At 61.9% G+C, this 57,671-nt stretch carries 27 protein-coding genes and 1 other RNA gene (1 of these 28 running past the window's edge); 11 read left to right on the top strand and 17 right to left on the bottom strand.

The features are described from left to right. Window positions 1-82, top strand: the final stretch of a protein-coding gene (locus FPL22_RS10615) for a 1-acyl-sn-glycerol-3-phosphate acyltransferase (protein WP_162525271.1). The gene continues 2,825 nt to the left of window position 1, outside the view; the window shows 82 of its 2,907 coding nt (coding positions 2,826-2,907); the start codon falls outside the window, past its left edge; the stop codon is at window positions 80-82. Between the two features lie 49 nt (window positions 83-131). On the opposite strand, the gene FPL22_RS10610 is transcribed toward FPL22_RS10615, so the two are convergent. The 3 genes from FPL22_RS10610 to FPL22_RS10600 form a co-directional block, all read right to left on the bottom strand. Further along, window positions 132-560 carry a VOC family protein gene (locus tag FPL22_RS10610; protein WP_144230331.1) on the bottom strand — a complete coding sequence of 143 codons (429 nt, stop codon included), beginning with the start codon at window positions 558-560 and terminating at the stop codon, window positions 132-134. Window positions 561-566: 6 nt separating this feature from the next. Next, window positions 567-1,250, bottom strand: coding sequence for a lipid-binding SYLF domain-containing protein (locus tag FPL22_RS10605; RefSeq protein ID WP_144230330.1), 684 nt, complete (start codon window positions 1,248-1,250; stop codon window positions 567-569). A gap of 84 nt (window positions 1,251-1,334) precedes the next feature. After that, the gene (locus FPL22_RS10600) at window positions 1,335-1,706 is read right to left on the bottom strand and encodes a metallopeptidase family protein (protein WP_144230329.1); all 372 of its coding nucleotides are present in this window, start codon (window positions 1,704-1,706) and stop codon (window positions 1,335-1,337) included. An 84-nt stretch (window positions 1,707-1,790) separates the two neighbouring features. Between FPL22_RS10600 and FPL22_RS10595 the strand changes: the two genes are divergently transcribed. The 4 genes from FPL22_RS10595 (at window position 1,791) to FPL22_RS10580 (ending at window position 5,346) form a co-directional block, all read left to right on the top strand. Beyond that, window positions 1,791-2,192, top strand: a complete 402-nt coding sequence (locus FPL22_RS10595) for a Spy/CpxP family protein refolding chaperone (RefSeq protein WP_144230328.1) — start codon at window positions 1,791-1,793, stop codon at window positions 2,190-2,192. A 118-nt stretch (window positions 2,193-2,310) separates the two neighbouring features. Next, window positions 2,311-3,552, top strand: coding sequence for a BaiN/RdsA family NAD(P)/FAD-dependent oxidoreductase (locus tag FPL22_RS10590; RefSeq protein ID WP_144230327.1), 1,242 nt, complete (start codon window positions 2,311-2,313; stop codon window positions 3,550-3,552). 12 nt (window positions 3,553-3,564) lie between these two features. Beyond that, window positions 3,565-4,509 carry an AEC family transporter gene (locus FPL22_RS10585; RefSeq protein WP_144230326.1) on the top strand — a complete coding sequence of 315 codons (945 nt, stop codon included), beginning with the start codon at window positions 3,565-3,567 and terminating at the stop codon, window positions 4,507-4,509. Window positions 4,510-4,593: 84 nt separating this feature from the next. Continuing rightward, window positions 4,594-5,346 (top strand): TerC family protein, encoded by a 753-nt coding sequence (locus FPL22_RS10580; RefSeq protein ID WP_144230325.1) that lies wholly within the window; start codon window positions 4,594-4,596, stop codon window positions 5,344-5,346. A gap of 57 nt (window positions 5,347-5,403) precedes the next feature. Here FPL22_RS10580 and glgA read toward each other — a convergent pair whose 3' ends face one another. The 4 genes from glgA to FPL22_RS10560 form a co-directional block, all read right to left on the bottom strand. Continuing rightward, entirely contained in the window at window positions 5,404-6,885 is a 1,482-nt protein-coding gene (gene glgA, locus FPL22_RS10575) for a glycogen synthase GlgA (RefSeq protein WP_238991389.1), read from the bottom strand. Between the two features lie 125 nt (window positions 6,886-7,010). Continuing rightward, window positions 7,011-7,394 (bottom strand): ribosome hibernation-promoting factor, HPF/YfiA family, encoded by a 384-nt coding sequence (gene hpf, locus FPL22_RS10570; protein WP_144230323.1) that lies wholly within the window; start codon window positions 7,392-7,394, stop codon window positions 7,011-7,013. A gap of 87 nt (window positions 7,395-7,481) precedes the next feature. After that, window positions 7,482-8,837, bottom strand: coding sequence for a hypothetical protein (locus FPL22_RS10565; RefSeq protein WP_144230322.1), 1,356 nt, complete (start codon window positions 8,835-8,837; stop codon window positions 7,482-7,484). A 108-nt stretch (window positions 8,838-8,945) separates the two neighbouring features. Beyond that, window positions 8,946-9,764 carry a helix-turn-helix domain-containing protein gene (locus FPL22_RS10560; protein WP_144230321.1) on the bottom strand — a complete coding sequence of 273 codons (819 nt, stop codon included), beginning with the start codon at window positions 9,762-9,764 and terminating at the stop codon, window positions 8,946-8,948. 71 nt (window positions 9,765-9,835) lie between these two features. Between FPL22_RS10560 and FPL22_RS10555 the strand changes: the two genes are divergently transcribed. Next, window positions 9,836-11,512 carry an acyltransferase gene (locus FPL22_RS10555; protein ID WP_144230320.1) on the top strand — a complete coding sequence of 559 codons (1,677 nt, stop codon included), beginning with the start codon at window positions 9,836-9,838 and terminating at the stop codon, window positions 11,510-11,512. A gap of 72 nt (window positions 11,513-11,584) precedes the next feature. Here the strand turns inward: FPL22_RS10555 and FPL22_RS10550 are convergent, their stop codons facing one another. Beyond that, complete coding sequence (locus FPL22_RS10550; protein WP_144230319.1) at window positions 11,585-13,915, bottom strand: Tex family protein; 2,331 nt, start codon at window positions 13,913-13,915, stop codon at window positions 11,585-11,587. Between the two features lie 163 nt (window positions 13,916-14,078). On the opposite strand from FPL22_RS10550, the gene ssrA reads away from it, so the two are divergent. Next, window positions 14,079-14,430: a transfer-messenger RNA gene (ssrA, locus tag FPL22_RS10545) on the top strand. 107 nt (window positions 14,431-14,537) lie between these two features. Here the strand turns inward: ssrA and FPL22_RS10540 are convergent. From FPL22_RS10540 to FPL22_RS10500, 9 genes are read right to left on the bottom strand one after another with little or no spacing between them, the layout of a single operon-like run. Next, a complete protein-coding gene (locus FPL22_RS10540) occupies window positions 14,538-15,563 on the bottom strand; it encodes a formylglycine-generating enzyme family protein (protein ID WP_162525270.1) in 1,026 nt (341 codons plus the stop codon). Window positions 15,564-15,567: 4 nt separating this feature from the next. Further along, on the bottom strand, window positions 15,568-16,635 hold the full coding sequence (locus FPL22_RS10535; protein WP_144230317.1) for a formylglycine-generating enzyme family protein: 1,068 nt from the start codon (window positions 16,633-16,635) through the stop codon (window positions 15,568-15,570). 28 nt (window positions 16,636-16,663) lie between these two features. Then, on the bottom strand, window positions 16,664-17,398 hold the full coding sequence (locus FPL22_RS10530; RefSeq protein WP_144230316.1) for an efflux RND transporter periplasmic adaptor subunit: 735 nt from the start codon (window positions 17,396-17,398) through the stop codon (window positions 16,664-16,666). Between the two features lie 33 nt (window positions 17,399-17,431). Next, window positions 17,432-19,000 carry a TolC family protein gene (locus FPL22_RS10525; RefSeq protein ID WP_144230315.1) on the bottom strand — a complete coding sequence of 523 codons (1,569 nt, stop codon included), beginning with the start codon at window positions 18,998-19,000 and terminating at the stop codon, window positions 17,432-17,434. A gap of 18 nt (window positions 19,001-19,018) precedes the next feature. Next, the gene (locus tag FPL22_RS10520) at window positions 19,019-20,134 is read right to left on the bottom strand and encodes a hypothetical protein (RefSeq protein WP_144230314.1); all 1,116 of its coding nucleotides are present in this window, start codon (window positions 20,132-20,134) and stop codon (window positions 19,019-19,021) included. Next, a complete protein-coding gene (locus FPL22_RS10515; protein WP_144230313.1) occupies window positions 20,131-20,760 on the bottom strand; it encodes an ABC transporter ATP-binding protein in 630 nt (209 codons plus the stop codon). Before FPL22_RS10515 ends, FPL22_RS10520 begins: the two co-directional genes overlap by 4 nt. Then, on the bottom strand, window positions 20,760-21,938 hold the full coding sequence (locus FPL22_RS10510; protein WP_144230312.1) for a hypothetical protein: 1,179 nt from the start codon (window positions 21,936-21,938) through the stop codon (window positions 20,760-20,762). The genes FPL22_RS10515 and FPL22_RS10510 overlap by 1 nt, the downstream gene beginning before the upstream one ends. Next, window positions 21,935-23,272 (bottom strand): hypothetical protein, encoded by a 1,338-nt coding sequence (locus FPL22_RS10505; RefSeq protein WP_144230311.1) that lies wholly within the window; start codon window positions 23,270-23,272, stop codon window positions 21,935-21,937. Before FPL22_RS10505 ends, FPL22_RS10510 begins: the two co-directional genes overlap by 4 nt. Window positions 23,273-23,274: 2 nt before the next feature. Further along, window positions 23,275-23,676 carry a hypothetical protein gene (locus FPL22_RS10500; protein ID WP_144230310.1) on the bottom strand — a complete coding sequence of 134 codons (402 nt, stop codon included), beginning with the start codon at window positions 23,674-23,676 and terminating at the stop codon, window positions 23,275-23,277. 230 nt (window positions 23,677-23,906) lie between these two features. Between FPL22_RS10500 and FPL22_RS10495 the strand changes: the two genes are divergently transcribed. The 4 genes from FPL22_RS10495 to FPL22_RS10475 all read left to right on the top strand — a co-directional run. Then, window positions 23,907-25,733, top strand: a complete 1,827-nt coding sequence (locus tag FPL22_RS10495) for a GAF domain-containing protein (RefSeq protein WP_144230309.1) — start codon at window positions 23,907-23,909, stop codon at window positions 25,731-25,733. Window positions 25,734-25,791: 58 nt separating this feature from the next. Next, window positions 25,792-27,981: a hypothetical protein gene (locus FPL22_RS10490; protein ID WP_144230308.1), complete on the top strand. Its 2,190-nt coding sequence runs from the start codon at window positions 25,792-25,794 to the stop codon at window positions 27,979-27,981. A 2-nt stretch (window positions 27,982-27,983) separates the two neighbouring features. After that, a complete protein-coding gene (locus FPL22_RS10485) occupies window positions 27,984-29,984 on the top strand; it encodes a preprotein translocase subunit SecA (RefSeq protein WP_144230307.1) in 2,001 nt (666 codons plus the stop codon). Window positions 29,985-30,293: 309 nt separating this feature from the next. Beyond that, on the top strand, window positions 30,294-57,671 hold a 27,378-nt coding region (locus FPL22_RS10475), incomplete at its 3' end, for a beta strand repeat-containing protein (RefSeq protein WP_203235146.1).

Below are 57,671 nucleotides of genomic sequence, written 5' to 3'. Positions count from 1 at the left end.
ACGCACGGGCAAGTGCGAGTGGGCGGGACCGGCGGAACTCGCGTGGTCGGCCGGACGCCCTGCGCTGACCTGGCTGCAATAAAAAAGCCGGCGATCCTTTGACGGATTCGCCGGCGTGAGGCCTGACGGATTCAGGTGAGCTCGTTTTGAAACAGCTCCCATATCTCGCCGTTGGGGCCTTCGAAGAACGACAGGCGCACCGGCACGGGGCCGGTGCCGTTGGTCGTCTGGATGGTGACGTCCTTCGGCTCGACGGTGATCTTGCAGCCTGCGGCGCGCACGCGTTCGGTGACGGCGTTCACATCGGTGGCGCGGATCGCGAGGTGGAACAGAATGCCGCCCGGAGCGGGTGTTTCCACGTGGTTCTCGAAGATTTCCAGATACGCGCCGCCACCCGTGTCGAACATGCCGGCGCGGTTACCGTCGGGATAGGCCCAGGTGATCTTTTCGGCGAAGCCGAGGACGCCTTTGTAGAAGGCGAGCGAGGCGTCCCAGTTTTTCGTTTTCAGCGCGACGTGGTGGATGCCACCACCGCCGAGCACGGGATTATGATACGCCATGACGGATTACGGCGAAAGCTGCGTGACGTAGTCGATCAACGGATGCACCTCGGTGGGAACCGGCGTGACGAAGTTGCCGTAAAGAAGTTCTGGCAGGTCGTAATCAACGCCATAGTAGGCGCGGTTTACCGAATCGCTGCGGGTGATGTAGCCGGTCTTCACGGTGGCGCCGGCGAAAAGGCCTTTCTGGTTGCTGTAAACGAGAACGGGAACGCTGAGCAACTGGCGGTTGGTTTTTTCCGAGTCGGCGACGCGGGGGCCGGCGACGGCGGCGGCATCCACACCGATGTTGAAACGACCTTCGAACAACTGGCGCGGCGTTTCCGCGTTCATGATGACGTAGACGTTTTCTATACGCGAACCGCCGAGCTGCAGGCCGAGGCTGGCTTCACCGGCGCGAATCACCACGGGGATGCTCCAGCTGCCATTGGATTTTTTGACGAGGATGGTGCCGTAGCCTTCCTGCATGCCGAGGATGAGGCCGCCGCGAATCTGGGTCGTGATAACGATGGCCTTGGCGCTTTGCAGCACATCGGCGGGAATGGCGAGGGCGGGATCCGCCTGAAATTCGCGAAGGATCGCCTCGCAGGTTTCGAGGCGGGTGATGAAGCGCTCACGGTCCCTTTTGGAATCCGCATGGAGCGACACGACGGTCGCGAGCACGATGAACAGGGAAAGGATTTTTTTCATGAAACAGGAATGAGGCGAAAGATATGCGACAGATGTCACTTCAAGGAAAGCGCGGAGTGAAGGCGGTTCCCGTGAACAGGCCGATCAGTCCAATTCGCGGGCGGCCAGCTCATCCTCGTCCCAGCCAAAATAGTGTCCGAGCTCGTGCAGATAGGTGATGCGCACCTCGTCGCGGAAGATCGTTTCGTCGCCCTCGGCAAAGTCCCAGAGGTTTTCGAGGAAGAGAATGATTTGCGCGGGCATGGGCTGGTCTTCGCGCAATTCGTCTCCGTAGGCGGAGCCGGTGAAAAGCCCGAGAATATCGTCCTCAAATCCCTCCGCGATCAGCTCGGCATCGGGCAGCGCTTCGTAGTGGACAGGCACCGCTCCGGCGAGGTCGCGCAGTTCGGCGGGGAGCTTTTTTTGCGTGGCCTCGATCACGGCTGAAGCGAGGGCGGTGAGCCGGTCAAGTGTCATGGAAAATGAAATCAGTGTAACTGCCGCGAGAGGGAGACGTCTTGGTGAGTGTTACCTTTGGTAACTCAAAAAATCCAAACTGTCATGAAAAGCACCCGCAAATATATCCTCGCCGTCTGCGCCCTCGCAATCGGCTTCGCCGCTCCCACCATTCGCGCTGAAGACGGTCCTCCTCCGAAGAAGGAACACGGCGAGCGTGGCGACAAGATGAAGGAAGCCCTCGGCCTCACTGACGCCCAGGACGAGCAGATCAAAAAGATCCACGCCGAAGAGCGCGAGCAGCTGAAGGCGCTCAAGGATAAGGAAGGCGACCAGAAGGAAAAGCGCGCCGAGATGCGCAAAATCCGCGAGGCCACCAAGACCAAGGTCGATGCCGTCCTCACCCCCGCCCAGCGCGAGAAGGCCGAGAAAATGCGCAAGGAAATGAAAGAGCGCATGGACGAGAAGAAGGGCGAAAAAGGCCCCAAGGGTGCGCCGGACGCCTGATAGGCAAAAGCGTGCCGGTTAATCCACCGGCCTATTTTTACCCGACCGCCGCCACCTTCACGGGTGCGGCGGTTTTTTCGTTTTCGACAACCGGCGCCGTGCGCGCACGCTGCGCGGCATGTCAACGACAGCACCTCGCGTGATTGTGATCGGCGGCGGCGCCGCGGGATTTTTTGCGGCCATCGCCTGCGCCGAAGCGAATCCGTCTGCCCGCGTGGTGCTCTACGAGGCCACGGCGCATCCGCTCGCGAAGGTGCGGATCTCCGGCGGCGGACGCTGCAACGTCACGCATGCCTGTCCCGAGCCTCGTGAGCTGGTGAAACGTTATCCGCGCGGCAGTCGCGAGCTGCAGGGACCGTTCACCCGGTTTGGTCCGCGCGACACGATCGCGTGGTTTGCCGCGCGGGGTGTGGAACTGAAAACCGAAAGCGACGGCCGCATGTTTCCCATCACGGATGATTCGGGGACGATCGTGGATTGCCTGCGCCGCACGGCGGATCAGGCGGGGGTGAAAGTTTACATGCCGATCGGCGTGCGACGCATCGAGCGGGTGAATCCTGTGTTTACGGTCGAGTTCACGGATAACTCGGTGGGGGAATTTGACCGCGTGCTCATCGCCACGGGCGGCACCAAGGGATCGGCGGGGCAGACGATTGCCGCGCAACTCGGGCACACCATCGAGCCGCCCGTGCCGTCGCTGTTCACGTTTCACATCGACGACGCGCGCATCCGCGGGCTCGAAGGACTTTCCGTGCCGCTCGCCGGCACGTCGGTGCCCGGCACGAAGCTCAAGGATTCCGGCGGGTTGCTCATCACGCACTGGGGCATGAGCGGGCCGGCCATTTTGAAACTGTCGGCTTGGGGCGCGCGCGAACTCGCGGAACGCGGTTACAAGTTCACGGTCGTCGTTTCGTGGGCCGAAGGTCGCGCGGTCCCGCAGGCATTGGAGACGCTCACGGCGGCGCGACTCGTTAATCTCAAAAAGCAGATCGCCACCTGGAATCCCTTCGCGATCCCGGCGCGCTTGTGGGAAAGGTTGATCGTCGCCGCCGGCATCACGCCCGAGACCGTGTGGACATCGGTATCGAATACTTTGTTACAAGCGCTGGCGCGCCAGGTCGCGGCGGCGGAGTTCATCGTCGAAGGCAAGAGCCTCAACAAGGACGAGTTTGTGACGTGTGGCGGCGTGCGGTTGAGGGAGATCGATTTCAAGACGATGGAAAGCCGCGAGTGTCCGGGGCTGCATTTCGCCGGCGAGGTGCTGGATATCGATGGCATCACGGGCGGCTTTAACTTTCAGGCTGCGTGGACGACGGGCTGGATTGCGGGTCGTGCGATGGCCGAAATCGAAGAAAGCTGATTCGTTTCCGCCATGCCTTCCTACTGGCAGCTTCTGCTGTTGATCCTTCCGGTGTTCGCTCTGATCGGGGTGGGGGCGATCATGCGTCGCGTGCGGTGGCTCACCTCCGAGGCTGACGCGAGCCTGCTCAAGCTGGTCGTCAATTTTCTCTACCCGTGCCTGATTTTTGAGAATGTGCTAGGCAACGCCGCGCTTCGCCAACCGGGCAATCTGTTGCTCGCGCCGCTCATTGGTTTCGCGACCATCGCGATGGGAATTTATCTTTCCTACTACGCGGCTCGGGCGATCGGACTAAAGCAGGGCGAGGGGTTGCGGACTTTCGCGTTTTCGACGGGCATCTATAATTACGGCTACATCGCATTGCCGCTGATGGTGGCGTTGTTCGGCCCTGAAAGCGTGGGCGTGTTGCTCGTGCACAATGTCGGTTGTGAAGCGGCTATCTGGACGGTGGGCATTCTGATGCTGGCCGGACTTTCGCTGCGGGAAGGCTGGCGCAAGCTCGTCAACGCACCGGTCTTCGCGCTGTTCGCGGCGGTGCTGGGCAATACGATGGACCTAGGCCGGTTCATCCCCGATGTGGCGTTTAACGTGATTCACATGAGTGCGGCTTGCGCGATTCCGCTGGGGTTGATGCTGATCGGGGCGACGCTGATGGAATATTTCCAACGTCCGCGCGAAATGTTCGATGCGAGGGTGACGCTGGCTTCCAGTGTGTTGCGCCTCGGAGTGCTGCCGGTGCTGTTCCTGATGCTGGCGAAATGGTTGCCGGTTTCCGATGACCTGAAGCGGGTGATCATCGTGCAGGCGGCGATGCCGGCGGGGATTTTGCCGCTGGTAATCGCGAAGCATTATGGCGGACATTCGCTGACGGCGGTGCGGGTCGTGATCGGCACGACGGTGCTGGGGGTTTTCCTGATTCCGCTTTGGCTGCGACTGGGCCTGGCGTGGGTGATGTGAGCAGCGGGAGGGAAACGCCCGGAGCTTTTGTAAACGGGAGCGAGTTGACGACATGGCGCGGGACCGGCTTGCTCTGCCGCCAATATGGAATGGCTACTTGACCCGCAGATCTGGATTTCCCTCCTCACGCTTACGGCGCTGGAGATCGTGCTCGGCATCGACAATGTGATCTTCATTTCGATCCTGGCCGGCAAACTGCCGAAGGATCAGCAGCCCAAGGCCCGCAAGCTCGGCCTGTCGCTCGCGCTGATCACGCGCGTGATGCTCCTCTTCAGCATCACGTGGCTGATGAAGCTCACCACCGATTTGTTCACGCTCCCGGTTTTGAACGAAGGCATTTCCGGCAAAGATCTCATCCTGCTCGTGGGCGGCTTGTTCCTGATCGGCAAGAGCGTCGTTGAAATCCACGAGAAACTCGAAGGCGAGGAAGGCCATGCGAATCCCACCAAGGGCAAGACGAAGTTCGCCAGCGTGATCGTGCAGATCCTGATCCTTGATATCGTGTTCTCCCTCGACTCGGTCATCACGGCGGTCGGCATGGCCAACAACATCTGGGTCATGGTGACGGCGGTGGTCATCGCCCTCGGCGTGATGCTGGCGTTTGCCGGAGCGATCAGCGACTTCGTCAACCGTCACCCGACGCTCAAGATGCTGGCGCTGTCCTTCCTGATCCTGATCGGCGTGACGCTCGTCGGCGAATCGCTCGGCCAGCACATCCCGAAGGGTTACATCTACTTCTCCATGGCCTTCGCCTTCGGCGTGGAAATGTTGAACTTGAAGCTTCGCACGAAGAGCACGGCCGACAAACCGGTCGAGCTGCGTTCGTCGATCAAGTAAGCGAAGGATTGAACGGACCGGTAAGAAAGGACGGCCCTCGCGGTCCGTCCTTTTTGTTTAAACCAGCTTCTCGCCCGTGCGCTGCTCGGCGGCCCAGCGGTAAACCTCGACATAGTGCGCGGCGCTGGTCTTCCAGCTGAAGTCCTTCGCCATGCCGTTGAGGCGAAGACGCGTGAACTCTGCGGGGCGGTCGTAGTAGGTCGCGCAAGCCCAGCCCACAGTGTTGTAGAGCGCGGGGGCGGTCGCGTCGGTGAAGAGGAATCCGGTGCCTTTGCCGCTGCCTTCGGTGTATTGTTCGATGGTGTCGATGAGACCGCCGGTGGCGCGGGCGAGGGGCACGGTGCCGTAGCGCATCGCATACATCTGGGTGAGTCCGCACGGCTCGCTGCGACTGGGCATCACAAAACAATCGGAACCGCCTTGGATGAGGTGGGAGAGTTCGTTGTCGTAGCCGATGTTGACACCGACACGGCCGGGGAACTGGCCGGCCGCCCAGCGGAAGGTGTGTTCAAGGCCGGGATCGCCCGAGCCGAGGATGGCGAACTGCACGTGCATGCGGCCCATGATGTGGGGCAGGGCTTCGGCGAGAAGATCGAGGCCCTTTTGCTGGACGAAGCGTGCGACGACGCCGAAGACCGCGACGTGCGGATCTTGGGCGAGGCCGAGGCGGGCTTGCAGAGCGCGTTTGTCGGCGGCTTTGCCGGCAAGGGTGGTGGCGCTGTAGTGGGTGGGCAGATACTTGTCGGTCGCGGGATTCCAGGCGGCGGTATCGATGCCGTTGAGGATGCCGACGAGATCGCCGGCGCGGAAGCGAAGCACGTCGTCCAAGCCCCAGCCGCCGGCGGGCGTTTTGATTTCCTCGGCGTAGGTGGGGCTCACGGTGGTGAGCTTGGTCGAGTGGTAGAGACCGGCCTTGAGCATGTTGACTGCACCGGTCGATTCGACGCTGTCGGCGCGGAACTCGGAGGCGGGCAGGCGGGCAAAGTCCAGCACGCGACGGTCGGCGTAGCCCTGATGCTCGAGGTTATGGATCGTGAACACCGAGGCGATGCGGCCGAGCGGCGTGTTCTTGAGCGTGGTGTTGAGGTAGACGGGGAGGAGGCCGGTCGTCCAATCGTGGCCATGGACGACGTCGGGAATCCAGTCGAGCTGCTGGCAGAGGGAGAGCGCTCCGCGGCAAAGAAAGGCGAAGCGCAGGTCGTTGTCCGTGTGCGAGCCTCCCGGGCCGGCGTAAACTTCGGGGCGCGCAAAGTAGCCGTCGTGTTCCAGTAAATACACGGGGACCGCGGTGCCCGGCAGCGTGGCTTCCCACGTGCGTGCCCATTGGGCCTCGGAGCCGACGTCGACGCCGAGCGGTTCGGCGCGGGCGGTGCGCGGGCCGTGGGACTTCACGGAGCCGTAGGCGGGACACACGATGCGCACATCATGGCCGAGGGCGGCGAGTTCCTTGGGAAGCGCGCCGGTCATATCGGCGAGACCTCCAACTTTTACAAACGGCTCAACTTCGGGGGTGACGAACAGAATTCGTAAGGGTCGCACACGAAGCAGGAAACCAATCGGCGTAGCGTTGCCGAGTGAATTGTTGGCGTGGATTTAAATGTGCGCAAAAAAACCCGGTTCGCAGGGCGAGCCGGGTTTTTAAAACGAAAATCGTCTGCGCTTGCTTAGACTGTTTTCGGAAGCGGTGCGCCGATGTCCACGCCGTGCGGGTGGTGGCGCTTTTCCTTGAGCTCGCTGTGACGCTTGCGGAGGAGGCCGTCGAGTTTGTCGGTCAGCAGATCGACGGACTTGTAGGCGTCTTCGCTGTCGGCGGAGGCGACGATATCTGGACCGCTGATTTCGATGCGTCCGTGGGCGATGAAATGGTCTTTGGACGTCTTGGTTTTATCGAGTTCGACGTCGAAGCGAATGCGGTCGATACGCGGTTCGTGGCGCAGGAGCTTGGCCGCCTTCTCGTTGTAATTCGCCTTCATGGCGTCGCTCAGTTCGAGGTGAATACCGCGAAGGATGACCTTCGCGCCGATAACTTCAGGAGTGATATGGGGCATACGTTAGTAATAGAGCACAACGGCACGGATTTGTTGCCTCTTAAATGACGATGACAAATCCGTGCGCGGGTTGGATTAGGAGCGCTGTTAACGCATTTCCTTCGCCGATTCGGGCGATTCGACGGCAAGGGCGCGCAGGCGCTCGATAATCTGTGCCTCGAGCTTGGGGGGGGCGCCTGCTTTGAGGGCTTCGCGATAGAGTGCGGCGGCGGCAACGGGTTGAGCGGCCTTTTCCATGCGCTGGGCATTGGTCCAGGCTTTGATGGCGACGGCGGGGTTGGCGCCGACGAGCGGTTCACGGGCGGAGCAGGAGCCGCCATTCGGGACGAGATCGTTGGTTACGGTGGCCAGTCGCTGGGCGCGCGGCCAGTCCTCGGCTTTGACGGCTTCTTCCACGAGGCGGTTCAAATAAGAAATGGCCGTTTCGTTGGCCGCGGGCGGGGTGGATAACTTCACGCCGGTGAGGGCAGGCAGCGCACGAATGATAAAATCATTCTTCAATTTTGCGATGGCATCGAGGTAGGCGTGGGCCGTGGAATTCGAATTGCGCAGGAGATCGCGGGCACTGGCGAGGCGGTCGGCCTTAAGTTCGCTGACGGCGCGATTGAGGGCGTCGAGATCGCCAAGCAACGCGTAGAATTCGTTGGAGCGACGGCCGGAGGAGGTTTCCTGCAAGGCGGCGATGCGGTCGCGGATGACGGTGAGGTTATCGAGCGTGGCGTCGGCGAGAAGGTTGGTCGACGGACTCACCGGCGACTCGATCGACGACATGAGCTTGAGGATGTCGGAGCGGCTGACGGGGCGGTAGCGAAAGCTGTTGGAGTTCAGGTTGCGCAGGCTGTTGCGGGCGCCATCAACGTCGCCGCTTTCGCGCTGGGCGAGATAGTCCTGCCAGCCGTTGACGAAGCTGAGGGTGTTATCGATGCGAGTGTAGGTGCGTTGAAGGCGGTTGTTGTAGCCGCCGTTGTTACGGGCTTCCTGGAGCGCGTAGAGTTCGTCGAGGATACCGTCGAGTTCGGAGGGCTTGGTCGCGGCAAGGGCGATCTTGCCAACGCGGGTGGAGAGCGCTTCGACCTTTTCGGTGAAGGCGGCTTCGCGTGCCTTGGCCTCCGTCTGAAGCGCAGTGACGAGATCATCCCAAAGCTTGCGGATCTCGGGAGTGCGGGCTGAGCGCGCATACTGGCGGGCCTGGCTGAGGGCATTGTTGAAATCGTTATTATCGATGTAGCCGTCGAGACTGCTGAGCTGGTTCTGGGCGCTGTCCCACTCACGCAGGACATTGCCGGAATAACTCGCATCCGCCAGGCCTGAAGAGCTGAGAGTGGGGGCGGCCTTGAAGCTTTTGATCGCTTCGTCCAAGGCTTGGGCGGGCAAACGAGCGGGCGAGGCAAGGGCAAGCGCGGCCAGCAGCCACGCGCAATGGGGAAGGAGGCGGGTATTCATGGTGTCGGGGTGACCACGATCATCACGCAGATTTCTTAGGAAGAAACGACCTCCGAGTTGTCAGAAAAAAGTCAGATAATCAGGGGCTTAAAACCGATGTTGCAGGCATCAAACCGTTGGCACGCGTGGCCCGTGTCGCTGCCGGTAAACGCGCGGGCTGAACCCCGTGTGGCGCGACACGAGTTTGGAAAAATGCGCCACGTCGGGCAGTCCGCACCGCACCGCGACATCCGCCACCGGAAGGGTTGTCGTGGTCAGCAACTCCAACGCGAGACGAAGCCTCAGGCGTCCCAAGTATTGCACCGGCGGCACCCCGTGGCGTCTCGTGAACATCCGGTGCAGTGACGCGCGGTGCAGGCCCAGTTTTTCCGCGAGCCCGGCGACGTTGAGCCGTGCATCGGTGAAATGTGCGTCGATCCACGCGCGCGAAACTTCCGCAATATCACGCCCGCCGGATGCACTCGTGCCCCGGGGTGGATCACCCGCGCGAAGCAGGATCTCGTAACCCAAGGCCGAGGCCCGCAGCTCTCCCTCGGGCGTCGGATCGCGTAGCGTTTCGTAGAGCCGCTCGAACAATCCGGATGGGCATGGTCCCGCGGCCTGCGCACGCACCAACCCGTAATCGCGCGTGATGCGTGGGTATCGGATTCCGTCAAAGGTGAGCCAGCGATAATCCCAACCTTCCGGGCCGGCCACCAAGTCGTGTGGTTCGCCCGCCACGTAGTAAAAAATCATATCGCCCTGCACCGGCACAAACGATCGGCCGACCTTGAAACTACCAGAGCCCGAGACCGACCAGAATACTTGCAGGAACTCACCCGGCTCGCGGGGGTTCCGCTCATTTGGCGCCAGTTGATAATGTCCGGCGGAGCGCACATTCAGCGGCAGCGCACGACCGGGGCGCAGGTTGAGGCGATAGCACAGCATGCGACAAAACTACAAATTGAGCGTCATTTATCCATCTTGGAGTGATTCCTGGAGTGGCAAATATACAAGTCATGGAAAACCCCGCTTGGAACAAAGCCTACAGCCAGCAACGTTTCGACCACGTGCCGTGGATGTTCGCGCATGAAGCGACCGCCCAGGAAAAGGCCGGACAGCTGCGGCATCAGCGAGAGCTTCGCAAGGCGGCGGCAGTGGAGGTTGGCGCGGATTGTTATCTCGCTCCATCCGCATCGATCAACGGGCACGCCGGGGCTTTTTTCAAAATGGGGACCAAGGGCTTTGTTGCGGCCCATGCCTACATCACCGACCACGTGCATCTCGGGGATAACTGCAGCATCAACCCGTTCGCCACGGTGCGCGGCAAGGTCACGGGAGGCGACGGCATCCGCATCGGCGCCTACGCGTGTCTCATGGGGTTCAATCACGGCTTCGCCGACACGACGCGACCGATCTACCAACAGCCGCATAACAGCAAAGGCATTGTGCTCGGTGACGACATCTGGATCGGCGCGCATGTCTCGGTTCTTGATGGCGTGAAAGTCGGCAACCACACGATCCTCGCGGCCGGCGCGGTCGTCACTAAGGACGTGCCCGACTACGCCATCGTGGGCGGAAATCCCGCGCGCGTCATTCGCATGCGTAAACGCGCCAACTCTCCCGGCTCGCTCGAAGAGAAACTGGAACGTTTCGGGCAAAAAGTCGGCGATGAGTTGGATGCCGTGCTCAAGGGATACCAACTCAAGTCCAAGTCCGGTGCCGGCGTGACCTATATCGACCAAGCGGGCGGAAAAAAACGCGTGCGACCCTGGTGTGACGCGACCGAAGTGGCGGCGATGTTTGGCCGGATTGCGCCCGGCTACACCAAGGCCGGGTGGATCACGCGCCTGCGTGAGTTTCAGGACCACGTGACGGGCGTCGTGCCCGAACACACCCCGGCAGATGCCGCGCTCAACGAAGCTCCGCCCGCCAATCCTGACGATACGCGTTTCTACAACACGATGGCGGTGAGTTATGCGTTGGAATCCCTCGGCTCCAACCTCGCGCATCCGGTGGCCTCCGCGGCCAACATCACCGCGCCGCGCTTGCGCAAAAAACTGGAGTCGTTGCCATGGAAAGACCGCGCCTGGCACGCGGGCGACTGGGTGGATTGTTATGCGTCGAGCGTGCTGTCCGACGCGCGCCATTTTGACGGACACCTGCCGTTGAAGGCGTTGTTTGCTTGGATCGATAAGAAGTGCGATCCGATGACGGGCATGTGGGGCCCGTGGTCGAAAGAATCGCGCTGGCAGCATCCCGTGAACGGTTTTTACCGACTCACCCGCGGCACCTACGCGCAGTATGGGCTACTGCTTCCGTATCCTGAGAAGGCGATCGATACGATTCTCCTCCACGTGAAGGACCACGCTTTTTTCAACGGCAAGACCGACGACGCCTGTCACGTGCTCGACGTGGTGCATCCGCTGTGGCTTTGCCGCAAACAGACCGCTCATCGACGCGACGAGATCGAAGCGTGGGTTTTGAAACGTCTTCCTCAAGTGATGGCGCACTGGCAGCATAATCGAGGTTTCGATTTCGTGGTCGCCCGTCACAAGACCTCACTGCAAGGCACGGAGATGTGGTTGAGCATCGTTTACCTGATGGCCGACCTGCTCGGCAAAGCCGACGCGCTTGGCTATCGCCCGCGCGGTGTGCATCGCACGGAAGTTCCCGGTCGTGGCTTGGTCATTTGACGCAAAAAAGCCCGCGCTTGATTTTGAAGCCCGGGCTTTTTGCGGATGAATCGACGCCGTCCGTTGGGGCGATCAGCGCTTTTTGTTAAGCGCGGCGGCGAACCAGTCGTTGCCGAGAGACTGCTGCGGGCGTGCGGCTGGCGCGGCGGCCGGGGCCGGACGGGCCTGGCCAGGACTCGTGCGGGGGGCGGTCTGACCGGACTTGGCGCCTAACTGCGGGGCGCTGCGCATCGAGAGCGCGATGCGGCCGCGGGTGAGATCGATCTCGGTCACGGTGACGCTGACTTTCTGGCCGGGCTTCACGACGGCGGAGGGATCTTTGACGAAGCTGTCGGCCAGTTGGGACACATGAACGAGGCCGTCCTGGTGGACGCCGATGTCAACGAAAGCACCGAAGGCGGTCACGTTGGTGACGATGCCCGGGAGTTTCATGCCGGGCTTCAAATCTTCGGGTTTGTTGACGCCTTCCTGGAAGCTGAAGGCTTCGAATTTTTCGCGGGGGTCGCGGCCGGGTTTGGCGAGCTCGGCCTGAATGTCGGTGAGCGTCGGGAGGCCGACGGTCTCGGTGACGTAGTTGGATAGGTTGATCTTCTTGCGGAGCTTTTCGTCGCGGAGGAGATCAGGGACGGTGCAGCCGAGATCGGCGGCCATCTTTTCGACGAGGGCGTAGCGCTCGGGATGAACCGCGGAGGCGTCGAGCGGATGGGCGGCATCGTGAATGCGAAGGAAGCCGGCGGCCTGTTCGTAGGCTTTGGGGCCGAGGCCGGAGACTTCGAGGAGATCGGCGCGGGTCTTGAAGGCGCCCTTGTCGTTGCGGCGAGCGACGATGGCGGCGGCACTACGACTGTTGAGGCCGGAGACCTGCGCGAGGAGTTGCTTCGAGGCGGTGTTGAGCTCGACGCCAACGCCGTTCACGCAGCTCACGACGGTGTCATCGAGGGAGCGCTTGAGGGCGTTTTGATCGACGTCGTGTTGGTATTGGCCGACGCCGATGGACTTCGGGTCGAGCTTCACGAGTTCGGCGAGCGGGTCCATCAGGCGGCGGCCGATGGAGACGGCACCGCGCACGGTGAGGTCGTGGTCGGGGAATTCTTCGCGGGCGACTTCGCTGGCGGAGTAGATCGACGCACCGGACTCGTTGACCATGACGACGGAAATCGCAGCGGGCAGTTTGAGTCCGCGGATGAAGGCCTCGGTCTCGCGGCCGGCAGTGCCGTTACCGATGGCGATGGCTTCGATTTTGAAGAAGTCGATGAAGCCTTTGATCTTCTCGGCGGCCTCGGTCTCGTGGCGGTCGGGATAGACGACGTCGTTGTGGAGGAGTTTGCCTTGGCGATCGAGGATGACGGTTTTGCAACCGGTGCGGAAGCCGGGGTCGAGGGCGAGGACGGCGCGTTGGCCGAGCGGGGCGGCGAGGAGGAGTTCGCGGACGTTGTCGGCGAAGACCTTGATGGCATCGGCGTCGGCCTTCTTTTTGGAATCGAGGCGGAACTCGGTTTCCATGGCGGGGGCAAGCAGGCGCTTGAGGGCGTCGGTCAGCATGAGGCGCAGCTGCGTGGTGGCGGCGGGCGACGTGTTCTTGATGACGAGGCGTTCGAGTTCGGCGAGGGAGAGCGTCTCGTCGACCGTGATGCGCATCATGAGGAACAACTCTTTTTCGCCGCGACGCATGGCGAGGAGGCGGTGTGACGGGCATTTGACGAGCGGCTCAGACCACTCGAAGTAGTCTTTGAATTTGGCGGCCTCGACCTCTTTGCCTGAGATGATCTTGGAGGAGACGACGGCGGAGTCGCGGTAGATGGTGCGGAGCTTTTCGCGGGCGGCGGCATCGTCTGAAACACGCTCGGCGAGAATGTCACGGGCGCCGGCAAAGGCTTCCTCGGCGGTGGCGATTTTGGAGACGACGTTTTTGCCGTCGTCGGCGGTGTATTCACGTCCCACATACGCGGCGGCTACGGCGGCGAGGTCGATGGCGGGGTCCTGGGCCCAGATTTGCTCGGAAAGGGGCTCGAGGCCCTTCTCTTTCGCGATGGTGGCGCGGGTGCGCTTCTTCGGGCGGAACGGGAGATAAATGTCCTCGAGGCGGACGAGGGTCTCGGCGAGGGCGATCTGGTTGTCGAGGGCGGGCGTGAGAAGGTTGCGCTCTTTTAGTGAGGCGAGGATGGAGGCGCGGCGTTCGTCGAGGGCCGCGAGTTGTTCAAGGCGGTCGCGGATTGTCATGATCTGCACCTCGTCGAGTTCGCCGGTCATCTCCTTGCGGTAGCGGGCGATGAAGGGGACGGTGGCGCCGTCCTTGAGGAGCTGGGCGGTCGTGGCGACCTGGTGGACTTTGACCGTGGAGCCGAGTTCCTGGGCGATGCGGAGGACGTGGTCGGCGTTGGGGAGAGCGGTGGGTTCAGCCATGAAAAGAAGGATGAGTGCAACGCGGTGGCGGCGACGGGCAAGGGCAAATCTCAGCGGAGGCGACGGGCAAAACGCACCCTTGCGCGACGGGGGAAGTGTGCTAAGTTGGCCGACCTGTTCTTTGACTGGCTGCACAAGCCGGTTGTATCGGAGTTCCCACTTTGGGGGTGTTCTGGATTCGACCTTTGGTTGGAGTGCGCCGCTGCCCTTTAAGAGTGAAAGCCTCTTGTTAATCCCCTTTCAAAAAAACAAACGGCAACAACGAAGAAATGCCCCTCGCTGCCTAAGTGCAGTGACGTCCGCCTAGTGATATCTGCTAGCTAACGTGGACGACGACAGCAGACATAACATCGGGAGCCATCCGCGGGCCTGGTGTCGTATCTTCACCCGGGGATTGGCTTGTGTTTAAGCGCGGTTGGTCGCGTAACACCGGCGAGATAAATACCAGCACATAAGGGTAGACGCGGTGTGCGAAGGCCGAAGGGACCCGGGTTCAAATCCCGGCACCTCCACCATTTTGAATCGTGCTATGCACAACGAAAAAGCCCGCGAATGTCGTGATGACGTTCGCGGGCTTTTTTGTGTGCGGAGCGGACGGGGCGCGTGCTCGTCAGTCGGGAACTCAGCGGCAAACGGTGCGGAAGCCGATGGTGTTGGCCGTGGTGGCGGGGGCGTTGCTGCGACGAAGATAGGTGGTGGCTTCCGAAGACGATCCATTCCAGCTTCCTCCGCGGCAAACGCGGTTAGTGCCTGTCGCGGGTCCTTTTGGATCAGGGCCGGCGGCGTCAGTCGTTCCGTAATAACCGGTCACAAACGGATCCCAGCACCATTCAGCGACGTTGCCTGACATGTCGTAAAGGCCGTAGGCGTTGGCTACGAAGACCCCTGTCGGACTGGTGTAGGGAAAGCCGCCGGTGGAATAAGAGGAGTGATAGGTGCTGCTGCCGATTTTGTAGTTGGCGAGCAACTGGGTGATGCTGTCCGTGCCCCACGGATAGGCTTTGTCCGCATAGCCGCCGCGTGCGGCGCGTTCCCATTCGGCTTCGGTCGGGAGGCGATAACCGTTGGCCGTCCAGTCACAGGTGACGCCGGCGTTGTCACTGGTGCGGTAAACGGCCCCGCTGACTTTGTAGGCGGGGTTGCGGCCTTCTTTTTCGCTGCGGGCGTTGCACCACTTCACGGCGGCATACCAGCTGATGGTTTGCACGGGATGGCCGGGCGCTTTGACGTCGCCGGCGGGCAGGTCGGTGTAGTTGTGGGTCAGACCCCAGGCAGCCACTTCGTCCCAAAGGGCTTTGCTGACCTCACGGGCGTCCATGTTAAAGGCGCTGAGGGTCACGGAGTGAAGAAAGTTGATCGACTCGGGATCTGTATTGCTGGCCTCACCCATGGAAAAGGTGCCGCCGGGGATCGCGACCATGCCGGCGGGCGGCAGCGTGGGCGGGGCGATGCTGAGGCGCACGGCGGCGTCGGGGATGATGATCGTGCCGTTGCCCGAAATCATGCCGGGGGTGATTTTGACGGGCACCCAGGTTTGTTCGTCGACGGAGCTTTCCACGGCGAGGGCGAGCGGGGCGGCTTGGACGTGTGCCGTCAGGCCTAGGGTGAGCAGCGCGGCGGAGAAGGTGAGAAGCGGTGAAGTGCGCATGGGATCAGGGGAGGACGCAGCGGAAACCGATTTCATCGGAGCCACCGTTGGCGGGATCAAAAATGCTGCGATTGGCAACGCGGGAGACATCGGCATATTTGAACCAGGAACCACCACGGACTACGCGCACCGCGCCGGTTTCGGGGCCGGTGGGGTTGTTGATGGGAGATGACGCGTAGTAGCCGCTGTCATACAAATCCCAGCACCACTCGGCGACGTTGCCGGCCATGTCGTAGAGACCGTAGCCGTTGGAGGCGAATGAGCCGACCGGGCTGGTGTAGGGCATTTCGCCGATGTTGAAGGCGGCGGGATAGCCGGAGGCGGTCTCGGTGTCGTAGGAGAAAAGGGTGTTCGCCGCGACGTAGTTGGCTTGGGCGTGGGTGAGTGTGTCTCCGCTTGGAAACCGCTTGCCAGCGAGGCCGCCACGCGCGGCTTTTTCCCATTCGGCTTCGGTCGGCAGGCGGTAACCGTTGGCGGTCCAGTCACAGGTGACGGCACCGGTGGCACCTGTTTTATAAGTCTCGCCGTTCACCTTGTAAGGCGGGGTCAGCCCGGCTTTTTCGCTGCGGGCATTGCACCAGCGAACGACGGCATACCAGCTGATGGTGTGGACGGGGTAGTTGTTGACCGGATCCGTCGTGGATTTGGCGACGCCCACGGGCAGGTCGTAGCCATGGGCAATGCCCCATGTGCGAACCTCGTCCCAAAGGGCCTTGGTGACCTCGTATTTTTCGAGGTAGCAGGCTTTGACGCTTACGGTGTGGACGGCGGTGTTCGCGGAGTTATCCAACGCATCGCCCATTTGGTAGCTGCCGGAAGGGATCAGACTGGTGCCTGCGGGAATGGGGAGCGGCGTAAGCTGGAGCCGGAAAAAGCCCTTCGTGCCCGGGTCTTGGATGAGTTGACCCTCACTATTGAGCTGGGCCGCGGAGATCGGCACGTCGGTCCAGGTTTGCAGGTCGGTGGAAGTCTGCAGTTTTCCTTCCAGCGAGACTCCGAATGCGGCGGGGGCGGCACCGAGGCCGGCCAGGAGTGCGGCCAACCAGAGGCGATTCGGAGATTTGAGGCTCATGGTGGGAAAGGCGCCCCGAGAGCGGGCTTTAGAGGGAGACTTCGGCGCGCAAGCCGGCTTTGAGGCGGGCCTCGGGGTTGGGGATGAGAACCTTCACGCGGAGCAGGCCGCTGGCGGCATCGACGCGGGGATCGATGAAATCGACGGTGCCTTTAAACGTGGCGTCGGGGCCGAGCACAGGGACGCGCACGGAGATGGCGTTGCCTTCTTTCACCAATGCGAGGTCCTCGGCGCGGATGAAAATCTGCGCATAAACCTGGGTGATATCGACGATGCGGAAGAGCGGCTGGGTGGCGGTCACGGTCTCGCCGATCTCGCGGTTTTTTTCGACAATCAAGCCGGCGGACGGAGCTTTGATGGTGCGCTGGGCGACGAGCTCGGCGGCCACGTCATACTGCAGCTTGGCGACCTCGGCCTCGCTGCGGCGGTTAAGGACTTCGTCCTCCGAGATGATCTTTTCGTCGAACAGGTTCTTCGAGCCTTTGAAGTCGAAGTTCTTTTTGGACATCACGATTTTCGCGCGGTCCATTTCGAGGCTCTCGAGGCGATTGTTAAGCTGGCCGAGGGTCTGGCCGGCGGTGACGGCATCGCCTTCTTTGACGGAGATCGATTCGATCTGGCCTTGGACGGGGGTGCTGACGACGACTTCGCGGTAGGGCAGGATCAAGCCGTCGAAGATGCGAGGGACGGCGGCCTCAACCGCGGGAAGAAGCCCGGCGAGCGAGACGGTGGCGGCGAGGAGCGGGCGAAACAGGGAGGACATGGCGGCGATTGAAAGGACGGGAGGGGCGACCGGTTAGGGAGCGACGGAAATGTCGATCTTGAGCTGGGAGGAGAGGACGCCCTGAACGAGGTAGAGCTGGGTGATGGCCTTCTGGAGATCGACGTCAGCGGCGAGGGCGCGGGTGCGCGTCTGGCTGAAGTCCCTCATCTGGGTGGCGACGTTGTAGCTGGTGGTCAGGCCGGAAACGAGGCGCTTTTCCTCGGCGTTGTAGGAGTCGGTGGCGAAGCGCACGGAGTCTTTGACGAGGGCGGCGCGCTCGCGGGCGGAGGAGATGTCACGCAAGGCGGTGTCGATCGCGCTGTAGAGCTCGACCTCGGTGCGCTTGATGTTGAGGACGGCCTGGCGCTTGCGGGCGATGGATTCGTTGACGCGGGCTTTGCCGACCTTGCCGGTGAGGGGCACGGAAATGATCACGCCGGCACTCCAGTCGGGCGTATCGCGGTTGCCGTAGTCGTAAAAGCTCTTGGTCCAGCCGTCCTCGATGCCGGTGTAGCCGAGGGTGCCGCGCAGATCGACGCGGGGCAGGCGCTGGTTTTTGGCGTAAACGATGCGGATGTCTTCGCCTTTCGCGGTCTCGATGGCGGCGAGGTAGGCGGGGTTGTTCTCAAGGGCGGTGTGGACCAGCGTCTCGCGGTTCAACGACGGCTCGGGCAGGGTCGCCTGGGTGGTGTCGATGATGTAGGCGGGTGCATCGAAGACGAATTCTTCGCGGGTCAGTTCGCTCAAGGTGTTCTGGCGCTGGGCGAGGAAGTTGCGGGCGAGGATCAGTTCCTCGCGGGCCTCGGCGAGGCGGGATTGGGACTGGCTGACCTCGATCGGGGACATGCGGCCTTCGTCAACGCGGCGCTGGTTCTCGCGCACCAAGTTGCCGGCGAGATCGATGGCCTGCTGTTTTACGAGGATGTTTTCCTGGGCGAAGTTGATTTCGAAGCAGGCGTTGACGACCTGGGCGATGACCTTCTCGACGGTGCCACGGAGTTCGTTTTCGGACACGAGGCGCGTGCTCTTGGCGAGGCGGACTTCCGCGAGATTGGCGCCGGGCCCGAAATCTTTGAGCAAGGGCTGGGTGATCGTGAGCGTGGTGCCGGCCTGATATTCAGGGCTGTAGAGCGGACCGCCGGCGAGCAAGCTGACCGGACGACGGTTGGAGGTGTTTTCGAGACGCGAAACCGTGTTGGCCAATTCGAGCTGCGTGCCCGTGGGCAGACGACCGGAAATGCCGCCCTGCAGGCGGATGTTTTCCTCCTCGAAGATACGCGCCTTGGGATCAACGATGATGCTGCCGTTGCTCAAGAAATCGCGGTAGTTCTGGGGCTTGGAGCTTTTCTCGTAAACGCCACCGAGCGAAAGCACCGGGTCAAACGCACCCCACGCACCGTCGACGCGGTAGCCTTGAATCTCGGGATCGATTCGTTTGGCGCGCAGCTCAAGATTCGTATTAAGCGCCTTAACAATAAGGGCATGAACGCTTACCGTCTCGGGCTTGGCGGCCTCGGTGGCGGTGGTTTCCTGCGCGAATACGGCAATAGGCAGGCTGAACAGACCGAGGGCGACGGGGAGGAAATGACGGGAGGATATCATGAAAAAACTGTTAAAAAATTAAGGTAAGACGAACCCTAGCGGCCTGCGCAAGGCGCAACCGAGCGGAATCAGGCTGAAAAACAGCCCCACGTTGACGATCGCCGTAATCGCCAGCCAAGCCTCGAATGGTAATGCAATTGTGGTGAGATCTCGAAGGCCGGCGACCGCGAGTGCCGAGGGTGCCGCGAACAAGGTGAGTCCGGCGGCGATCAGCGCGAGATTGGCCAATAGCAAGTTCTCGACCAAGCTGGCTCCCCAGATCGTCAGGCGGGAGCTGCCGAGGCTGCGGAGCAGGGCCTGGGTGTAGCGGGTTTGGCGTTCTTCGAGGACGCCGATGGCGGTGAATGTGAGCACCACGCAGGCGCCGAGCAGGGCGAGCACGGCGAGTCGCCAGACCTGACCGAGCGTTTGCAGTCGGGCAAAGGCAACCAGGCGCGGGCCGGGGTCCTGAATAAAGGGCGGCGGAAGCTGGTTGCCTGCGAAAATCATGCGCACGGTGGCGAGGGGTGCCTCGGTCGCGCCAAATTGTGTCGGTCGAAAGAGCACCACATCGACGCGCCCCGCGGCCGTCGTCGCCGGCGGAACCAGCGCTGGTGGAATGATCAACGTATCATCTTCGCCGAGGGCCGACCAGAGGGTTTCGGGACGGGCGGTCTGGGCGCGCACCGGTTGGCCGGAGATCCATACGACTTGGGACTGGCCGGGTGGCAGTCGCGTGGTGAGCCAAAGGGCTTCGTTGGGAGAACTCACGAATTTCGCCAGCAAGGTCCACGGCGCGAGGTAGGTGGGCATCGTCGCGCGATCGGCGCGCGCCGCGGAGAGCGGGAGTGCTTGCAACAGTCGCGTCTCGCCGAATTCCGACAAGCCGGCGGCCCAATGGTCGGCGGGCAGCGCGGCTGAGAGCTCGGGCAATGACGTCATGGCCGAAGCGCGGATCACGGCCGTGTCGAAACCCTGGCGTTCCAATTCGCGCGCGAGGGCGGTTTCCTGCGCGGTCGAGCCGAGCCAGAACCACGCGGCCGCGGCGGAAAGCGTGGTCGTTAAGGCGAGGCGCACCAGAGGGCTCGACGGTTGCTCACGCCAGCGGGCCAGCGTCTCGTGCCAGAGATAAAAGAGGGGCGACGGGCGGCTCATGATTCCAGGGGGAAACGCCATTCGGCCGACACGCGGGCGGGGCGCAGGCGGGGATCATGCGTGGAGACGACCGCGGAGCGGCCGGTGGCGAGCCAGTCCGCGAGCAGCGCGTCGATGCGGGCTACATGGGCGTCATCGAGGCCCGAGGTCGGTTCGTCGAGGAGCAGCACGTCGGGGTTTTTCAACAGAGCGCGGGCGAGGGCGGCGCGTTGCAATTGGCCGCCGGACAAAGTTTCGGCGCGCACATCGGCCAGCGCCATCAGGTCGAGGTGTGCGAGCCAGTGGTCGGCGGCGGTGGCGATGGCTTGCGAAGAGAGGCCGGCGAGATTGCCGGCGAGTTCGAGATTGCGGCGCACGGTGGCGAGCGGGAGCAGGTTGAACTGCTGAAAAACGAAGCCCACGCGCAGGCGTTGGAACTCCGCATCGGGCGGGGTGCCGGCAGCCGTGAGCACGCGTCCGGAGTCGGGCGGGAGGAAGCCGGCGAGGAGTTTTAGCAAGGTGCTTTTGCCGCAACCCGAAGGCCCGCGCAGCAAGGTGAGGCCGGCGGGCAACGTGCGCGTGAGGGCGTTGAAAACCGGCGGACGTCCGGGGTAGGCAAAGCTGACAGACTGGAGGTCGAACAGCATCAGCGCGCGGGACGCAGGGCGAGGCTGGCCCGGCCTTCGGCGACGAGCTCGGCGCCGGGGAGCAACGTGGGCAGGGCGGCGGCCCAGCCACCGAGCAAGGTGGCCTGGGTGTCACGGTTGGCGAGGTCGAGCTTCGGCACGATGCGGGCGGAGGCGGCTAGTTTAGTATGCACAGTGCAGGCGAGATCGATGCCGGCGGGAGGCAGCGGATTGGGCAGGGTAGTCGTCTCGAAATAAAATACGGGTTCCTCGATGTTGAGGCGGGGTTCGAGCTGCGTGGATACATACGTGAGCACGAGCGGCGAGCCGCCGGGCGGGGTGACGGTCGCGATCAGGCTCGCCGGAGCCACGCCGTGAAGTTCGGGCAGGGTGGCGCGCACGCGCAGTCGCAGGCCGGTCCAGTCGCGAGCGACGGCGAGGAGTTCGCCCGGGGCGACCGTGCGCTCGGCGGCCGTGGCGGAGGAGGCGAAGACGAGGCTCGCGGCAAACGGGAGTTTTAACTCCGAGCGGGTGCGGCGTTCATCGCGCAGGCGGGTGCGGCGGGTGACTTCGGCGCGGAGGGTCTGCAGCTCGGCGGTCTCGGGCGTGGCGGGATCATCGAGCGCGGCGCGGCGGGCTTGGACCAGCTTCAGGGTTTCGGTGGCGGCGGTGACCGAACTCGCGGGGAGCAGGCGCGGATCCAGCGGGGCGTTGGCGGCGCGAAACAGATCGGGGTCCTTTTCGGCGAGGCGGGCGAGAGCGAGGTTGTCGGCCGCGGCGGCGACTTCACGGTCGAGTTGCAGGCGGGCGGCGGGGCGATCGGCATTGTTAACCTGACGTTCGCGTTCGGCGAGGGCGGCGGTGGCGCGGTCCAATTCCGAGTCCTCCAGCGTGTCGGCGGGTGTGTGTAACCGACCCCAAACCGTGTCGGCGGGCCAGCGGGTGCCGGGGGCGGCGGCGAGGATTTCGGGGGTGATTTGCAGGCGGGCTTCGCCAGGTGCGCGGAACAGATGGCTGCGCGCCGGTTCAAGCGTGCCGGGTAATGTGGCGAGGAGCAGGCGGTCGGATTCGGGATAGATTTCCCAACGCCAAGGGGCCGGTGCGGCGGAGGCGGACGGAGCTTTGGGATCGGCCGAGGGCTTGCACGCGGTGAGCAAAAGACAACCGGAGAGGAGAAGGTAGGCGGGGCGGTTGATCATGGAGTGGACGCGGCGAAAACGAGAGGGCGGTCGGGATTGGGGACGGGCCAGCGGGCGTCGTCGAAGAACCAGAGAACCAGCGACCATTCGAGGCGGAGTTCGTCGAGCTGGGTGCGTTGGGATTGGAGGTTTGCCTGCAACGGACTGCGCGAGGTGTCGGAGAGAGGGGTCGCGGTGAGCTCACGGAGCGCGGCGTCGATGCGGGATGACTCTTGGTCGATGCGGGTAAGCTCCGCCAACGTAGTGCGCAGTTGGTCGGCATTGCGCTCTTCCTCGGCGGCGAGGGTGTTGCGACGCAGCGTGGTTTCCACGGCCAACATGCGGCGGTCGCTGGCGCGGCGGCCCTGCGTGTCGAGGGACCAATTCACATTGGCGCCGATCACGATCTGTTCGCTGGACCAGGTTGCCTGCTGGTTGTTGGCGTAGCGGTAAACGCCCGGGCTGGTGATATAGATGTTCAGATCGGGAAAGCTGCGCAGACGGGCACCGAGGGCGCGGGCGCGCAAGGCGACCAACTCCACGGCCGCCAGGCGGAGTTGCAGGCGAGCCATCGAGGCAGGATCGGGCCGGTGAGTGGAATCGAGATAACCGAGATCGGGCAGGGTGGACACGTCCGGCGAATACGCGGTGCCGGGCGTGCCCAAGACGTCGGACAAGTGCTCGATCGCGACGGCTTCCGAGCGGCCGGATTGTTTGGTTTGAGTCGCGGCGGAACGCGCGAGGTCGGCCGCGAGCGGCGAGGTCGGCGAATCAGTGGTCAACGCGGCCGCGATCTGGCGCAGAGCGGCGGAGCGGGCGGAGGCCTGACCGAGCGGGGTAAAGGCGTTGAAGGAGCGGTAAAGCTCGATGGTTTGTTCGCGAAGAAGGAGCTCGCGGGCGAGCAAGGCGCGGCGAAGCAGCAGTTCGCCGGCGAGAAGACGGGCGCGGTAGTTAAATACCCCCGGCACATCGATGAAAACGTTGGCCGCGAAAGTGAACGGATCGAAGCCGTTTTGGGCGTCTTTCAAGGCCCGGTTGTAACCGGCCTGGAAGTTGATCAGCGGGATCAGCGACCGGTGAATCTGGCGCAAACTCTCTTGGGCGCGGAGAATCTCGAAGTCGGCCGACTGTAGTTTTTCATTACGCGCTTTAAGGATTTCCAGCGCGCGATTCCAAGAAAGGGATTCGCCGGGCAGGGCGGCGGACGGTTGCGAACGGGAACGAAGCGATTCCTCCCAAGCCCGCTCACGGGCGGCCGAGGCTTCGTTGAGACGGGTGGCGGTGGAGGTGCAGCCGCTGCTCAGACAGACGGCCGCAATCAGGACGGCGATGTGAGCAGTGCCGCGCGAAGCCACACTTAGTTGATCGTAAAGGTGCCGTTACTTGGCAAATCGTCTGAATAGGAGCCGCCGCTTCCGCTCGCAAACGTGAGGTTGTAAGTGGTGGTGCTCAAAAACACGGTGCTCGTCATTTGGAGAACGGCCTTATCAGTCGTCCCCATGGTTTTTGTATAGGTGAACGTGCCGGTATCACCGATGTCCGTCGACGAATAGGTGCCGCTGACTGACCCCGTATATGTATATGCGGTGTTTGCTGCCACAATTGCATCCCGAAACGTGATCGTGCGCCCGTTCAACGAGCTCGGAGCGGGATCGGTTTTATTGCTGCCGCCACCGCAGCCGACCAAGAGGGCGGAGGCGATCAGGCACGTGAAAAACATGAAAAAGCGGACGGGCGAAGCGGCAGATTGCGTAGGCATGGCAAACACGGGTTGTGAGTGGGAAAGTGGGAAGAAAAGGCTGGATATTTAAAGATGACACAAGGTTAATGCCCGCTCGTTCCCGAACAATTTTTTTACAACCGCACCTTTCGCGAATCACTTGAAAATTATATGTCTCGATTGCCCTTGGGCTTATTACATCCGCGCAGAGGGAATTTCCCGCAAAGGAGTTCGGTCTTTGGTAACGTCTGCAGTCGTCTGATTTTGGTATGAGCAATCCCACGGTGGTGTCGTCGTCCGAGGCCGTTCGCAGTCTGGAAGCTTGCCGTATCTTCGCCGGTCCGGTGAAGGAATTCTGGCCCAAGTTTGCACAGACGTGTGCGAGTCTCGTCAATCCGAGCGTGACCGCGGTTCTGGTCAACGTGAATGGAGACTGGAAGCAGGCCGCGGCGTTTCCGCCCGGACGTGAGTTTCCAGTGGCCCTGCGCGGCGCGCAATTTGCGGAGCTGATGGTGCGGGTCATCGCCGAGGGCTCCATCCTGATCCCGGGCGGCGGACCGATGGTGCCGGCCTTGGTGTTAATTGCACTACAGACGGGTGATCCCAAGGAATCCGTGGTGCTCGTGCAGGCGTTGCCGGGCGTGGCGGCGGATCATGTGTCGGCTGCTCTGGCCGTGCTGAAACTGGCGGCGGATACCCCGCTTTTATATCAGCGCCAGCGTCAGCTCGAGCGTGCGCGCCGGGAGTTGATCAACTATTCGCAGGCGCTGGAAATCCTCGCCGCAACCAACGTCCCCACGCGTTTCCTCGCGGTGGCGATGACCTTGGTCAACGAACTCGCCTCGCGTTACCGCTGCGTGCGCGTGTCGCTCAGCTGGCGCGATGGTCCTTATCTGCGCGTGATCGCGATCAGCGGAACGGACAAGTTTGAGAAACGCATGCTCGCGGTGCAAAAACTCGAGGCTGCCATGGAGGAAGCCCGCGATCAGGACGAAGAGATCGCCTGGCCCGCGCTGCCGGATACCGACGTGATTTCGCGCGATCACCGCGCTTACTCGGAGCAGGAAAAAACCGGTTCGCTCCTGACGGTGCCGGTCCGCGTGACGGGTGAAGTTCGCGGCGTGCTCGCACTCGAGCGCGAAGAAATTTTCACCGAGCATGACGCCCTGTCGTTGCGCGTGGTGGCCGATCAAGTGGCGCGCCGTCTCGACGATTTGCACCGCCACGACCGCTGGTTTGGCGCGCGCTGGGCCGCCGCGGCCCGCGTGGAGCTGGCTGGTTTTCTCGGACCCAAGCGCACGTGGCTGAAGGCCGGCGTGATCCTGGGTGCGCTGTTGCTGGCGTTCTCGGTTTTTGTGCCGCTGCCGTATCGCGTGAATGCGAGTTTCATCGTGCGTGCGGATGCGTTGATGCACCTGCCGGCGGCGTTTGAAGGCTTCATCGGCGACGTGAATGTGCGCCCGGGTGATCTTGTTAAAAAAGGCGACTTGCTGGTGCAGCTCGACTCGAGCGACCTGCGGGTCGAACTCGCCGCGGCGATCGCCGAGCGTCAGCGCTACGCCAGCGAAAGCGAAAAAGCCGAGGCCGAGCGCAAGCTGTCCGACCTGCGTGCGGCCCGGGCGCTGCAGGCCCAGTCGCAAGCCCGCGTTGACCTGATTCTTTATCGCATGGATCGCGCGGGGTTGGTGGCGCCGTTTGATGGTGTCGTGGTCGAAGGTGATCTGCGTGAACGTATCGGTGCGCCGGTGCGTTCGGGTGATGTGCTCATCAAGATCTCCCAGCTCAAGGGCCTGTATGTGGAAATGAAAGTGCTGGAGCGTGACGTGGATTTGATCGCTGACAGCACGCGTGCCGAGGTGGCGTTCAACACCCGCCCCGAAGATACGTTTGGCGTGAAGATCAATCGCATCGAACCGTCGGCGGTGGTCGACACCGAGGGTAATATTTTCGTGGTGCGCGGCTCCCTCGAAAACGGGGCTGAGTGGCTGCGTCCCGGCATGAGCGGCGTGGCCAAGATCGAGACGCAAAAACGCACTCTGTTTTGGATCTGCACGCACCGCCTCGCGGATTTCCTGCGCTTGAAGCTGTGGTGGTAAACCTCCCGATGACATCCTTACGAATGACGTCCTTAGCCGGCGTGGAGGCAGCGTCCTTATGAGCGGCGAGCCGAGGCAGATCTTCAGCGAGTCGTGGCACCGCGTCGCGGGGCAGCGACTGCGCCTGCGTCCGTCGGTGCGCATGCGCCGCCAGAGTTATCGCGGCGAGCCGTGGTTCGTGGCGCAGGATTCCTTCACGGAGGCGTTCTACCGTTTCCGGCCCGAAGCGTATGATTTTATCGCGCGACTCGATGGCTCACAAACCGTCGAAGAGGTGTGGAAGGGTTGTTTGGACCGTTCCCCTGATACAGCTCCCGGGCAAAGCGAAGTGGTCTCGCTACTCGCGCAACTTTATCAGGCAAACTTGTTGGCCGGAGATACGCCCGGTGATGCGGCGCGCCTGTTTGCCCGTCATCAAAAGCGTGCTCAGCGCGAACTCGCGTCGCAGTTCTTCGGGATCTTTTTCCTGCGCGTTCGTTTGCTCGATCCGGATCGTTTCCTGAGCCGCGTGTGGCCGTCCTTGCGCTGGCTGGCCACGCGCTGGGGTGTGGCGGCCTGGAGCGCTCTGCTGGTGTTGGGCATCGGCATGGTCATCAGCAATTGGGACCGTGCGGTGGACCAATCCGCGGGCGTGCTGGCCCCGGGCAACCTGTTGTTGCTGTATGCGGCATTCACGGTGGCGAAGTTGATCCACGAGTTTGGCCACGGGTTTGCCGTGAAGGCCTTCGGCGGCGAGGTGCATGCGATGGGTGTGACCTTCCTCGTGTTCACGCCGATCCCGTATGTGGATGCGACGGCGGCCTGGGCGTTCCGCGAACGCTGGAAACGCGTGATGGTCGGATGTGCGGGTATGATTCCCGAAATGGCCTATGCGGCGATCGCCGCGGTGGTGTGGGCCGGCACGGGCACGGGCACGATCAATACGCTCGCTTACAACACGATGATCACCGCGTCGGTTTCGACGCTGTTGTTCAACTTAAATCCGTTGCTGCGCTTTGACGGCTATTACATTTTGTCCGACTTGCTCGACGTGCCCAATCTTCAGGGCCGTTCGTTCCGTCAGTGGCTCCATTTGGTGGAGACGAAAGTGTTTCATGCGCGCGGGCTGGAGAGCCCGGGCCGCACACCGGCGGGCGTGGCGGGGTTTCTTTCGTTCGGTGCGGCGAGCTGGGTTTACCGCATCATCATCACCGTCACGATCATCCTGTTGGTGGCTGACCGGTATTTCGGTCTCGGTTTGCTGGCGGGTGTCATCACGGGCATCGGTGCGTTCATCATCCCGGTCGTAAAAGCGGTTCAGTATCTCCTGCGTGAACCGCGTATCGAGCGGGTGCGCCGCCGGGCCTGGGCGTTTTCCGCAGGCGCGGTGGTTTTTGTGATCATTCTCCTGGGCGTGATTCCTTTCCCGCAGCATTTCCGCGCTCCGGGCGTGGTGCGCGCGGCGGGTTCACGCGATGTCTATACTTCGGTGGGTGGCTGGGCCGCCGAGGCCAAGGCCGTCAGTGGTTCTTCGGTGCAAACCGGCGAGACGTTGGTCCGGATGGAAAGCCCCGAACTGGTGCTGGAGTTGATGGCCGCCAAGGCGGATCTCCAGCAAGTCGAGGCGCGCGAACGCCAGATGTTGTCGGACTTGGCCGCCGGTATCGAACCGATGAAGCGCCGGCGTGAAGCGGTGCAGGCGCGTCTGGAACGTTTGGAAAAAGACCGCACGGCGCTGAACCTGATCTCGCCCTCCACGGGCCAATGGGTGTCGCCGCGCTCGGATGATTGGGCGGGGTTGTGGCTGCCTCGCGGTGCCCGTGTGGGCGAAGTCGTGGGGCCCGGGCGGGAGTGGGAGTTTTTTGCGGTGGTCGATCAAAACGATGCGCGGTCGCTCTTCGCGGCCAACGCCGCCAAGGAACGCGCCGAGGTGCGCTTTCATGGTTCGTCCGGGCGGGTGTTGACCGTCACGGGCTGGAGTGTGGTGCCCGGTCGCCAGGAGGTTTTGCCTTCGCCGGCCCTTGGCTGGAAAGCCCATGGACCGATCCGCGTGCGGGCGGATGATGAGCATGGTATGCGCGCGGATCAGCCGTTCTTCCTGGTCACCGGACGCATCCCTGTGGATAGCGTCAAAGACAGCGACGAGCCCGGCCCGGTGTTGTGGCAGGGACGCACGGGCGTGATGCGTTTCGACATGCCCTGGTCTCCGCTGCTGGTTCAGTGGGTGCGGTCCTTCCGCCAACTCTTGCAGGAGCGTTACCGGATCTAACGATGTCTGCGCCATTGACGGAAGTGCGGCGCACGGAAGTGCCGATTTTGGAGAATCTGCCCACCGGGCTTGATGCTTGGGTGCATCAAACGCACGGCCGTTGGCGGCGGCGGGCAAGCGTGGCCGCCGATCTCAAGGAGCAGGCTTTTCGCATCCATGTGGAAGCGGAAAAACTCCGCGGATTGTCCGAGTCCGAGCTGGCGACCCAACTCAACGGGCACCGTGAAAACGTGCGCCGGTATGGCTTGGGCGAACGGTGGGCGGACGTGTTTGCCGCCGCGCTGCCGTTTGTGGCGGAGTATGCTTATCGTTCACTTGGGCTGCGCCCGTATCCCGTCCAGTTGATGGGCGCGCTGGGCATCGCCCGCGGGCACTTGGTAGAAATGGCAACAGGTGAAGGCAAAACCCTGACCATCGCCTTAGCCGCCGCTGTCTGTGGCTGGCAGGGCCGGACCGTGCATGTGATCACGGCGAACGATTACCTCGCGGGCCGCGATGCGTCGGGCCTGCGTGGATTTTACGCCCATTGCGGGCTCGAAGTCGCCGCAGTTACCGCCGAACTCGATCCGGCCGCGCGACGTAGCGCGTATCAGGCGGAAATTGTTTATACGACGGGCAAGGAGTTGGTCGCGGATTTCCTGCGTGATCGACTGGTGTTGGGATCGCTCGCGGAACCGGAACGCCGCATGGTGGGACGTTTGGTTCACCAGCCGGGAGCCACCGAAAATCAGGTCGTGTTACGAGGATTGCACACGGCTATCGTGGATGAGGCGGATAATCAGCTGATCGATGAAGCGGTCACGCCATTGATCATCAGTCGTCCGCAGGCCAATGCCGAATTGATCGCCGTGATGACCTCGGCCGACCGGTTTGCGTCAGGATTGCTCGAAGGTGATCACTACGAAATTGATCAACGCTTTAAGGATGTGCGCATCAATGAAGAGGGGCGCGCGCTGGTTTCAGAATGGTGCGCCCAGCAGGCGAACGGGCCCTTTCAACGTGCCGTCTGGATGGAGGGACTGGTCAACCAAGCCCTGCAAGCGAGGCATTTCTTCCTGCGAGACCGCCAGTATGTGGTGGTTAAGGGGGAGATCGTGATCGTGGACGAATCCACCGGACGCATGATGCCCGGCCGCAGCTGGCGACTGGGCTTGCACCAAGCCGTGCAAGCGAAGGAAGGCGTGGAGATTACCCAACCCTCCGAAACGATGGCGCGGCTGAGCTTTCAGCGGTTCTACCGGTTGTTTAAGCGTTTAAGTGGCATCACGGGAACGGCTTTCGAGGGGGCAGGGGAGTTCTGGCGGGTTTATGGGCTGCCCATTCTCTCAGTTCCGCCCCATCGGCCCAACCGGCGCCATATGTGGGCTCCCCGTTATTTTAATACCGCGGCCGAAAAATGGGCGGCGATTGTCTCCGAAGTAGCCGACCTCCATGAGCAAGGGCGTCCGGTTTTGATCGGCACGCGGAGTGTGGCATCGAGCGAACACCTGGGAGCTTTATTATCTGCCCGCGGGCTGCACTTCAGCTTGCTCAACGCGAATCGCCACAGTGAGGAGGCGGCGATTATCAATCTGGCAGGCGATGCGGGAGTGATCACGGTGGCCACGAATATGGCGGGTCGCGGAACGGATATCCGGCTCGGTGGCGGGGTCGCCGCGGCGGGTGGACTCCATGTTATCCTGACCGAGGCACACGAATCGGGCCGAATTGACCGCCAGTTGTGCGGTCGTGCGGGACGCCAAGGCGATCCCGGGAGCACCCGTCTTTTTGCCAGCCTGGAGGATGATTTGGCCGAGCGCTTCCTGAGTTCGTGGGAACGGAAGATCTTGGATTTGGGTATTCGCAAAGCCGGAAACAGGCAGTCGTATTGGATCGGTTGGGCGATCCGCCGCGCACAAAAATCCGCTGAATCGCAGTCTTATCGTCAAAGGCGTTTGGTTATGGCCCAAGACCAGCAGTTGTCTGAAGCACTGATTCCGAGCCAGACCATCGACCAAATATGAGTCTTCAAAGGGATATTTCTGATGTTGCCATGGGGCCCCGCTCCGATGGCGCAGAATTAGTCTGCCTAATGCATGGGTATTCTGTAAAAAAGGTGTTTACCCCTTTTTCTCAAAAGGCAGTGTCATCCGAGTAACTTGTTAATTTGTGAATAACTGCACTGCGTGAGTAGCTTGCGATCAGACTCTCGTCTGAGTTCCGCCTCCTTTAGTTTGGAGGCTCTGGAGACGCGCATGCTCCTTTCGGCCACTCCGCTTCCGGCGTATACCGCCGATTCTGCGAGTCAGCTCACGAATACGACCGTAGAATATGTGTCTGCTGGACACGCTTCCGAGTCGGCTGTGTTGCCCAATCCTTCGGGTCAGGCTGAGAATATTTTTGAAGGTATCGACCTGACACCTCCTGTGTCGATCGGTTCCCCGGAGTCGGCACCTACGGTTGAAGAAGCCCCCGCTGCTGAGAATGCTGCGGTCGTTCCGGTTTCCTGCTTTAGCCAGGAAGTGGATGCATTGACCCCTTCCGATGAACCCACGCCGGCCAGCCCGGCCACGGATCCTCTCGTTACTCAACTGATAGTAACCCTTAATTCGGGCAACGGTCCGCCAGAATCCCAAACTGTTACTCTTCAGCAGGATCAGTCAGAACTTACAATCGCATCCGATGAGCGACTCAACGGTAAGGGCACCTACGCTCTTGCGTTGATAAACAACGGAACCTTCGCGCCGGGCAATTCCCCGGGCATCGATACCTTCGCCAGCTTCAGCCAGTCTTCGGATGGCGTGCTCGAAATCGAAATTGGTGGCCTCACCCCTGGAACTGGCCACGACCAAGTCAATGTTACCGGCGCCGCCAATTTTGGAGGCACGCTCGCGCTCTCTCTTTATGGCAGCGGCTACACGCCGACCATCGGTGACACTTTTGATATCATCACGTTTGGTTCCGCAACGGGTCGCTTCGACCACATCACCGGCCAGACCTTTGCCAACGGTTCGCTCTGTTTTGAGGTCGTTCAAAAAGCCGACCGCATCCAGTTGGTCGTCCGCGCAACCGCGCCGACCTCATTAGAAACCTTTATCGCCGACAAGTTCGCCGCGATCGCTGCCGGCCAATTTTCTGGTGATGTCTCTTTTGGTGGATTGAACCTCCAGTTGGGCGATGTCGCTAAGCTGTCCGATGTCTGGGTTTCGTTTGCCAATATCACCTACAACTCAGGTGCATTTGGCGGTAGCGTCCAGATCACTGCCGGTTCCGCCAGCCTTTTTGAAGGTCAGGCCTTCTCGGCATCGATCACCGACGGCTCCGATTCAGACCGGTTTGCCGTTAACGGTATATATAATACCGCAACGAGCACCTATTCTCTGACCTTGGATCAGACCACCCTGAACGTTGGTGATGCGCTCAAGGTCTCCGCATCCAACGTCGTTCTCAATTTTGATCCTTCCAGCTCCGCCGCCAACCAGACCCTGATCAGCACGGCGAGCGCCACGATTTCTTCCCCTCTCTTTAGTGAGGTCGGTCCGGTCACCTTGACGGACTTCACGGTTCGTCGTGACGGGTTCTCGGTTTCCGATGCCACCCTGAGTGTTTCTGGCGGTGGCGTCGCCACGATCGGTGATTTCCTGACGGTTTCTGGTTTGCAGATGGTTGTCGCTAACCTTGACGTCAATTTCGCTCCTGGCGGCGCCACGGTTTCCGGTTCGGTGACCGCCACCGCGTCCAGTCTTACGGTCTATCCTTCCAGCAGCCTCCTTCGCGCGACTGCGACCGGTCTTACTCTTGGCTTCGATCTCGGCGGTTCTTCGCCGACCGGTTCGCTCAGCATCGAAGCCGCTGCTGTTGAAATCATCGTTGCCAGCGCAATCAAGATCTCGGCTTCCACGATCACCTTCAATCCCCATGCCGGCCTGACCGATCCTCTCGCCACCTTGGCGACGGCTTCGATCGGTGCCGCCCAGTTCTCGGGAGTCACCCCGATTTCGGTTACCAACATCGTTCTTAAGCGCACCGGGTTTACCTTGGGCAGCGTCACGCTGACCACGCCGGTTGCGGCGCTCGTCGCCTTCAATGATACCTTTGGTTCCGTGCTCAAGGTCGACAGCCTCAGCCTCACCGTCACGGACGTCTCCTTTGTTTACGGTTCCGCGCCCGCGATCAATGGATCCATTGATCTCGCGGTTACCGGTGCCGTTCTCTTCCCGTCCATCGGTTTCCTTAAACTTAACCTCGGCACGCTTCTCGGCACCTACGACCTGAGTGTTCCCAATTCTCTGACCCTGAGCATTCCGGCGATCACGGTTCGCATCGGTGAATTCATCGAGGTCGATCTGCCCTCCTTCAATCTCAGTCCGTCGTTGGATGTGATGGCGGTTTTCTCCAACGTTGTTTTCCGCGTTCCAGGCATGCCCAGCCTGTCGGGCATTTTTACGAGCTTCGAACTCAGCAAGCTGGCTTTCTCCCTTCCTGACGTGACGATCCACGTGAATGGACCGGTTTCTCTCGGCGGTTTCGCCACGGTTGGAAACCTCGATTTCACTATCGCCGGTTTCTCGGTGAATCGTGAGCTCGGCACCGTCGCGGGAACGATCACGCTTTCCGTTGGCCAGTTCGCGCTCTTCCCGAACGGCAGCTTCTTCACCACTTCCTTTACCGGTTTGGTTGCCAGCTACGATCTCGGCTCGGGGCTCCTTTCCACCGGTTCTCTGAAGTTCCATTTCGCGACTTTGGACTTGGCATTCGGCGAGGCCTTCAAGATTTCCGCCACCAATTTTGATTTCACGCCGAACGCAACGACTCTCGCTACGCTGGCCACGGCGACCCTTTCCTTCCCGTCGATCGCCGCACTGCCTACGGCTTCTCTGACGAATCTCGTTATTTCTAGCACGGGCTTCACGCTGGCTGATCTCACGGTCACCATGCCGGGCAGCACGACCGGTGGGCTAGGGGACACGATTGGTGATTTCCTGACCTTTAGTGGCGCCACCTTCAACCTGGCCAACTTCTCTTATACCTACGGACCCACGCCGGTGGTTGCCGGCACGATCACGCTTTCCTTGTCCGGCTTGGCGCTCTTCCCCTCGTTTGGATTCCTTCACTCCACCTTCACGGGCGTGAGTGCTTACTACGATCTGTCTGATTCCGCAAAACTGAAGATCGTAGTTACGAGCCTGGATCTTCGGATCGGTGACGCCCTCAAACTCGCCTTCAGTAATATCACGCTGACTCCGGGTGCCGCCATTCTCGCCACGATTTCCAGCGTCGCGGTCAGCTCGCCGCTCTTCCCGCTTCTTTCGGGTTCCATTGACAGCTTCGTTCTGCGTCGCACCGGCTTCACCATCGGCACCTTGGAACTCGCTGTAACTGGCACGGTTGATTTCCAGAGCTTCGTCCGCTTGGGCAATCTCAAGCTCACGGTCGTCGACTTCGTGGTCGACCGCTCAAACGTCACCACGCCGGTTACGGGTTCGATCACCCTCTCAGTTGGCAGCCTTACGCTCTTCCCCGGCAACTCGATCATCACCACGAGTGCGCTGAATATCATCGCTTCGTTCTCGCTTGGCTCCTCGAGCGCCTTGGGCGGCTTGATCATTACCATCGGTGGTTTGGAGCTGACCCTTGCGAACTCGCTTCAGGTAAGTGCCACCAACGTCACCATCGATTTGGGTGCAGCCTCGGTTATCGCAACGGTCTCGACGGCTGCGGTCCGCCTGCTCGCGCTGGATAACCTCTCCGTTGCGATCACCAATCTGCAGATTCGCAAGGACGGCGTATCGTTCGCTGACGCCACGCTCAATCCCACCAGCGTGAATTTTGCCGGTGTGCTCACGGCCACGGGCGTGACGGTCAGTCTTCAAAACTTCAATTACAGCACCGCGACGCCTTCGGTTCTCGCGGGCACGCTGACCTTCAGTGCGACCGGCGGTTCGCTCGCGCTGGGTTCCGTGCTGACGGCGGTCCTCTCGGACGGTGCCGATCTCAATGACACGAATGCGGTTTCCGGAACCTTTGACCTGAACACCCGCATCTTCGCTCTGACGATTGACCAGGCGGCCTTGAGCATCCCCGGTTTCCTCAACGCGACCCTCAGCACCGCGACCTTCACCTATAATCCGTTTGGTGCCGCCACCCAGGAATTGCTGACCATTGCTTCGGTTGGCGTGACGCTGATCCCGCTCAACAATGCCACCGCCACGATCCAGAACCTGCGTATTCGCCAGAATGGTTTCTCGATTGATAGCGCCACCGGAACCATCGCCGCTGGATTCTCTCTGGGTTCCTTTGTGAGCATCGCTGCTCCGACCATCACCCTTACGGCTGTTAACTATACCACCGGTGGTGCGCTCACCGGCATGGTGAATATCAATTCCGGCACCGCGACGCTTTCCTTGGGCAGTGGCTTGACCTTGACGGTATCCGATGGCGGCGATGCCGACAGCTTCGCAGTCACCGGCGGTTATGATCTTGAGACGGGCTCGTTCCGTATCCGTCTCGATACTTCGCTTCTGACCATCGGCAGTTTCGCGACCTTTAACTCCCTGGGTCTGGCCATGGATTATAATCCTTCCGCTTCCGGTGGCACCTCGAGCATCGTGTTCGGTGGGACCGGTATCTCGGGCAACGTCACCGGCACCGGCACGATCTCCAACGCCGCCTTCATCCTCGCGGTCCTTAGTGATTCCCAAGGCACCAAAACTTACGCCTTCCAAGGCACCGGTGACGCCAGCGTGAGCGCGGGTGGAGCCGCCTCGGTTTCCGGTCACGTGGACATCACCGCCAACACCGCGGACAACACCGCTCAAGGCCTGAGCATCGAGATCAACGAAACGACCACGCTGACCATTTCGATCTCCGTCAACGGCACCAATGTTTCGGTGGCCGGCCTGAATCTGAGCGTCGGTGATAATCTCATCCTCACGGGTGACTTCACCTACGCATCGGCCGATGAAGCTTTTGGCACCGCCATGAGCTTCCGTCGCGTCACGGTTGCCAACGGCGTCCTCGAATTTAAAGCCGGCGGCGTCACGCTTCGTGCCACGAATATCTCCGGTATTCTCCTGATTGGCGCCAATGGCACCGCCGGCACCGCGGGCAAACTTACGGTTGGCCAGATTCAGCTGCTCGGCGTTCCCGGCCTCACGCTCACTACGGTGGCCAACACCACGACTACGCTTGAGTTCAACACCACGGGTGCGGCGGTCGCCGGCACTCTGGGTTCGGTCGCGTTTGATTACAGCGCGACCGATCGCCGTAACTTCGTCGCGATTCAGGCGACCGTTCTTTTCGGGCTCGTTGTAAATGGAACCGCCCTCGAAATCGGCGGCTTCTACACCTTTGAACGCACCGGCATCTCAATCAATACCGTCACCTCTCCTGTAATCCGCGCCAGCGTGAGCGCGGGTTACATGAGCTTGGTTACCGGCAGCACCACCGGACCCAAGCTCGCCCTGACCGGTATCACCGGTGCGTTTCTAATCACGTCCGCCGGTGCCGCCGGCAAGCTCACTGTCAGTTCTGCAGTTCTTTCCCAAGTTACCGGTCTGGCACTTACTGTCACCAGCGCCACCCTTCAATTTAACACCACGGGCGCGGACGCCGCGGTCAGCACCGGCGCGCTGGACTTCACTTACGCCGGAGCGGATCAACACAATTTCATCGCCTTCATGGGCACCATGACGGTCACGGTCGGCACGGGCGCCGCCGCCGTCGGATTCACCGGCACCATCGGGTTCCGCCAGCAGAATACCTCGGTCAATGGCTTTACCGATTCGGTGATCGGTATATCGATCCAGAATGCGACTGCCAGCCTGGTCGCCGGTGGAGTCACCCTCGCACTCACCGATATCGACGGGGCGATTCTCGTCACCAGCCTCGGCGCTTCCGGTTCCTTTACGGTTACCAGCCTTGCGCTGACCGGCATCACCGGTGTGACCGCGACCGCCTCGAACATTGTCCTTCAGTTCAACAAGACCGGTGCCGCGGTCGAGGCCAACATCGACGGCATCGAACTTGCCTTCACCGATACGCAAGAATTCAACTTCTTTAGTGTCTCGGCCGATCTGGACCTCGGTCTCGCTACCACCGGCGTCAGCGCCTCGCTGACCGGTCGCTTCAGCTTCACCCAGCTCACGGTTTCGATCAGCGGCGGCACTGCTGAATCCGTTATTCTGCTTCAGGCCGAAGAGGCCGCTCTCGCGTTGACCGTCGGTTCCGGATCGACCGGCGCCCGCCTTACCTTTGGTGGCATCAACGGCGCCTTGGTCCTTCGCTCCACGGGTCTCGCCGGCCTGTTGAACGTCGCCTCGGTGACGGTGACCCGTCCTGACGGCACCGCTTTCAGCGGCTTCACCTTCGAGCTCTCGGCGCTCACGCTTCAGGTCAACACCACGGGCGCGGGTATTAGTGCCGACGTAGGCACCGGCTCCTTCGATTACACCGCGGCCAACAAATACGATTTCATTTCGATCACCGGCACCGCCAGCCTGGCCATCTCCGTCTCGGGTGTTTCCGCCACGCTGGCCGGCACGTTCTCCTTCGAGAAAGTTAGCCAGACCGTTAACGCGGTTTCGACGAGCATCATCACCGTCGCGGTTTCGAGTGGCTCCACCTCCCTGTCGCTCGGTGGAGTCGCCCTGACCGCCACCAACATCAACGGCGTGTTCCTGCTCAACGGCGCAGGCTTCGGTGGTTCCGTCACGGTCGGTGCGATCGCTCTCACTGGCGTCACCGGCGTGACCGCCACGGGTTCTGCGCTCAAGCTCGATATCAACACCACGGGCGCCGATCTTGCCGCCACCTTGGGTGGCCAGTCCTTCACTTTCGCGGGCGCCGACCAGCGCAACTTCCTCGCCGTCTCCGGCACGATTGCGCTCGGCCTCAATGTCGGTCCGGTGGTGGCCACGCTCACCGGTGCGATCGCATTCCAGCGCTCCACGCTCACGGTCAACAATGTCAGCACCACGGTTATTCGCCTGTCTGCGACCGGACTTTCCACCAGCCTCACCGTCGGCACCGTTTCGCTTAATGTCACCGGACTCACCGGCGGCCTGATCATCACCAGTGCAGGTGTTGCCGGTAGCCTCACGGTCGGCGCGATTACGCTGACGGGCGTCACCGGTCTGACTGCAACGGTCACGACGGGCACCCTCGATTTCAATACCACTGGTGCCGCGGTTTCCGCCACGATTGGTTCGGTCACCTTGGCCTACACGACTGCCGATAAGTATCAGTTCCTCGCAGTCGGCGGTATTCTTGAAGTCGGCCTGACCACCGCGATCGGCGCGGTCGTGCTCAACGGCACCTTCACCTTCGAACGTGCTTCGGTGTTCGTTAACAATCTCGCCACCACCGTGATCAAGGTCGGCATCACGAATGCCAATACCTCCATCACTGCCGGCACCTCCACCGATGGCATCAAGCTCTCCGCCACCAACATCAACGGTGCGTTTCTGATCAACGCCGCGGGCATCGCCGGTCTCCTCCGCATCGGATCCATCACGCTGCTCCAATCCGATGGTTCCGCGATCCCCGGCATCTCCGTCGCCGCCACCGGCGCCGTCATCGGTATCAACACCACCGGCACCGCGATCAAGGCTACCATCGGCGCGATCTTCTTTGACTACACCTCGCTGGCCAACCGCAACTTCTTCTCCGTCCAGGCTGATCTCGCGATCACGGTCGGCGTTGCCGGCACCTTGGACCTCACGCTTACCGGTCGCTTCGGTATTACCAAGAGCTCCATCACCGTCCTCGGTAATGTTCAGTCCGCGTTCCTGATCACGGTCACCAACGCCGCCGCCGCCATCACCGTAGGTTCCGCCCCGGGCGGTGCGATGCTCCGCATCAGCGAAATCAGCGGCGCCGTGATCGTTGCCAATATCGGCGGAGTTTCCGGTGCCGCCGGTATGGTCAAGATCGGCAAGCTCGCCCTCACCGAGGCCGATGGCGTCACGCCCCTGATCGGCAACTTCAAGCTGCTGCCGCTCAACCTGCCGCTTAACTTCAACATGTTTGATGTCAGCTTCGGCCTCAGCCTGCCGTCGCTCGATCTCAACCTCGGCGCCTTCCCCTACATCGACCTGACCGTTCCGTCGCTGCCATCGTTCAACCTCCCCAGCTTCTCGCTACCGTCGCTCGCGCTTCCGTCCCTGTCGCTTCCTGACTTCGCGGCTTATCTGCCGTCCTTCAACCTGCCGAACATCTCGCTCCCGAACATCACGCTTCCGAGCATTTCGTTCCCGAACGTCAATCTGTCGCTCCCGAACTTCGACCTGAACCTCGATTTCAACCTGCCGTCGCTTAAGAATTTCCTGAGCCTCTCCGGTCTCATCGATTTCAGCCTCGGTGACTTCTTCACCTTCCGCGGAAACTTCTCCTTCGACAAGGTCGGCTCCGAGCTCGTTATCATTGCCAACAACGTCGCGACCTCTCTTTCGGTCGGCAGCTTCAGTGTTGCGCTGAGCAACGGTATTCTCGGCCTGGTCGTGAAGACCAACCGCACCGTTTCGCTCGAAGTGTCCGGCAGCTTTGCCCTCAGCGGCGGCGGCTTCGTGAACGCCACGGCCTCCTCCCTGAAGTTCCAGTATAACACCAGCGGCATCGACTACACCGCGACCCCCCGCACGCTTACCTCCAAGGGCCTGACCGCAAATCTCACGATGGCCGCCGGCACCCGCGCCACGCCTTACATGGCGTTCACCGCGTATGGCGTGCAGACCGATCTCGCCGGCTTGGTCCGCGTGGGCGGCGACTTTAGCTTCTCGAAGACCACGACGACCAGCGGTCTCAGCGTCATCCGCGTCGCGATCGCCAATTTCTCCGCCAGCCTCGGCAGCAACAGCACGACCTTCGTCAGTATTTATAACGGGTCCGGTGCCTTCCTCATCTCGTCGGCTGTCACCGGCGGCACCACCGTCACCAGCACCGCCGGCACCTTGGTTGCGACCGCGGTTCTGCAGAATGTCCCCGGCCTGACGCTCAACCCGAGCACCTTCACGGTCACCTTTAATACCGGTGCGACCGCCGTGAATGAGACGTTTACCCTTGGTGACAGCACCATCGTGTTGAACGTCCGCGCCGGGCCGTATATCAGCGTCGCAGCTTCGCCCCTCAGCCTCAACATTCTCGGAGTCACCTTGTCCGGCCGCTTCTCCTTCGAGCAATACAACGACACCAGCGGCAACCGTCAGGTCATTCTTTCCGCCAGCGAGATTTCGATCGGCTCGTTCAGCGGCAACGGCACCGGTGGCACGCCGCTCAGCATCACCAACGCCCGCGGCATTTTTGTTCTCACTTCGACCGGCACCGCTGGTTCGCTCAGCTTCATCGCCTCGGCCGCGATTCCTCCTTTCTTTACCGCCGAAGCCGAACTCAAACTGGAGTTCAACAGCACGGGCGCCGCGATCACCGCCACCGGCGTGTTCGGCACCGTTCAGCTCGAAGCCGGCACTTACACTCGCATCGTCGCGAATAATCTCTCCGTCACCATTCCCGGTGTGACGCTCGAAGGCGATTTCAGCTTCAAGAATGCCACCATCGGCGGCGTCTCCACCCAGGTGATCGTGGGTAATAATATCACGCTGTTCATCGGTGATAATATCAGCAGCGACCGCATCGGCCTCCAGCTCACCAGCGGCACCGCGTTCCTGATAAAGGGCACGGACGGCAAGATGATTGGTCGTATCACGGGTCTGGTCACGCTCGTAGGCGTCGATGGCATTGTATTCAGCGCGATGATGACCCTGCGCATCAACGAAACCGCCAACGCGGTGGATCAGGTTGCGATTCTCGATGGCGAAACGATCACCCTGAAATTCTCCGCAGCCGAAGTCGCTGCTTCCGGTGTCAGCTTCCTCCAGTTCACGGGCAGCAATGTCGGTCTCTCGATCGTCGACGTGCTTGAAGTGCGCGGTAACTTTGCCTTCACCCGCACCGCCAATAAATTCACCCTCGGCATCGCCGCCGGCGAAGTGTTCATCGGTCAGGGTCCGTATCGTCTCGCGGGCGGCGGCTTGAACCCCGATGCGATCGGCCTGCGCATCTTCGACATCGATTTTGGCATGGTCGTGTTCACCAACGCCGCGGGCAAATACGCTTTCAGCGGTGCCGGCTCCGTGGGCTTTGTCGGTCTTTCCGGCTTGGACGTGGCCGCTTCCTCGGTCGGCCTCCGTTTCGGTGTGGCGATGAACCGCACCGGTGCCGCTATCCCCGCTACCGGCACGGGATCGCAAACCATCTCGGTATTCGATGGCACCAACACGCGCAACGTGAGCCTTGTGTTTGCCGATGCGAGCGATGCGCCGATCTTCAGCGGTTCGCTCACGATCACGGTTCCCGGCGCCTTCCAGCTTTCCGGCACGGTCACTGTCCAGCCTCTGCCCGGCGGAACGGTCAACATCACCATCCCGTCCGCATCGATCAAGATCGGCTCTAATCTCGCCGCTCCTGACTTCGCCCTCGGCGGTCGCGCCGCCTTCCGCATCTCGAAGATCGACGGGTTCCGCCTCCAAGATCTCACGATCACGAGCGCCAGCATCGCTGGCCAGGATCTGACGATATTGGTTAATGCTCTCAACGCGCTCAACCGCCGTCCGCTTACGGCTGAACTCACCAATCCGTTCAACAACGCGGTCATCAACCGCGAGACCCTGAACGCCCGCCACTACATCGACGTCATCTTCAATGACGTGAATGGTGTGGGTCTCGACCTTGCCACCATTACGGACGCCGGTCGCGAGTTTAAGATCTACCGCAACGGCGTGGACATCAGCGACACCATCGTTCTCAGCGGCGTGGGCACCAAGGTCACCGGCAACACCTATCGCTACACCTTCACGGGCAGCTTCACAGTTGATGCGGAATACACCGTCGAGTTCCAAGCCGGCTCCTGGACCGACAATTCCGGTTCCACCAACGCGCTGCCGCTCGCATCTACCCAGCGCTTCGTGGCCTTCGCCCCGGCGGCTGCGGCCAGCAACGGCGGCACCTTCACGGGTGGCAGCGTCAGCTCCACCGGTGTCCTCGGCGCACCTCCTTCCGCCCGCCTCACTTCGATCTCCACGGATAATGCGGTCAGCGTGATTTCGATGAACAAGCTCGGTTACATCGACATCACCTTCTTCAGCCGCGACGGCAATGTGATCGACGCGTCCACCATCAACGGTGGCGAAATCACTCTCACGGGCAGCGGTGTTCTGGATGCCACGGTTCGCGCCGGTGCCCCCACGCTGCTCTACGGGAATACCTACCGCTATTATCTGCAGGACAGTAATACCGCCAATCTCTCCGGTCTCTTCCAAGCCGGTGTTGTGAAGGTCAACTTCGCTGCGAACTCGTTCGCGACGACGGCCTCCACGAACATTCCTTCTTCGCGCAACTTCGCGTTCAGCGAAACGATCACCATCGCCGTCGGTGGCGCGGCGGCCTCCGAAGCCACGGTCATCAATCTCGGACCGCTGAAGCTGATCAATCCGTCCATCTCTCTGGCCGATTTTGGCTTCAGCAATGGTAAGGTTGTGCTGACCGTCGTCATTTCCATCGAGACCGCCAGCCTCGCCTTTGGTGGTGCCTCTTCCGCCGGTGCCCAGACCTCTTCCGGTGTCACCGCCGATCTGGTCGGCATCCGCGCCACCTTCGACCTCGCGATCGGCCTGCCCGGTAACTTCTCGATCTCCTCGACCGGCAAATTCTCCCTCGACGTCGCCAGCCTGAAGATCCTCGTTCCGGACACCTTCCTCGTCACCGCCACCGGCATTCGCATCCAATATGATCCGAACGGTGCTGCGAATCAGGAACTCGTGCGCATCGATTCCGTGCTGATCGCGTTCCCGTCGCTTGATCTCTCCGGCAGCCTCACGCCTTACGACACCGAGCCGAACAATCCGAACAACGCGCTGATCCCCGGCATCGTTATCCGGTCGAACGGCTTCACTCTCGGCCAAGCCCAGCTCGCTTACGGCATGGACGTTCCGGGCGCCACCACCGCCACGCGCACGACAGGCACCGCCGGCGCCAAGATCAAGATCGGCTCGATCCTCGAGTTCGACGACATCCGCATCGGCGTCACCAACTTTAGCGTCAACTTCGACGGTTCCGCCCAGCCGGCCTTCAACGGCAGCATTTATATCGCTTCGGGTGGCGCCGCCTTCTTCCCCGGCAGCAGCGCCTTCTCCGCTCGCATCACCGACCGCAACACGGCCGACGATCGCAACTCCGACGGCACCCAGAACACCGAAGCCCTTCGCGCCGAGCTCACCTTTAGCAATGGCCAGGTCAGCGGCTTCATCTTCCAGGTCGATACGCTCCAGCTGAAACTCGGCAGCATGCTGACCTTCAACGCGGTCGGCTTCTCCTTGGATACGACTGCAACGGGCACCGAGTCCCTCGTCGCCTTTGCCCTGATCTCGGTTGATATCAAGATCGGCTCGCTCGAACTCGGCGGCGAAGCCCGCAACTTCTACATTACCGCCGACGGTGACTTTAAGACCGGCAGCCCGACCGACGCTACCAAGCCCTTCAGTGTCGCGATCCGCATCGGCGGTGCCGATGGCTCCAACTTCAAGTGGCCCAGCTGGCTGCCCATTCGTATCACGAGCATCGGCCTCAAATGGTCGAACTTCGAGACTTCCCCTGGTGACTTCACAATCATCCTGTCCGCTGCCGTCGTCGGCCTTTCGGGCGCGAGCAGCCTGAATTTCAGCGGCGTGGTTGAGGGCATCGAAATCAAGCCGTCCCTGCTCCTCGCCGGCAAGTTCCCCGTCATCGGCATCGCCTCCCTCGGCGTGTCCGTCTCCGGTCAGCTCAGCGGCGGCGAAATCACCGGCGGCCTCATCGGCGGCATCCTCAAGATCACCGAGCCCACCACCGGCAACTTCGCGCTGGGCGATGAGAATACCCCCGAGTCCCAGATTGTGGACCGCGTCCTTTTCATCGGCGTGCAGGGTGGCTTCAAAGTTGCCGGCATGGCGGGCTTCACCGTCCGCCTCGCCTTTAGCGAACTCGGACCGTTGGGCATGTTCATCAATGTTTCCACGCCCACCGGCATCCTCATCGAGCCCAATTCCGGCCTCACGCTGAACGACTTCTCCGCCGGCGTTGAGTTCTTCAAGAGCCTGCCCTCGATCGATGACCCGCTCGCCCTGCGCGATCCTGCGTTCAACGTCAGCGCTGTGCCCACGGCTGATGGCTGGCTGGCCGGCGTGAAGAGCCAGGTCTTCCAGCAATACCTCAGCATCAAGGCCAACCCCGGCCAGAACGGCTTCACCGCGGCCTTCACTTCGCCGATGATCATCAAGGGTTCGGCCAAGATCTACTCGATCTACACCTCCGAGCTCGTGTTCAACGGCGTCGTCAGCCTCATCATCAGCACCGACGGGAAGATCCTGATCTCCGGTCAGCTGAACTTCGCGGGCGGCCTGCTCAGCGTCTCGGGCAAACTTTACGCCGACCTTTCCAAGGTTGCCGATGGCGCCGTGACCATACTGTTCCTTGCCGATCTCCCTGACCAGGTCCGCCTGCTCACGATTGACGGTAAACTCAAGATGGGCTTCCGCAATGAGAGTGGACAGGAAGTTGCCTTCACCGTGGCCAACGCAGTCGGTGCAGCCTCGGCTCCGACGACGGGCAATGTGGTATTCCCCGGCTCTTCTTCGAACGTCACCTCGCTCAAGGTCGACCCCGTCTCCGGTAAATACTACCTCGACGTCATCTTTACGCCCGGCCCCGGCGGCACCCTCGACTACGCCTCCATTCTCGACACCGGTGCCGAGTTTACCGCCGTCCTCACGCTGGCCAACGGCACGACCCTCACCCTCAACCTCGCTTCGAGCCCCAAGCCGGTCGAAATGTTGATCAGTGCGTCCACCGGTCTTTCCAGTGCGTCCGAGGTCACGGCTGCTTCGCAAGCCGCTCTCCTGACTCTCCTGAAAAACAAGGGCATTCAGCAGTTCCGCTACGAGATCACCAACACCGGCTTCGCTTGGGCTCCCGGCACCGTCACGGTTTCCTTCATCGCCAGCTCATGGGCGCAGACCATTTCGGGCACCGGCACGGCCCCCGCCGCCATCGCTTCCACCGTCACCTTGCGCATCGATGGCCCCACCTTCACCAGTGCGACCCCGAACGCCGGCGGCACCGCGGGCCTGGCCGACATCAATGCCCGTGGTTATATCGACTTTGTGTTCTCGCCGAGCGCAGCTTCGGGCTCGCTCCTGAATCTTGCAGCCGGCCCGCCCTTGACCATGACCGGAGTAGGCAAGGGGACTGCCGTCTTGAGCGCCACCGGCGTGCGTCAAGGCACCTCCAACACCTACCGTTATTCCTTCACCGGCGCGTTCACGCCTGGCGCTGTCACCGTGGCCCTCGCCGCCAACAGCATCACCGATTCGTCCAACTACACCAACCTCGCACAGAGCATCAGCTTCACGGTCACTGGCAGCACCGCTGAAATCGTTGGCATCGCTCCCAACGCCACGCTCGGATTCACCCTGTTTAACGGGGTAGGCTACCTCGATATCACTTTCCGCCCTGCCACGGGCTCCGGTCTGCAGGCCGACACGATTCTGGACGCTGCTCCGGAAATCCGCCTCACCGATGCCAACGGTTCCGAAATCACGGTCGCGGTGCTGCCCACGCAGACTGGCGATCTGGTTGGCACCAACACCTATCGTTACACGATCACCGGCACGCTGACCCCCGGTAAGATCACGGTTACCTTCATCGGTGGCTCCTTCAGCGACACCAACGACGTCGGCAACTTGGAGACCTCGGTGAGCTTCACCTTGGCGACCCCGACCATCACGCCGACCTTCACCTCGGGTGCCACGATCCTGTCCGACAAGCTCGGCACGTTCTTTGAGTTCGACCTGTTCCCCGCCACCGCCGGCGGCAGCATTAAGAACTCCACCGTCCAGGCCTCCGACCTCGTCATCAAGGTTTACAATGCCGCCGGCAATCTGGTCTCTACTTCTGGACTGACGATCGCCTCCGTCACGATCACGGGCAATCGCGCCAAGTTCATCTTCAGCGGCATGCCGGTTCCCGCGACGACCGCCGAGAAATACACGATCGAAGTCTCCTTCGCTGCCGGTGCCTTTGAAGATACCGCCGGCAATGCGTCCGCTGCCTCCACGACGACTCTCGTCGTCCGCAAGCCGCTGAGCGAATTCTATATCAGCCTGTCCGGCGGCATGACCCTGAACGGTGCCGGCCTCACCGCCGAACCGATCTTCGACGTCCGTGGCTTCGTCAACTTTGCGGCCAAGGCAGCCCCGGGCGGCGGCAACCGCTTCCAGCTCGATTTCGGTGGCACCTTCAAGGTCATCTATCTCGGCAACCTCGGCTCCGTCGCGGGTATCTTTATTCTGGATACCTCCCTTGCCCCGACTTCCGTTGCCGAGGGCGTCAGCGTCCGCACGTTCTTGGGCGATCTCGGCATCACCGTTGGATCGGCCTCGATTTATGACACGCTTCTGCCGCGCCTCTGGGGCGTCATGAAGCTGGAGACCAACCTCGCGTTCCTCCAGAACATCGGCCTCGACATCAAGATTGGCGGCACCTTCCAGGTCAATACGACCAACGTTGCCAAGACCGAGACACTCACGCTCGAAGGCATCCCGGGTGATTCGTTCGCCACGCTTATTGCCGATGCCGCTTCCATCAGCACGCTGAACGCCGGCACCTTGACCAGTTCGATTCTCGCCCAGTTCACCGGTGGTCGCGTTCTCGGTGCGGGCTACACGCTGACCACGGTCATCAATGGCTCCCTCTGGCGCATCAATGACACGGTTAACAAGAAGCAGTATTTCGTTCAGCTTCAGGATCAGGGCGACATCGCCAGCCAGACCGCTTCCACCGCCCTCAAGTTTGAACTGCGCGGCGAGACCCAGACCTTCGTTCTGGCGCCCAAGACCCTGCTGATCGCTGGTTACGCCTTCGCCCGCTTTACCTTCGGCGGCCAGGAGCAGTTCACCATCACCGGTGCCTTCTCTATCAAGGTCAGCACGACGAGCCTCGAACTCTTCGCCAACGGCAGCATCTCGTTCACCCCGGCCGGTGTGAAGATCTTCGATGCCCGCGTGCTCGCGGTGCTGCTCGTCACGCCCACGGGCATGGCCGGTAAATTCAAGCTCGGCGCGTCCTTGACCTTCCCGGGCGTCAAGATCGGCGGCCAACTCGACGTGCTCTTCAACACGTTCGCTGCGGATGTCACCATCCCGATCACCCCGTTCCTCCGTCCGTTCCTGCCGGTGAGCATGTTCCCGGCGAATGAGGACAATATCGTCATCTCCGGCACGCCGCAGAAACTGAATGCGAGCTTCGATCCGATCGCGCTGACCGGCTCCACGCTCGTCAATGACGGCACCGTCAAGAAAGCCTACTTCGCCATCGCCGGTGTCGCCCATGCCGAGGTCCTCGGTGATGTCCTCCGCTTCGACGGCGCCTTCTTCATGGGCATCTCCGGTGGCAGCTTCGTCCTTCAGGCGGCCGTCGTCACCAAGATCAAGATCGGCACCAAGGTCATCTTCGACCTGAAGGGCAATCTCTCGCTCCTGATCGATAGTGATGGTCTCGCTGGTAACGCCGAACTGACCATCGTCAACCTCACCAACGGTCTGCCCCCGGGCTTCTCGCTCGACGCCGAGTTCAACTTGGTGATCAACACCGCAGGCATTGCGAAGACGATCACCACCTATTCGTTCGACGCGACGAACGGCAACCGTCTCACCGCCGCTCCCGTCACGCTCGCAGCCCGCTTCTTCCAGTTCTCCGCCGGCGGCACGCTCGCCTTCAATGTCCCGGGTGCGGCCGCTTTAATTGGTGGAGACACCGATGCCGACGATGCCGACGCTGCAGCCTTGAAGGGCAAGTTCATCATCACGATCGATGCCACCAACGGTTATGTGCAGGTGTCCATGAACGTCAGCGCCTTCATCGGCGGTATCCAGATCGGCTCGGCTGCGGGTGGCCTCCGCATCGGGGTCTCCAATGGCACGACTCCGTATATCGCCGCGTTTATTCAGATTCAGGCCGGCCTGACCAGTCAGCCGAACGCTCCTCCCGGCTCGCAAGCAGTCACCGGAACTGGCTTCGAAATCCAGTTCGCACTCGGGTTCTTTATCAACACACGGACGGTCGCCAACGGCGGCGACGTCAATATCAACGGCATCGTTCTCACCGCAGCGACCGTTAAGCTCCAAGCCTCGGGCTTCATCCAATTTTCCATCGGCAACATCGCCGGTTTCCGCATCGAAGGCGAAGTCGCCGTCTCGGTCAGCGGTCGTGGTTTCACCGTTACCATTTCCGGTGCGCTCACTGTTCAGGTTGGCGGCGCGGTCATCTTCAGCGCCCAAGTCACCGGCGGCCTCTCCATTCTTAATTACTCCACGCCTCCTGGAGAAGATGAAGACGAGCCGACCCCGATCTACCGCATCGCTGGCGTCCTCGATATCACTCTTAATGCGGGCTCGGTCACCGGTGGCACCGGCTTCGCCTTCGACGCGACCTTTAGTCTTCAGGTTAACACCACAGGTGCCGCCCAGACCTTTGGTGCGGTTACGCTTGAGTCTGGTGAATACGTCCGCGTCAAAGCGTCTGGCACCCTCGGTATCGGCGCCAGCGGCACTACTGGCTTCTTCCTCGCCGGCACCTTCTTCCTCGAAGTCGGCAACAACGGCCTGCTGGTCACCGCCACTGCTACGGTCGCCATCAAGGTCGCCGGCAGCTCGATCTTCACGGCCACCGCCAACGGCTTCCTGCTGATCAATTCCAAGGGTATCGCTGCGGCGATCACACTGGGCACCGGCCTCGCCATCCCTGGCGTCTCCTTCACGGCCACCGCTCTGTTCCGCCTCAATACCACCGGCACCGCGATCACGGTCAAGACGGGTCCCTCCACCACGACGTCCCTGGCGGCCGATCTCTACGTAGAGATATTCATCTCCGGTTCGGCCACCCTCGCATCGGTCGTCACGCTCACAGGATCGTTCTACATACGCCTGAGCGGTTCTGAATTCCAGCTCTCGTTCTCGGCCACCGCCGCCCTCGGCCCCTTGGGTTCCCTCGGTGCCTCCGGCTACCTCTTGATCAGCTCCGCCGGTCTCGTCGGTTCGATCGAACTCGCCGCCAACACCACCCTCGGCATCCCGAGCGTCAGCTTCTCCGGCCGCTTCCAGCTGGCCATCAACACCACCAGCAGCGCCCGCACCATTCAGGCCCTGAGTGTCGATTCGACCACGGGTGCCGTCAACGGCCTTACGGATCGCACGATCAGCGCCTCCACGGTCTATCTCTCATTTGGTGGCAGCATCACGGTCGGCTTCTTCGCCATCAAGGGTGGGGCGACGCTCACCTTCACCGCGACTGGCTTCTCCGTTACCTTTAATGCCACGATCGATCTGTCTCTCTTCGGTAAGCTCACCGTCAACGGCGGCGCGATCATCGAGTCCAACAGCGGTTCGCCTTACTTCGCGCTCTACCTGAATCTCGGCGCCAGCACCCTCGGCTTCAGCCTCATCTCGCTCACGGGTAACTTCGTCCTCGAGCTCAATACCCACACCTCCGCTGTCACGATCGCTGGCCATACTGTCGCTGCCCGCACTTTCAGCGTCACGGTCACCGCCAAGCTCAAGATCTGGGTCTTCGAAACGGCCACCGCCAGCTTCACGATCACCGCGAACTCCAGCTACCTCGAGTTCCGCGTCAACAGCCTCAGCGTCAATTTCTTCAATGTAGCCTCGGTTAACATCGACGGTTACATCCGCTCCAACGGTGAGTATCGCGTCACGGGTCGCGTCGGTATCGATCTCAGCTTCGGGCCTGTCTACTTCCGCGCCGGTTTCGCGCTCACGCTGAGCAATACCGGGTTCTCCGCTTCCGCCTATGCCAGCGTGGGCGTCCATATCGGTCTGCCTTGGCCGTTGCCCGACATCGACATCAGCATCAGCATCAACGTCAGCATCTCGTTCAACATCCCGCAGAACGAGGTCAGCTTCAGCTTCTCGATCTGGAAGTTCGGCTTCACAATCGTCTGGCGCTTCGGTTCACCTCCCGTGCTCGCGACCCTCATCAATGGCGTGCTGCGCCTGAACATGGGTGTCGATGCCGTCCATCGCGGCTCCGGCTACGAAACCGACAATGCCGAGGCCTTCACGGTTGCCGGCACTGGCGCGGCCTCCAACGATACGGTCACTGTCACCGGTCTTGGCTACAGCAAGTCCTATTCGGGCGTTAACAAGATCCTCGTGAACAACGCCGGCAACGGCAACGACTCCATCTCCATCACCAACTTCAACGGAGCCGTTGAGGTGAACGGCGGCGTCGGTGACGACACCATCGTTTACACCGGCACCAGCGCGGCGACCCTCACGGGTGGCGACGGCAACGACACCATCTACAGCGGCAGCGCCAACGACACGATCTACGGCGGCAACGGCAACGATGTCATCTCCGGCGGCAATGGTAACGATAAGCTCTATGGTGAAGCGGGTGACGACACTATCTACGGTGGCTACGGCGACGACCTCCTCGACGGTGGCATCGGAAACGACGTTCTCTACGGCAACAACGGTAACGACACCTACGTCATCACCGGTAACGGAACCAAGACCGTGGACGACTCCGTCAACAACAAGGACAGCAACGGTAACCAGCTCCACGACTCCAACGACGTGCTCGACATGTCCGGCGTGACCAGCGCGATCCTCTTCACGCTCGGCTCAGGCAACACCATCACCTACGCCGGCAACACGATCAACGACAGCAACCGCACGATCGAAACCTTCATCGGTGGCACCGCAGCCGATACGTTTAACGTATCCGCCACCCGCTCTTTCGCCGTCACCCTTCGCGGTGGTGCCGCCAGCGATACCTACAACGTCACCCTCGGTGGCCTGGCCGCCGCCGGTATCACCATCGACGATGCCGCCAACGCTGCCGACAACGACTACCTCAACGTAACGACCACGTCCTCCGCCGCCGTCACGCTGTCCGACATCTCGACCGACCATAAGATCGTTCAAGGCACGCAGGTCATCAACTTCTCCGAGGCCTATAACAACATCGACCGCATCCGCATCAACGCCCCGTCCGCCACGGTCAGCCTCACCGGCACCGGTTCGCCGGCCAAGGTGCTTGATCTGAAGGGTGACCTCACCGTTATCGGCAACCAGATTACTTGGACTGGCACGGTTCACGCCGGCGGTATCAACTTCAGCAGCAAGACCGCCTACGCGGTCAACTACGACCTGCTCGGCCGCAATAACGGTGCCGTCTCCCTCTATACCACCAGCGGCAATATCAATCTCCACGCCGGCATCTACAGTGCGGCGGACAGCGGCACCGTGGGCAATGGCAACGGCGCCATCTCGCTCATCACCGACGTCGGCGGCATCTTCACCGACGCGAACGGCTGGCGCATCTCTTCCCCGACCGAGCTCTCGTGGGCGCTGCGTAACGGCCGCTATACGGTCAACTCCATCAACTTCGCTACCGGTGCGATTACTGTGGCCAACGCCACTCCGTCCGAGGCCATCGTTTACCTGCCCAACGGTTCTTCGCTGCGCACCGGCAACGGCGCCTTCATCCAGTCGAAGAACGGCACGCTCACCCTCCGCTCGACCACCGGTGTCGGCGCCGCCACCGCCGGCTACATTGTCAGCCCCTACGCCATCTTCACCGACGTCGCCGCCTACTCGGCCAACGTTCCCCCCGGCAAGCCGGTTTACATCACCGACCTCGACGGCATCAACAACACGTCCGCCTCCAACGCGGGCAACCTGAACATTGTCAGCCTCACCGGCTCGCAGGCCGTCGACCAGACTATCGACACCAACTCCGACGTCATCCTGTCCGGCAACGAGCTCAACGTTGGCAACAACGTCACCACGACGACTAACATCTATATCTATCCGTCGAACCCGGCGTTGACCGTCTGGCTCACGCAGAATGGCTTCACCAACAGCTCCGGCCTCGTGCTGAACCAGGCTGAGCTCAACCGCCTCTTCGCCGGTGGCAGTGTTTACATCGGTGGCCGCGACCTCCTTGCCAATATCGTGATCGGTGACGGCTCCTCCACGCCGGTCGTCCTTCCCGGACCGGTGACCGTTCTCCGCGGTGACACCATTGACTTCCGTTCCCCGGTTGTCGTCACCGGCCGCCTCATTATCCTGGGCGATGGCAGCACCACGACCATCTCCAGCGATCTCACCGGTTTGAGCCACTCTTACACCGATGCCATTGAAATTAACGGCAATCGCTCGATCACGGCCACGGCCGGCGGCTTCTCGATCACCGACAGCTTCTCGCTGAATGGTAACGGCGGCAATGACGACAGCCTCACGCTGAACGCCACCGGCGCCATCAACCTCACCGGTGCAGTTGGTGATACGGATGCCCTGCAGAACCTCACCATCAGCAACGCCACCACCGTCAGCTTCGGTGGCACGGTCAACATCGACCAAAACCTGACGATTACCAAGGCCACCTCCATCACCTTCCAAGGCGATGTGAACATCATCGGCGACCTCATCATCAACGAGGGCACCAACATCACCTTCAACGGCTCCGTCACCATCGGCGGCAAGGTCGTCATCCTCAAGGCCACCACGGGCATCACCTTCAACGGTGCCCTGACCGTCACCAATAACCTCACCATCGGCAGCTCCTCCTCCCTGGCTGACGTCGTGAAGGTCAGCTTTGGCAGCACCCTCGATTACGGTGGCATCGGCACGATCTTCGCCAATACGACGATCATCTTCGGTGATGCCGTGGGCTCCAATACCTCCCCGTCGCTCCGTCCTGATTCCCTCACGCTCGGCGCCGGCGGCAATATCACTTTCGCCAACATCGCTTCGCTGACACTTGATTCCACCACGCCGCTGGTCATCACCGCCGCCGCCGCCGTTACCTTCGGCTCCGACGTGACCTCCGGCAACGTCACCATCGGCCGCAACGGCACGGTCTCGGGTAACATCAGCTTCAACGGCATCACCACGGTGTCCTCGCTCGACGTGACCACGACTGGTGCCAACACCGCCGCGTCCTTCCAGGAACTCAACATCGGCACCGGCAACGCGACCATCACCGCCAACCAGGTCAACTTCAGCGCCACGGTTGCAGACACGCTCACGGCCTCGACTCTCACGATCAAGCCCTACGACACCGCTCGCGCGCTGTTGATCGGCGGCGCCAATACGACTGGCGGCGTTCCCAGCACCGCGCTGCGTCTGAACCTCAGCGCCGATGAGATCGCCTACATCGCGGCCGGCTTCACAGCGGTGATCATCGGTGACCAGTTGAATGGCACCGGGACCGCCTACATCGGACCGGCTGACTTCAACAACCCCACTCATATCTACGCCGGTTCGATTCTCGTCTCCAATGCGGTGACCATGCCCACCTCGCTTACCGCGAATCAGTTCCGCCTGGTCGCGCGCACCGGCGATATCACGGTCAATGCCGCGATCGACGCCAACATCTGGGGCCGCTTCGAAGCCGCCGGTGACATCCTGGTCAATGCCGCCATCACCGCTTCGGATCGTCTCTCTCTTACCGCCGGCACCGATGGCACCGGCGGCATCGTGGTCGCCACCACCGGTTCGCTCGCCACCACCAGCGCCGCCGCCACCAACAAACGCATCGAGCTGATCGCCGGCGTCACCACCGGCAGCATCACTATGACTCAGGGTGCGGCCGCCGCCACGCTCACCGCCGCCGGCACCGGTTCCTCGGTGGTCCTCCGCGCCATGGGTGGCGCGATCACCATGAGCGGCGGTATGATCACCGCCACCCGTCTCGCGGTCGCCGCCTCCGGCAACGTGGTCCTCAACACCACCGTCGACACCACCTCCAACGAAACCATCGAAGGCGTCGTTCTCCCGGGTGGTTCCGGCGCCACCGCCACCGCGACCATCAACGGCAGCGGTGCCGTCACGGGCCTTAACCTCACCAACGGCGGCTCCGGTTACAGCTCCGCGCCCACCGTCCTGATCTTCGGTGACGGCCGCCTGCTGGCCACCGCCACGGCTACCATCACCGCGGTCGTTTCCGCCATCCGCGTCACCTCCGGCGGTTCTGGTTATACGTCCGCTCCGACCATCACCATCTCGGGCGCTGGCGGTGCCACCGCGACCGCAATCATCCAGAACGGCGTGATCACTTCCATCACCGTCACGCTGGCCGGTTCCGGTTACACCGCGGTTCCCACTGTCACGATCACTGGTGGCGGCGGCGTCGGTGCGACTGCGATCGCTACCATCAATGGCACGGTCAACGGCTTTAATGTCACCAACGGTGGCACCGGCTACACCTACACCCCGAGCGTCGTCATCATCGGCGGCGCCCCGAACACGCCGGTCAACGGCATCCAGATGAGCGGTGCCGGTAACGTGACCATCAACGAGACCGACGGCATCGTTCTCCATAACGTGACGATCACCCCCGGGCCGTTCACTCCGGGCGCCTTGTCCGTCACGTCCACCACCGGTGATATCGCCCTCGGCTACGTCGACACCTTCTCGGGCGACATCACGCTCACCGCCACTGCGGGTGCCATCACCGATAACGACACCGTCGGTGAGCTCACCAACCTCACCACCACCGGCCAGACCACGCTCTCCGCAGTCAGCGGCATCGGCGGCTCCGGCAGCAACGACATCGACACTTCGATCAACTTGCTCACGGCCACCAACTCCACCAGCGGCAACATCTTCATCCAGGAAACCGCCGGCCTCACGGTTAATGGCACCGGCGTCCGCACCCTCGCTGGCAACGGTAATATCAACCTCGATGTCACCACCGGCGATCTCACGATCAATTCGGTCGTTACCGCCCACGGCACCGGCACTGTAAATCTCAATGCCACTACTGGCACCATCGCCCTCGGCGCCTTGGTCTCCAGCACCAGCGGTGCGCTCACCCTCAACGCCGGTGCCGCCATCACTGATACCTCCGTCGCTGAAACTCCGCTGCTGTCCACCACCGGCCAGACCACGCTCACCGCCGTCACCGGTATCGGTTCGGCCGATGACATCGACACGACGATCAACACCCTAACCGCGACCAACTCCACGAGTGGCAACATCGTTATCTCGGAAACCTCCGTTCTCACGATCAACGGCACCGGCGTCCGCACCCTCGCGGGCAACGGCTCGATCACCATCGTGGTTGATTCCGGTGATCTGCTCGTGAACGCCGTCGTCACCGCCCACGGCACCGGCTCGGTCAGCCTCACGACCTCGGCGGTCGGCGGCACCATTGCCCTCGGAGCCTTGGTCTCCAGCACCAGCGGCGCACTCACCCTTAACGCCGGTGCCGCCATCACCGACACTACCGTCGCCGAAACTGCGCTCCTTTCGACCACCGGCCAGACCACGCTTACCGCCGTCACCGGCATCGGCTCCACGGGGGCAGAGGACATCGACACCACGATCAACACCCTCGCTGCGACCAACACCGGCACGGGTGACATCTTCATCCAGGAAACCAACGCCCTCACCATCAACAGCACCGGCGTCACCACCGCCTCCAACGGGAACATCAATCTCGATGTCACCCTCGGTGATTTGATCATCACCTCCGTGGTCACCGCCAACGGTTCCGGCACCGTCACGCTGCGCTCCGTGGCCGGCAGCATCACTTTGGGCGCATTGGTTTCCAGCACCAGTGGCGCACTCACGCTCACCGCCGGGGCCGCCATCACTGACACCACCGTCGCCGAGACCACCTTGCTCGCCACCTCCGGTCTGGCCACCTTGGCCGCAGCCACGGGTATTGGTTCGATCGCGACGGCCGCCGATGACATCGAAACCGACGTCGGCTCCCTCACCGCCACCAATTCCACCACCGGCTCCATCGTCATTGAGGAAGCCAACGCCCTCACCGTCGTTGCCGCGGGCATCGTCAACTCGGCCTCGGGCGGTCACGTTGTCCTCTCCAGCCTCGCCGGCACCATCACCCTCAACGGTCCCGTCACTGCCGCCGGCGCGGGCAACATCCGCATCAGCGGCGCCGGTGGTTCGTCCGACATCGTCGGCGTCGCCGCCATCTCCTCCGCCACCGGCTCGATCACGCTCCTCGCTTCTAACAACCTCACCTTGAATGCCGGCGCCTCGGTCTCCACCGGCACCGCCGGCACCCTCGACCTCCAGGCCACCGCCGGTTCGATCACGCTCGCCGACAACGTCGCTGTCACCACCGGTGGCGGTAACATCCGCCTCTTCGCCGCCACCAACATCGCTCTCTCAGGCCTCAACGCCGGTTCCGGCTCCGTCAGCGTCCGCGCCGTCGCCGGTTCCGTCACCGATGCCGGCGACACCCTTACCGACATCGTTGCCTCCGCTCTCCGCATCGTTGCCGGCGTCGGCATCGGAGCCGCCGCCGCGCTCGACACCACCGTTGCCACGCTCGCCGCCGCGGCGACTACCGCCGCCATCCGCATCCGCAACTCCGGCAACGTTTCGGTCACCACCGTCGCCGACCTCTCCGTAAACCGCGTCAGTCTCCTCGCCGCCACTTCCGCCCAGACCGATGGCGCCGCGATCTCCGACCTCGTCACCACCACCGGCGACATCGAGCTCACCAGCACCGCCGGCTCGATCACCCTGACCGACGGCGTCAACGCCAACACCGATGCCATCACGTCCACCTCCGGCAGCATTACCCTCGTCGCCGAGCTCGGTGTTGCCCAGCAGGCCGATATCGCCACCGGTTCCACCGGCACCGTCTCGGTGACCTCCAACACCGGCTCGATCGTGATGACCGATGGCGTCAACACGACCACCGCCACCGGCACCGTGACCTACACCGCCGACATCAACGTCAATGTTGCGCTCATCACCAGCACCAGCGGCGACTTCTCCATCACCGCCACCACGGGTAACATCACCGACGTCACCGCCGCCGAAACCGCCAACCTCGTTACCACCGGTCTCGCCACGCTGACCGCCTCCACCGGCATCGGCGCCGCCGGCGCCGCCGACATCGATACCACCCTTGGCTCCGTCCAAGGTTCCACCGCCACCGGCGGCATCTTCCTCGAGGAAACCGCGGGCCTGATCATCGCCTCCAGCGGTCTCATCACCACCACCTCGGGCGCGATCTCCGTCATCGTTACCACCGGCAATCTCACTTCCAACGGTCCGATCAGCGCCGCCACCACCGGCAACATCCTCATCGAGACCCTCGCTGGCTCGTCCACCTTCAACAGCGCGATCACCACCGCTTCCGGCAACATCAGCCTCCGCGCCTCGACCAGCCTCACCTTCGCCGGCACCGCCGACATCACTGTCACCACCACGCCCGGCACCCTCCAGCTCGTCGCCGGCACGACCATCAACCAGGCTACTGGCCTCATCGCCCGCACCGACGGTGCCAACATCATCGTCACCGCCGGAACCGATATCGCGTTCTACCGCTTTGACGCCCGCCTCAACACCGATCGCACCGGCGGCACCCTTACCAACCAGTCCACCTGGGGTAACATTGCTCTCACGGCCACTGCCGGCTCGATCACCGACACCGAGGCCCGCACGGGTTCGGCCATCAATCTCTACGCCCGCAACCTCCGCCTCCAGTCCTCCGCCAATATCGGTGTGACCGGTTCCGGCACCGACAACGCCATCGAGACCGAAGTCTCCACGGTTGCCGCCTTCACCACCACCGCTGGCGGCATCAACCTCCTCGAGTCCACCTCCATCACCGTCGACACCGTCGCGGTCTTCTCCGCCAACATCGTCCTCGCTGACGGCACCTCGCTCACCACCACCTCGACCACCGCCCGCTCGGATCTCGTGACTGCCGGCAATGGCGCCATCATCCTCATCGCCACGACCGGTAACATCAGCCTCAACGACGGTGTCGTTAATACCACCGCGGTCTCCGCCAATGGCACCGGCAGCATCCTCATCGAAGCGACCGCCGGATCGATCACCGCCAATGCCGACATCCTCTCCGGCACCGGGCACATCACGGTCAAGGCCAACACCAACATTACCCTAGCGGCCGCCGTCAACGTCACCACCTCCACTGCGGGCACCATCTCCCTCAATGCGCTGACCGGCACCCTGACGATGGCCGGCACTGCCAATGTAACTGCCACGTCCTCCTCGGCCCGCCTGCGTGCCGAAGGCAACATCACGGTCGGTAACGTCACCGCGACCAACGTCTCGATCGATACCGACGCGGGCTCGATCATCAACGCTACTGGCTCCACCAAGAACGTCACCGCGACCAACCTGCGCCTCCAGGCCAGCGAGTCGATTGGCGTCGCCCTTCGTCACCTCACCACGAGCGTCAACCTGATCTCCGCCTTTGCTGACACTGGTTCGATCTTCGTCACCGAAGACAATGGTATCACGGTCGACTCCGTCACGGTCACCGTTACCCAGTTCAACTTCGACGCCACCACCACCTCGGTCGTTGATGCCGCCCAGTCCGACCTGACCACCGCCACGAACGGCGACATCGTTCTGGTCGTTACCCTCGGCAACCTGACCCTCAACGACGGTGTGGTTAACACCACTGCGGTCTCCGCCAACGGCACGGGCAATATCCTCCTCACGACGCTCGCCGGTGAGATCACCGCCAATGCCGATATCCTCTCCGGCACCGGACACATCACGGTCAAGGCCAACACCAACATCACCCTCGCGGCCGGCGTCAACGTCACCACCTCCGCCTCGGGCACCATCTCCCTCAACGCC

It is taken from the genome of Rariglobus hedericola, assembly GCF_007559335.1.
In the GTDB taxonomy this organism is placed as follows: Bacteria; Verrucomicrobiota; Verrucomicrobiia; order Opitutales; family Opitutaceae; genus Rariglobus; species Rariglobus hedericola.
This window is presented reverse-complemented; position numbering and strand designations above follow the sequence as displayed.

Coding starts and splice junctions, on each gene's coding strand:
- FPL22_RS10610 (WP_144230331.1), bottom strand. CDS start 560: ATGGCGTATCATAATCCCGTGCTCGGCGGTGGTGGCATCCACCACGTC.
- FPL22_RS10605 (WP_144230330.1), bottom strand. CDS start 1,250: ATGAAAAAAATCCTTTCCCTGTTCATCGTGCTCGCGACCGTCGTGTCG.
- FPL22_RS10600 (WP_144230329.1), bottom strand. CDS start 1,706: ATGACACTTGACCGGCTCACCGCCCTCGCTTCAGCCGTGATCGAGGCC.
- FPL22_RS10595 (WP_144230328.1), top strand. CDS start 1,791: ATGAAAAGCACCCGCAAATATATCCTCGCCGTCTGCGCCCTCGCAATC.
- FPL22_RS10590 (WP_144230327.1), top strand. CDS start 2,311: ATGTCAACGACAGCACCTCGCGTGATTGTGATCGGCGGCGGCGCCGCG.
- FPL22_RS10585 (WP_144230326.1), top strand. CDS start 3,565: ATGCCTTCCTACTGGCAGCTTCTGCTGTTGATCCTTCCGGTGTTCGCT.
- FPL22_RS10580 (WP_144230325.1), top strand. CDS start 4,594: ATGGAATGGCTACTTGACCCGCAGATCTGGATTTCCCTCCTCACGCTT.
- hpf (WP_144230323.1), bottom strand. CDS start 7,394: ATGCCCCATATCACTCCTGAAGTTATCGGCGCGAAGGTCATCCTTCGC.
- FPL22_RS10565 (WP_144230322.1), bottom strand. CDS start 8,837: ATGAATACCCGCCTCCTTCCCCATTGCGCGTGGCTGCTGGCCGCGCTT.
- FPL22_RS10560 (WP_144230321.1), bottom strand. CDS start 9,764: ATGCTGTGCTATCGCCTCAACCTGCGCCCCGGTCGTGCGCTGCCGCTG.
- FPL22_RS10555 (WP_144230320.1), top strand. CDS start 9,836: ATGGAAAACCCCGCTTGGAACAAAGCCTACAGCCAGCAACGTTTCGAC.
- FPL22_RS10550 (WP_144230319.1), bottom strand. CDS start 13,915: ATGGCTGAACCCACCGCTCTCCCCAACGCCGACCACGTCCTCCGCATC.
- FPL22_RS10540 (WP_162525270.1), bottom strand. CDS start 15,563: ATGCGCACTTCACCGCTTCTCACCTTCTCCGCCGCGCTGCTCACCCTA.
- FPL22_RS10535 (WP_144230317.1), bottom strand. CDS start 16,635: ATGAGCCTCAAATCTCCGAATCGCCTCTGGTTGGCCGCACTCCTGGCC.
- FPL22_RS10530 (WP_144230316.1), bottom strand. CDS start 17,398: ATGTCCTCCCTGTTTCGCCCGCTCCTCGCCGCCACCGTCTCGCTCGCC.
- FPL22_RS10525 (WP_144230315.1), bottom strand. CDS start 19,000: ATGATATCCTCCCGTCATTTCCTCCCCGTCGCCCTCGGTCTGTTCAGC.
- FPL22_RS10520 (WP_144230314.1), bottom strand. CDS start 20,134: ATGAGCCGCCCGTCGCCCCTCTTTTATCTCTGGCACGAGACGCTGGCC.
- FPL22_RS10515 (WP_144230313.1), bottom strand. CDS start 20,760: ATGCTGTTCGACCTCCAGTCTGTCAGCTTTGCCTACCCCGGACGTCCG.
- FPL22_RS10510 (WP_144230312.1), bottom strand. CDS start 21,938: ATGATCAACCGCCCCGCCTACCTTCTCCTCTCCGGTTGTCTTTTGCTC.
- FPL22_RS10500 (WP_144230310.1), bottom strand. CDS start 23,676: ATGCCTACGCAATCTGCCGCTTCGCCCGTCCGCTTTTTCATGTTTTTC.
- FPL22_RS10495 (WP_144230309.1), top strand. CDS start 23,907: ATGAGCAATCCCACGGTGGTGTCGTCGTCCGAGGCCGTTCGCAGTCTG.
- FPL22_RS10490 (WP_144230308.1), top strand. CDS start 25,792: ATGAGCGGCGAGCCGAGGCAGATCTTCAGCGAGTCGTGGCACCGCGTC.
- FPL22_RS10485 (WP_144230307.1), top strand. CDS start 27,984: ATGTCTGCGCCATTGACGGAAGTGCGGCGCACGGAAGTGCCGATTTTG.